This is a genomic window from Pseudoclavibacter sp. RFBI5, assembly GCF_002931395.1.
Classification (GTDB): Bacteria; Actinomycetota; Actinomycetes; order Actinomycetales; family Microbacteriaceae; genus Pseudoclavibacter.
On the sequence record NZ_PSYA01000010.1, the window covers coordinates 623,079 to 679,978 of the forward strand.

The following is a 56,900-nucleotide window of genomic DNA, read 5'->3' on the forward strand; positions in this document are numbered from 1 at the left end:
GTCCCGGGCCTTTCGGCGCGGCCAGGGCCTAACCACGAGGACTCAGCGTGAAATGCTCGAGAATACGGTCGGCCGCCTCATGGACGTTGGCAATCCCATCTTGCTCGGAGAATCCAAGCGGGATGAGATTCGCGAGCAGCTCCCGATCTTCCGCCCCAGTCGCCTCTCGCCCCTCGGGAGCACCAGGCGTCCGGGCATACCGCGCGACTTTCGAAGTCCCCAGCATCCGGTTCAGCGGGCCGCAGGGCCTGAGATAGTCGTTCGCTTCTTCGTCGACCTCGCTGAGGCCGATCAGCGCTCCGAAGTCGACTCGCTTGAGCTCGTTGTCGCGCTCGAAGGCGTCAGCGGTTCGCTTCTGTTCGTCGGTGACAGAAAGGAGCGCGTGCATCCGCGCCCGCTCCATCTGGTGCGGGGCTCGTGCTCGCGCGATCTCCACATGGCTCTCGACCCTGTCTTGGGCGAGCGTGCTGAGCCGGATCGCTTCGGCGTGATGGTCGATGGGCTCTGGCATAATCCCCTCCGGGATCGGTGGCGGTGGTGGTGTCGGTCAGCTATGCGGGTGTGCGTCAGCCCTTCGGGATTTCCCGCGGATCGACGCTTCGGAAGATTGCGTCTCCGCCAAGGTACAGCGGAGCTCCTTCTCGAGCGGTCTTCTTTGTGAACTGCTCGTCCTCGAAGTCCTGGTTGATGAGCCGCCGTCGTGCTGTCGAACGTTCCACTCCACCTCGCCCGGCTGCGCCTCGACGAGGTGCGCTGCTGATGCATCGGCTCGGGCGGCGATGATGCCCTTGGTCAGCAGGTCTCGCACAGGCGTAGCGACCGAGAACGATCGGGTTGCTGCCGCGATGCTCTGTCGTTGTCGCAACGCAGGAGTGCGTCGCGAGCTCCTCTGGGGTCTCCTGGCTAGGTACGCTGGTGATGGGTTCGGGCATGGTCGCCTCCGGAGTCGGGGTGGTGCTGCACCTCAGCTTTGGGGGCAACGGGACCGACACCGGCGGGCAGTCGGCGTATCGCGGCGAAGCGTGCCCTCCGGTCAGCCGTCGTCCCCGCGAATGGATCCGTCGAGCAAGTCCCGCGCCCACTCTCGGACCTCTCGCTCCCGCCGGTCACGCTCGGTACGCCGGGCGTCTCCGAAACGCTGGGCGATGAGGTCGATCCCGGCCCGCAGCACATCGACCGGTTGGCCTTCGAACGCGAAGAGCTGGTCGCGGCACTCAGGGGTCAGGTCCCGCCAGACGAGGTAGGTCTCGTCCCGCGGAAGATCGATCCCGTCCAGTTTCGGCGCCGGGAGCGTGAAGTGCTCGCCCGCGAACGTGAACGCTACCGCGGCTCCAGCGCCGATCCCGGTGACAAATCCGAGCACGCGGGCGGCTGCGCTGATCGGGTGCCCCCAGAGCCCTTCTGCGATGAAAGCGAACACGTCGGCGACGATGAAGGCACCGGCGAGGAGGCAGGCAAGACCGACAAAGACTCCCAGCCAATAGCGGCGGCGTCTGATCGGGCGAACTCTCGCGAGTTCTACGGTGAGCTTGGCGAGCGCACTGCCGCGCACAACGACAACGGAGTCGTCGGTGACCCGTTCGGGCTCGCCGCGACCAACCCCCGCTTGTCGTTCGGTGCGGATGCGGATGGCGGTGTCGGAGGCGTTGACGTCGTAGCGGTGGCGTCCGACAAACTCGGTGCGCGTTGGGGTGTGGTTCGGCATTGGTGGACTCCCGGTCGTGGGTCGTGGGTCAATACACCTATGCGGGGCCCGCACGCGAAACCGCCCGACTGGTCCAGTGATCCTGGAAGCCGGGCGGGCGGTCTCGGTGGCGGTGGTCAGGCGGCGAGCTTGGCCTTTTCCTCCTCGGTGACGCGCTTGAGCTCGATCGGGTTGTTGCCCGTCCAGAGGGCGCCGGTGGCGTGGTCGATGACGATGGGTGCTTGCAGGTGGCCGAGCGACTTGAAGTGCTCGCGCTCGTCGTCGGTGAGCATGCGGTACTCGAACGGGACGACGCCGTCGTTCTCGAGCTTGCGCTTAGTAGCGGTGCACTGGACGCACGATGCGGTCGCGAGCACGGTCAGGCGCGGCGCGGACGCTGGGTCGAGCCCAGCGTCTGCGGGCACGTAGTCGGAGACGGACTGGACCTGCAGGTCGCGCTCGAGCACGACAGGCGTGTACGCGCTGAGGTCTGCGGTTGCGGTTCCGGGGACGGTGATCATGGTCACGGGGTGGCCTTTCGGTGGCGGTAGGGGGTTGTTGAGATGTGGGGCGCGGCATCGGCAGTCGTCGAGGGGCCGTGGGTGATCTATGCGCCGTGGCCGCTCGGATGTGGATCCGCGTGCTCGCACTGTGTGCGGCGCTCGCTCGCGGGCACGCCTCAGTCGAAGTCGAGGAGGTGCAAGCCCGAGGTCTCCGGCGGCGGTGGCTTCCGGGTGCCGCTGACGCGTGCGACTCCGGGGGCGCGAACCGGGTTCGGCTGTCGCCGGCTGCCGGCAGAGGTCTCAATAGCGATGAAGAGGACGACCACGAGCGCGGCGACTGCGGCGACGATGAGGGCGGCCGTAACGAGCGCCATCACCTCCGACATCATGTTGGAGCTCCGACGATCGGCAGTTCCCGCTCGGGCGTGGGGTAGTGCACGTCGATGAGGCGAGGGGTGCCGTCCGCGTCGAAGCGCAGCTCCACGCCCCGCGTGTCCAACCCTTTGCCGTCGCCGCGTTCGGACGGAATCCACGCGGTCGCGCGCCAGATGAGCCGCTCGTGCTTGGCCTTGCGGAGCCGACGGTGACTGCGGAGGGTCCCGAGCCCGCCGATGTCGCCGTAGGGCACGGTCGCCCAGTCGGTGACTCTGAACGTGGTGCGCTGGCGTATGGGCGCTTCTATCCAGTAGTCGTCTCCGGGCTCGGCAGGGAGCAGCATCAGCCATAGGTGCAGCGAAACCACGAACAGGGCTCCCCCGACGATCCCGCCGAGAAGCTGCACGCTCGATGCGCCGAAGGGCTTCAGCAAGGGGGCGAGCGCACGCGTGTCCTCCCCCGAGTGGAGGCGAGAACTAGCAACGCCGAGACCGCGACATAGACCAGCGCCACCCCTGCGACCGCCCATGGGAGGAGCTCGGTCATGGGTCACCCCACCGCCTTCCGATCTGGCGGTCGGCTGTGTGCCGTTCGCTCGCCCATCTATGCGGGCAGCAGCGTGCTACGGCTTCGGCGTGCCGAGGTAGGCGGGCTCACCCGGGGTGACGCCGAAGAACAGCGGGTCGCTCGGCGCTTCCTCCCGCGGGAAATAGCCGTTCGCGAGGGTCACACCCCCGAACATGTCCTTGCTGAGCGCGCTCCGGTCGCGGGCCCAGCACTTCGTGTCCGCGGTGACGAGCACGGACACGTTGGCGATGAAAGTGACCACGAGTAGCGAGAAGTCGCCCTGCTAGCGCACGATCACGTCCGTCGACCGCGCAACGACCGGGCCGAGCTCTTGACCTTCCACGCTGTATCCGGTCTCGGATAGGTGTGTTGCGACAACTGCACTCAGCGCAGGCTGAGCCGCGGGGTCGACGGAGGTCGTGCGGGTGAGGGCGAACTTGTACCCCTTGTCGCCGCAGCCGGCGCCAGAAAGCTGCATGCCGTAGGAGGACGGCCCTGCGTGCTAGGGCCCGTCGAAAATGAGCGCCTGAACCTCATTCGTCACGGCGCGGTAGTCGAAGTAGGGGTGCTTCGCCTCGGCGACCAGCGCAGCCCCGGTCGGCGCAGGCTCGGAGCATCCGGAGCGAGAGCAACGCGAGGGCGGCGATCGCAGCTGAGCCCCATACGCGTCTCATCGCTGAGTCCGATCAGCTCCGGCGAAGAGCGACCGCACGCGCACCCAGAGCGGGTCCAGTTCGGAGACGCCCGACACGAGCCGGGCCACCCCGCCCACCTGACCGAGCCCGGACAGTCCGCTGATGACCGCAACCATCGCCGTCGCCGCGGTGAACGAGGTCAGCCCGGCACCTAGGTCACGCACCACGAGCGCGACCCCTGCGACGCTGAACAGCAGCGCGAGCGTCGCGGTGGCGAGCCGAGCGAAGATACGCGGCTCGAAGTTGATCGTCCGCGCCTGCACCCAGCCGCCGGGGCGCCGCTGCCGGCCGGCCCGCAGATACGGCAGCCGCAACCACCAGGCCGCGGCGACGACCAGTCGCCGCCCGGTCCACCACAGCCGCAGCAGCAGGACGATCCCGGCAACCCCGACGAGTGCCGCGACGACGGTCGCGATGAGGTCGACACCGGCCACTGCTCCGCCGAGCATCGCCACAGTGCCGACCAGCCCGACGGCAACGAACGATCCCACCGAGGCGAGGACGAAGGCGAGGACTCCGAGGCCCCATCTGGACCAGCGTTCGAAGTCACGTCTCAGCTCCGCGGCGGCACGGTCGGCATCGGCGGGCGAACCCTCATCGGACTCGGCGGCCGTGACAAGAGGCGCGGAGGTAGATCGGATCACCACGGCATCACGTCCTCACGTCATTGATCAGCTCTTCACCAGCTATGCGGGATCAGCGTCATCGCTCAATCGCGCGCGCTGTGCGTCTCTGCGGCGACGCAGGACCGCGGCCACCGCGAGCAGCGTCCACGCGACGGCGAGCACAGCCCACGCGATCCCGAACAGCACGGAGTCGCTCGCGAACGAGACCGCGCTCAGCACCGCCCAACCAACGGCGATGGTCGCGCTCACCCACGGGTTGATGGACGAGTCCCACCACGCGCGACGCACGCTATTTGACCGTCTTGAACTGGATGAGCTCCCACCCGTCCGGGACCTGCGCCTCGAGCTCAGCGCGGACATCCTCGTACTCGGGTGCTTCCGCCTCGAGCGTGCGTCGTTCGGCGGAGCGGATGATGCCAACGAGTTTCGTCATGACGCGGATCGTATGCGGGCGGAGAAAGACAGGAGCGGAGGCGTGCCGGGCAGCCCGAGGGACGGGGCCGACCAGCCCCGTCGCTCACGATGAACTCCTGAGTCGCCTCCCCGAGGTCCTGCGGGTCAGCAAGACGGGCAAGTCGACCTCTGAGATAGACACAGACGGCGATCGCTTGGTGGGCAAGACGCCGATCGAGCCGGCTATGACGGCGACAGCAAGCCCGGTGCCGAGCCAACCAACATTCCCGAGGGCGCCTGTACGTAGCGGGACCCCGGCCCGACTATGCGCCGCCGCCCACATCCGCCATGATCAGGGCATGACCACGCAGACGACGAAGCTCCGGCACCATCTCCGGAACGCACTCGCCACCCCCTTCGATGCGGACGCCAGCCAGCAAACGCGGACGACATTCGCACTCCTTATCCTGACCGGCGGCCTTATTTCGATCGCCGCGATCGTGGGTCTCTTCTCGTGGCTGTTCGTGGGGCTACCGCAGACAATCGTCACCGGCAGTTTTGGGCAGGTGTGCGTCACCGGAATCGGCCTCGACTGCGCGCGAGCTATCGCCGACGCACGACAGGCCGTTCTGCTGGTCCTGGGTGGATTCCTCGGTATCATCGGCATCGTTTTTTCCTACCTCCGCTGGCGTGCCGAGCGCGACAACACCGACGAGGCAATTGCGGAAGGCACGCGGGCGAAGGACCGACACGTGCGCGAGGGCGAGCAGCTCGAGATCACCCGAATCACCGACGCCCTGAGTTTGCTCGAAAGCGGCGACCGCACGAAGAAGGTGGCGGCAATCAGCCTGCTCACTGACTACGCCATCCACGCGAAAGAAGAACGGAACGCCAAGCTCATCATCAACGTCCTCGAGGACTACGTTCGAAGCAATACTCCCGGCGTCATCGAGTACGGCAACCGCACTCCGCCTGACTCGCCGCCTGTGATCGAGGACTTGCCCGCACTCGCATTGAAGTCGCTGCTTCGAGCCTCATCAGCTCGTGCTGTTCGGGTTGATCTTTCGGAACGAACGCTCATTGGACTGCACGCGCCTGACAGTGTCTGGACGTATGCCAACCTGACTCAGACCCAGTTCATCGACTGCCAACTCTCCCGAGCGCACTTCGGAGGTGAAGAAGCTCGGTACTTCGGATTGGTCTTCGATGACTGCAGGATGTCGCAGGTCAAGTTTTCGGACTGCACCCTCGAGTTTGTTCGCTTCAGGGCCAGCAACGAGAAGGAGGGCGGCCACACCATGCAGATCGACGACGCTCGGTTCGTGAACGCACACTGTCTTGCAGTTGCATTCGACGGCATCAGTGCCGCCGGTGCATCCTTCTCGGGCGGAACGATGCACAATGTCAGCTTCACCCGATCGCGCATCGAGGGCGTCAGTTTCGACCGGTGCAAGCTCGTCAATCTTTCTCTGGCCGAAGCAAAATTCTCACGCGGATCCGTCAACATCACCAACTCGGAGACCATCGTGCTCAAGCTCGGCGACCATCAGCAGGATGTGCAGATCGACGGAGGCCCTGCGCCCCTGATCGGTGAGCACCCGGCTCGTGCCCGCGATAGCGGCAAGTCCCCCGGGCGATAGCCTCACTCCGGCACCGAGCCCACCGAACGAGCCTGCTACTTAAGATCCCTCGGTCGCTGGCGCTCCCTCGGGGCGTTCTGCATCGTCCAGTTGCGTCTTGTTGCTGTTCGCTGTCCGGGCTTCGCCCGTCCCGTCATGTTGCTTCCCGCATCGCCCTCTGTTGCTGCCGCGCGTGGCGCGGCCACCGTCTCTCCGTGGCCCGTCTCTGCACCGTCACCCGTCTGCTCTCCTGCCACCTGCGCTCCCTGTCCGCGTGTACATTCCTGCATTCCTACAAGCCTGCATCCCTACATGCCTGCATTCCTCCATCCGCCGACACCCTGCAGAGTGTTGCGCCATGCATCCCGTCTCGTTGGCTGCGCCGCTCGTTCCTCGCGTCGCGGTCCTGTGGTTGCGCCGTTCTCACCAGTCACCTTCTCGGGTCCCCCAGCGGCGTGACCTGCGGTCCCGCGCTTCGCCGTTTCCGTCGCCCATCCCGAACATCTCTCTGCTCTCCCCCGCCTGCAGTTTCACCCCCTCTGCCGCTGCGTCCTGGATCGTCTCGTCGCGGCTCGTTGCTGGATGCTTCGCGCTGCGTTGCAGCGGGCTCGTTCCTCGCCCGCGGTCCTGTGGCTGGGTTGTGCGAGGAGGTGTCGTTGTTGAGGGTCCCGGGTGTCCACTTCGTGGCCACGCTTCGCCGCATGGGTTAGTGGTCTGAGAGATGTCGTTGTCGAGGTGCTTGGCCTGGGTCCCGCGGGGTGAAATCTGCGACGGAGGTGCCGGTTGTTCCCATCCCCGGCGTGCACCCGCACTGCCCGTCTGATTCGTCGCACTTTCGGTCCGATGCGTGACGTTTCGGGGTGCATGTCCGGATTGAGTCAGCGCCTGCGGCGCGATCCTGTGGCGGCGTCCCAGAAGCAGGCGAAAGAAGCGCGGACGGTGAAACCCCAAACCGACACCGGAATGGCACCGATGAGGGTGGTTGCTACACACGCAGCATGCCGCACACAGTGCACGCAGGACGCCACAGATCGAAGCAGCGGCGGAGAGATGTGCGGGTGGATGGAGCGTGCGAGGTGGATGGTGGAGCGAGCGAGACCAAACACAGCCTCGCGCAGGGCCGAGGAACGAGGGCCAGACCCGAGACACGGCAGCGCAGCAACGTGACGACAGGGACGCCCGAGGAACGAGGGCCAGCCCCGCGGCGACTGAGCGGACGAGGCACCGCCTCGGAAAGCCACGTGGCACCTGAACGCCCGAACGCCGCACTCGAAGACGCGCCAGCGGCTAAGACTGCAAGGCACCCGGGAAGACGCCCCAGCGGCTTACCGGCGCGAGAATCAGAACCCGAAAACTTGCAGGGTTGAGGAGACGAGCGGGGGCTAGGGGCGGATTTCGGGGTTTTTACCGGGGATTATCGGGCATCTTTTGAAGTGCTGATTTTTGAGCTCCGCTTCCGATGTTCTCCGGGCTTTTGAAGCGGACACGCGTTCGTCGGGGGTTCGCGCATAGGACGCACTATGAGTGTGATTTCTGAGGTGTCCACGTACGAGTTGTTCAAGGCCGGCCCGCTGGAGCTGAACGCGCCGACGCTGTTGCAGAAGGCGAAGGCGTTCCAGACACAGGCGCCGGACGGGACGACGCTGATTCTGCTGCGCGATGAGGCCGGCGGCGCGCACTCGTACGTGTCGTTCCCGGCCTCCAAACACGCGTCCGCGTCGATGGCGTTCAAACTCGGGGACGCGGTCGCGGCGAAGGCGGTGTACGTCGAGGAGGGGCTGTCGCTGGCGGACGTGGAGCAGGTGTCGCAGCTGTCCGTGCAGAAGCTCCCGGACGTCGGCCAGTCGACGCAGGCGGGCGCGGAGTTCGGGACCGTCGTGCAGTCCATGGTCGGGTTCCTCGCGGCCGGCGAGTGGGTCGCGATTTCGCTGCGCGCGCCGACGAAATCCGAGCGCAAGAGCAACAAACTGTGGCTCGCACACCGTGGCGTCGCCACGCATCACTCGTTCGAGACGGGAGCGGTCATCGCGTCCATCTACGCGGGCTCGTCAGATGCGATGCGAGCGGGTGATCTGGTGCGCCACCTCACGTCCACGCTGCCCGGCTTCGACGTGATCGCGGACGCACGGCGAGCATCGAAGTTCGACGGATCGCTGCCGTTCGTGGTGGCCGCGCCCGTGGGTGCTGCGACGGCGGTCGGGATGCCGATGCTGCTGAGTAAAGTGCCGACGCTCGGAGCGGAAGTTCCGCAGCTGCTGGACGTCCCGTGGACGGTGCTCGGCGTGGGTGTCGCGGTGGCCGCGATCGCGGTGTTGATCGGTCGTCTCGTCGGCCGGTTGCCGTCGTCGTGGCGGACGCTGCAGCGCCTCCTCGGGCAGGGCTTGGCGCCTGAATCCCCAACGCTCACGGGGACACCGAAACGGCCCGCGAAAGAGACGCGGACACTGACGAGAGACAACGACGGCAATCCCATCGAGAAGATCCGTCCGGAGTTCGCGGGCGAGTATCCCGTGCATCCGCACGCGGCGTTCCTTGGCCCGCATCTGCCGCTCGCGCTCGTCGCCCCGCATGCAGGTTCCGCGTTCTCCGGAGGCGCCACCGGCGACCGCATCGCGCCGGTGGAACTGCGACGCAACATCGGCCCCGTGATCGGCTCCGATCGCGACGGCGCAGTGCATCTGAGCTCGGAGGATGCGTGGGCGGGGATGTTCGTCACCGGGCTCGCCGGATCGGGCAAATCGCGACTCCTCGAAGCGCAATGGGGGTGGTTCCTCTCGAACCGTCTGCAGTCGAAAGTCCGACGAGCGATGATCGCGTTCGACACGAAGGGCGACGGCGTCTCTGCGGCCGCGTATGCACGCTGGGCGGCGAAGTTCAACGCGCCCGTTGAGGCCGTCAACATCGCTGACCGGAACGCGCTCGAGGGCATCGCGTTCTTCCCTGAACCGGGCGGCTTCGTCACCGCGCACGACTACGCCCGCGACATCGTCGACACCCTCAAAGCCGTCTACGGTGTCGACTCCATCGGACCCCGCTCCTCGCCGTCTCTCATCGCCGTGTTCGAAGCCGGCTCGCTGCTGTCGAGGTCGGGCACCGGGACGGTCCCGGAGGTGTTCACGGAGGCCCTCTCTCGCTACCGCGGACGCACTCCGTTCTGGTACGCGAACCTCCTCATCGGCAACGGCGACGACCAGGAAGCGAAAGAGATCGCCGGTCTCATCCAGGACGCAGCTCAACGGCATCCGGAGCACGCGGAACTCGTGTCCGCCGCCGACCATCTCGGGCCGACCTACGGCGGTGGTGTGACCCCGTCGCAGCGCAAGAATCTGTTCGACGCGCCCCGCTCCAAGGTGGAGCCGCTGATGACGCTCGAGCACTGGTGGGCGCGCCCGAACCAGCGCACCTGGGACGAACTGCTCGAGGCCGACGCGAACGTCATCATCGACTTCGGCCCGTCCGCGTCCGGGCACGCGCTCGACGACCGCGCACGCGAGCAGATGGCGGCTCTCGCGATGCACACGATGTGGAAGGCGATCCGCCGCACGTGCATCGGCTGGGGCCTCGAAGACCGCCGCGTCGCCGTGTTCGAAGGCGAAGTCAAACACCTCGCCGCGCACTCCGGAGATGTCCTCTCCTGGTTCCGCAACGACGGCCGCTCCTTCGGCGTTGAACCGTTCTTCGCAACCCAGTTCCCGGAGCAGCTCGAAGACACCGTGCGCAAGACGATGCTCGGCTACGGCACCCGCATCGTGCTCCGCCAGGAAGACGCCAGCGTAATCCGCGACCTCGTCGCATCTCTCGTCATCGACGGATCCTCGTGGGAGCCGGAAGACGTCGCCAACCTGCCGAAGTACACCGCCATCGTAAAGACCACCCTCGACAAGGAAGCCATGCGCGCGTTCACCCTCAAGATCCCCGACTTCGAAGCCATGAGCGTCGCCGAGTTCCGGAGCCTCCACCAGTCCGACATGGGGCTCGCTGCATGAGCGCCATCCCCATCGCCCACATCCCGTCCCGAACGCCCTCGTCGAAGGCGCGAGCCGTCACGCGAACGGACCCGTTCCACGACGGGCTCTGGCAGGTCGGCGCGATCGCCGCGTGGATGTCCGTCGACCAAGCCAAGCGCGCAGAAGCCGCAGGTCTCGGTCGCATCCCGAAGTGGGTGCTCGGCGACTCAGACGAGGCCCTCGGGCGGCTCGAGAAGCGCGGTCAGATGTGGCAGGCGGCGCTCCGGTTGCTCGCGAACGTCAACGCCTATCGGACCCTCACCGTCGAGCAGCTCGCGTTCATCTCCGGCGACAACCGAGCCATGTCGCCGCAGGCGAACCTCGTGCGCGACATGTTCACGCTCGGGCTCGTCGACATCGGCACCTACCAGCGCCCCATGGGAGCCCCGCCCCACGCACACCGAACGAAGCTGATCCGCCCATCCCGGTCGGCGGCGTTCCACGACCTGATCCTGCCGAATATGACGTACCCGGAGTGGGCGACCACCACCGGTGCACACCCCTGGTCAGCATCGTCGAGGTACGACCGGCACAACGTGCTCGTCGCCGAGATCATCGCCCGCGCAGCCGAGTTCCTCCCCATCGGCGCGGTCGTCGGCGAGCGGTTCGCGGACGTCGCCAACCTCGCCTACACGAGCATCGGAGACGAGCCGCCGCGAGGCCTGCAGCGTGCGGCGGATGCGGTCCTCCTCCGCGAGGATGGCGCTCGCATCGCGATTGAGCTCACTGCATCCACGGGAGCGAACTTCACCGACAAGGTCGCGAAGTGGGTGCAGCTGTTCGGAAACCGCAGATGGGACGACACCGGACTGCACGTCGTGTTCGTCGTCGCGAGCAATGTCGGCTCCCCCGAATCGCACCTCACACCAGCGACCGACCTCAGTCGTGTCCGACGCAACATCAGTCGCGCGCTTCGGGACTGGCGAGCACCTGCGCACGATCCGGCGAAGTTCCGAATCTCGGTGGTGCAGTGGCAGGACTGGTTCCCAGGCCCCGGCCTCATCGACTCGTCGTTCCTGACCCTGCGGGTCCAGCGCCCGACTGGGCAGAACGCGGACGACCCGTGGGAGAGCGTCGACCTGCTCGACCCGCGCCAGGTGCCGACGCCCGCGAACGAGGACCTCCCGCGGAGTCTCGACATGCTCGCAGTCCAGCGCTTCCAGCCTTCGTGGCTGGCCGAGGGACGCACACCTCCCAACATCCATGAGATTCGGAAGGCGACGAGTCCGTTCCGGCGCCTGACCGTGAATCAGACGGTCACGAAGACGGGACTGCCGGTCAAGCCGCGCTTCTACCCAGAAGGGATGGGCCCGCCGCAATTGCCGATGCGGCTGCGCACGAAGCTGTCCGGGCACTGATCGCGCATAGGAGGCCACCACGTCCCCACCGATTGGAGCTCGAGCATGGCTGACCAGGATCGACAGCAAGAGACGGAAGAGCAGCTCGGCACCATTCGCGACTTCTTCGCGTCCCCGCCCGGCTGGATCTTCGCGGGAGCTGTCGCGACCGCGGTGTTCATCGGCATCGTCCTAGCTGGCTTCCCGGGCGTGCTCGGCGTCGCGCTTGCCATCGGGATCGGCGTCACCGCGCTCGCTCTCGCGGTGACGATCACGGTCCTCATCTGGCGACGGCGAGGCTGAGCCCGCACTGGCCCCGGCGCCACGAACGACGAAGCCCGCCACCGGTGAGATGCGAATGGCGGGCTTCGTCGTTCAGGGAGGCGGACTACTGATCCGCGGGCTTGCGACGCAGCAGAAGCATCGCGGCGCCAGCAAGCAGTACGAGCGATCCGATGCCGAGCGTCAGCGCACCGCTCCCGTTCACGCCGGCCGTCGCGAGACCACCGGAAGGCGCTGGCGCGTTCGAGGCTGAGGGAACGATCGGAGCAGCGGATGCACTTGAGGCTGGAAGGGCGGTCGCGGCTGGTTCCGAAGAAGTCGTCGTCGGCTCGACGGTGGGCTCAGTCGTCGGCTCGACGGTCGGCTCAGTCGTCGGCTCGACGGTGGGCTCAGTGGTCGGCTCAGTCGTGGGCTCGACGGTGGGCTCAGTCGTCGGCTCGACGGTGGGCTCAGTCGTCGGCTCGACTGTGGGCTCAGTGGTCGGCTCAGTCGTGGGTTCGACGGTGGGCTCAGTCGTCGGCTCGACGGTGGGCTCAGTCGTCGGCTCGACGGTGGGCTCAGTCGTCGGCTCGACGGTGGGCTCAGTCGTCGGCTCGACTGTGGGCTCAGTGGTCGGCTCAGTCGTGGGTTCCAAGGTCGGCTCAACTGTTGGCTGAGTCGTGGGCTCCTCATTTGGAACGCCGACAATCTCTGCTGTTTGACCGGGCGAGGGGTCCTCATCGACATCGAAATCAATAATCGCTTCGTCCCCGAGCGTTCCGACGACGCGAACACTGACAACTCGGTAGTTCCCGGAACCTATGAGGACTGCTTCAACAGCCATTTCTGCCGTCCCAGACTGCAAGTCGTCTTGGATCTGCAATGGTCCTGCGTCGTTCCACGAAACCTCGACGTATCGGTTGTACTCGTCTCTGAGGGTGAACACCACAGCCAAAAGCTCGTTTGGGGAGCGAATCGTCCAGTCGATCTCGAGCACATCTCCGTCTCGGTGTGGTCCTCCTTCCACAGCGTAAGATTCGAGCGTCGCATCTATTGAGGACCCTGGGGCTGTAGTTGGAGTTGAAGGCTCTGTCCCCTTTACGTTGAACGTCTTAATCCCCGCCAGAACACTGCTGTCCTCGACCCCGACAGACCCGTCATTGCTGGCCGTGTCATAGATGCTCACGTGGACCACGCGGTACTTCCCACCCGGCCAAGTTGCACTACTGACCTCCGCCGTCGCCGTTCCACGCTGCAGATCACCATCCCGATCGTTCGAACCTCCATCCGAGCGGACCTGGAACCAACGCCCGGTCGGCCCTTCGACGTAGAAGATCACCGACGAGATCGTTCGCGCCTCCCTGACCTCCCAATCGATCGAGACCGTAGAACCAGCCCCCAGCACAGATCCAGACGACAGAGAAGCCGACACCAGAACCGGAGCCGTCACATCCGCCTCTGTCCCCTTTACATTGAACGTCTTAATCCCCGCCAGAACACTGCTGTCCTCGACCCCGACAGACCCGTCATTGCTGGCCGTGTCATAGATGCTCACGTGGACCACGCGGTACTTCCCACCCGGCCAAGTTGCACTACTGACCTCCGCCGTCGCCGTTCCACGCTGCAGATCACCATCCCGATCGTTCGAACCTCCATCCGAGCGGACCTGGAACCAACGCCCGGTCGGCCCTTCGACGTAGAAGATCACCGACGAGATCGTTCGCGCCTCCCTGACCTCCCAATCGATCGAGACCGTAGAACCAGCCCCCAGCACAGATCCAGACGACAGAGAAGCCGACACCAGAACCGGAGCCGTCACATCCGCATCCGTGGCTGGCGGGGCTGCATACGCACTGGTGGCCACCACCCCTCCGAAGAGGAGCGCGACGAGAAGCGCGCTGATGAGCGCGTAGAGCTTTTTCACTTGTTCTCCGGCGGTGGAGTGGACTGGGGATCTCTCCACGTTATCGGCTGACGTCCAGGTTGACGAGGGTTTGCGGTCGCGTCGAATCCCCGGGTGAGACCCGGAAGAGCATTGCTTCGCTCGTCTCCGCATAGGGAGGCCAGCGGGTACTCTGCCCGACTGGATCGGAGTGAGCCATGGGCAGCGTCTACGGCACGGCCGGCGGCAGCCTCGAGCAAGCCTCGACGGCGTCGTGGGCCGCGAACGAGCGGGTCGCGCAGATCGGAGCCGCCGGTGAGCGCTCCCTCGCTCGCGTCTTGGAGGCGTGGGCGGTCCGCCCGGACGGGCCGGATGTGTTCCACGACGTGACGGTCCCGAACGGGCACGGCGCGAACATCGATCATGTCGTCGTCGGCTCGTCCGAGGTGCTGCTGATCGACGCGAAGGCGTGGCGGCCGGCGTTCTACTGGACGTACGGCGGGGTCACTCGTCGCGGGTTCGAGGCGTTCCCGTTCGGCGATAAGCGCACCCTCCCGAACGCTCTCGCGGCGTACTCGAAGCTCCTGGAGCGGCGCGGCGCGCCAATGCCGTTCTCGGTCCCGCTGGTGGTGACGGTGCCGTCGAACACGCATCCGAAGTCGGCCCCGGTGTTCGCGTACCGGCCGATCGACGCTCGCGCTCGAACGCTCGAGTCGCTTGCTCGATTCCCGCAGCTGGTGCTCCCGAACGGGCAGGCGCCGCATCCGACGGCCGCGGTGTTCGCGACCCTCACCCGCTGAACCCACCCCAGCCCAGCTTCCCTCTTCCTCGTCGTCCGCGAAAGGACACCACCGCCTCATGCCTCCAGCCGCCAAGCGACCGCAGCAGTCGCCGCTCGCTGTCCCCATCGCCGTCGCCGCCGCCCCCGTCGGGATCGGCCTGTCGTGGTTCGAGTACCCGGGCTTCTTCGCCGCGTGGATCGTCGTGCTCGTCGCGACGTTCAACGCCGTCTCGCCGATGTTCACCGGTCCCAAGAAGAACGGGGTCGAGACGCCGGCGAGCGAGTACGAGAAACAGCTCTCCCGGCGATTCCGGGCCTGGCAGTCGCTGCGCGGGCACCTGTTCCTCTCCCCCGCGTTGTGGCCGGGCAAGCGCGTCGCGCTCCTGCCGATCGCAGCTCTCGCCCTGGCGGTCGCTGTCTGGTTCTTGCCGGTGCTCGGGTCCGGGCATGCGTTCGATCTTGGCGCCGGCGGCGACCCCCTCGTGGTCCCCGTCATCCCCGAATCGTGGGAGCCGGGCCTTCGCGCGGTGAACGCGTACGCGGCGATGGCACTGGTCGTGGCGGGACTGGACACGCTGAATCGCGCCGCGGCGGAACGCGAGCCTCGCCCGTACGCTGGCGTGCTCGACCTCATCGCCCGGGTGAAGACCTCCATCCCCTCGCGGGTGGGCCTCATCGCGTGCGTCATCGTCCCCGCGTCGCTCGTGACCGTCGGCGTCCTCCAGATCGCCAAGACGCCGGAGCTCGCACCGTGGCTGCCAGCGCCGACGATCCAGGCCGTCGCGCTCGGGATCGCCGCGAGCATCGGCGTCGTCATCGGGGTCTTCTCGAAGCCGCTCATCGAGACGTGGCGGGAGCGGTGCGAGGCGGCCGAGCGGTGGGCGCAGGTGTGGCCGGAGCTGAAAGAGTTCAAGCAGGCCGAGCCCCGCCTCGTCGATCACGCGGCCTACCCGGACATCGACCTGCAGGTGGACACGTTTGACGCGCCCTCCGCGTATGGCACCGCGGGCATGTTCAAGCTGGGAGACGCCATCGGCCTGCAGCTCGCCGGCCAAGGCCACTCGCGCGACCTCGCAATCCTCTCCACCCCGGAACTCGACCAACAGGGACAGCCGAAGCCCGGCACCCGTCACCCGCTGCGGTTCCGTGTCGCGTCATGGCCGAGAGACGCCAAGCCAGACCTCGCCCGTCCCGACACGTCTGCGGAGATCGCGGAGCTCGCCGTCGATTCGGTCCTCTACTGGGCCGCATCCGCGAACAAAGCGATGCCGGACTCATGGCCGCTCCTGTCCGGGTTCGAGGCCATCTCGACCGCCCCCGAAGGCGCCGAGCCCGTCGACGCCGACGCGAAGCCGGACCTGCTCATGGAGACCCCGGAAGCTGAGGAAGCGCCGGAGTACACCGTCGCGTACGCGTGCACGATCGCTGACGGATCCGGGCTCGGGCACGCAGGCGCTGCGGCGAACCACGTCTACAGCTCCGGGTTCGGCGAGCTCGTCGAGGCCCGCGCGGTCCCTGACCCGTATGGCGCGACGACGCTCTACGTCGGCGCGCTCACCGCGGGCTCGACGACGCTGCAGAACCCGGGCCTGCTCGACGACTTCGCGCGCATCGACGAGGAAGACCTGTGGGGCCGCCGCTGGAGCGACACGGTCCTCAGCGCCGGCATCGTCGGCGGGCAGAAGCCGCACACGGCCCTGGTCAAGCACAAGAAGGTCCACGAGTTCGTCAACCACAACCCGCACACCGGCTCCATGCGCCCGCCAAGGCCCATGTCCATCGAGGTCATGCCGTTCCAAGTGCTCCAGGGCGTCGACGTCGGCACGTTCCTGCGCACCAAGGTCGAGACGACGCTGACGACCGCGCTCGACTCGGCCCCGTTCCTGTACCTGATGGCATGGAAGGCCGCAGGCTCCTCCCGGCAGGGTGAGCGCAACTCCGGGGCGTTCGCGGTCGCCTGGTCGAAAGACCCGATCGAGATGAACCCCGCTCGCCTCTACGCCAACCTCTCGGCCAGCAAGAAGACGGCGACCGCGAAAGCGGAAACCAACCAGGTCGCGACGATCGTGCTCGGCGCCGGCCTCGCGAAGGCGTTCGAGGCGTCCAAGCTCGCCCGTCCCGAAGTCATCCAGGTGGAGAACCTCACCGGCCCCGACACCGACTCGAGCATCTGGAGGGTGCAGCTGCGCCTCTACGGCGGCGTGACCACCGACCAGGTGCGGAAGAACCTCGGCAGCATGAAGAGCCTCATCGGTTGCGACTGGATGCAGGTCACCGGCGCGCAGGACGGCTGCACGATCGTGTACGGCGCGCGCCCGAACTCCCCGACCGTGCAGTTCTCCGGCCCCCGCTCTCGAGCGAACGAGGACTACTGCACGTCCATCGAGTGGGAGGCGGCGTTCGAGGCGACCGGCCTCATCGGCACCGACGGGCTCGCCCCGAAACTCAAGTCGCTGGAGCCATTACCCGGCAACGCGAAAGTGCAGCAGGCGACGTTCCAGGTGCCCCTCGGCCGGTCCATCGACGATTTCAAGGAGCCCAAGCGCAAGGGCACGCTGCGCTCGACCACCAACAACAAGTTCATCGACGTCCAGCCAGGGCAGACACCGAGCGAGGTGCTGCTGCTCATCAGCCCGGAAGACCCGGTGCCGTTCCCCGCTCCCATCGACTGGGACGCGATGCACGACGGCGGTCTCTCTGTCCCGGTCGCTTCGGGCGTCGACGGGTCGCCGGTCCGGTTCGACCTGGACCTGGATCCGCACCTGCTGGTACTCGGCGGCACCGGTACCGGCAAGTCGATCACCATTGGCGTGCTCCTGGCCGGGTTCCTGCTGCGCGGGTTCGATTGCTACCTCGCCGACCCGGTGAAGTTCGGCGCGGACTTCCAGTTCGCGAAGCCGTGGATGAAGGCCGTCACCGGAGAGGTGCTCGAGACAAGCCGGATGCTGGACGAGCTCTACGCGGAGGTGCAGCGCCGAAAGCGGTTCAACGCCTCCCGCGGGGTCGGCTCCATCGCGGACCTGCCAGCGGCGGAGCGTCCGAAGCGCATCGTGATCTTCATCGATGAGTTCACGTCCCTCATGATGGCTGACCGCGTCCCGAAGGCGACGGATGGGATGACGCCGGAGACGTTACAGGAGATCGCGGAGCAGCAGGCGATCGCGAACGCGAAGACGAACATCGGCGCGAAAGTCGGCCGCATCGCCCGCGAGGCTCGCAGTGCCGGCGTGCACCTGGTCCTCGCGACGCAGGAGCTCAAGAAGGACACCATGGACCAGATCCCGGGCGGCCGCGACCTCAAGGGGAACCTCGCCCGGTTCGTGCTCGGCAAGCTCTCCTTCGGCAGCCTCATGTCCGCCCTCAAAGACGCAACCGCCGCCCCCGACCTCGGCGAAGCCGCCGGTATGAAAGGCCGCGGCATGCTCGAGTCGAACCAGCCCGGCCCGACGAAGATCCTGCAGTCCTGGTACGGCACCGAGGGGTCCCACCTCTCCCACAACGCCGCGATGGTCGAGCAGCTGCAGGCGAAGCTCGAGCCGGTCACGGACCCGATGGACCTCGCCGCGATGCTCGCCGCCGACGCCGCCACCAGCACCACCGCTGGCGTCTTCGGCCAGGTCATCGACGCACCAGCCGCCCCAGTCGTCGAGGTGCTCGCACCCGTCCAAGAGGTCGCGTTCGCCGGTCCCGCGATGGACTTCGGGTTCGACGACGACGACGACGACGACGAGACCGACACGGGTGGCGCTGGGGTGCAGCTCGCCCCGTCGATGATCGCGCCAGTGGGCTACGACCCGTTCGCGGCCGCCGAGGAACCCGACGATGACACCGAGCCCGCCGAGGCAGAACCGGCGGTGACCGAGAACCCATTCGCTGACCGGGAGCCGACCGAGGCCGCCGCGGACCCGTTCGCGGTGTTCGCCGGCGCCATCGACGCGATCGACGATGAAGACGAGGATGATGGCCTCATGGCTACCCCCTCGCGGTTTGTCGTGGACGCGCCGACGTTGTTCCTTGACGTCGACAACACCATCTCCCCGACGTCCATCCCTATCGGCGTCTGGGACGACGCGGAGATCCTCCCGGAGACCCCGTTCGGGGCCGCGTGGATCTCCCGCACCATGCTCGCCAGGCTCGGGCAGCTGCGGTGCGAGATCGTGTGGCTCACCGACTGGGAGGACCACGCGTCGGCCACGTTCGGTGCGCTCCTCGGTCGGGAGTCCCGTCACCTGGCCCAGGACTCGTCTGCGCGCGGCTGGAGGAAGGCGGCAGCACTTCTGAATGTCGAAGTCACTCGCAGCGTCCCGCTCGCCTGGGCCGACGACCACCAGAGCGACCACCCGGACGAAGTAGCGGACGTGCGCGCCCGGTTCCCAGACCTGCACCTCGTGGCGCCGGCGACGTGCCTGACGCCGACGGACTTGGACGGGCTCGAGGCGCTGTTCGGCACCGATCGCGTCGTTGAGCCGGCTCCCGCACCGGTTGGTGACCTGTTCGCGCCGCCGGTGTACTCGAACGCCCCGGCGCCCGTGCAGGGCGGCGGGGGCCTGTTCGACTGAACCCGTCGGCGTCTCCGCGCCCTCGGGCGGCTCGATCCTTCGTTTTTCTGGCGCCCTGGTTCGGATTCGCGGGTGTTGCGAGGAAACCCGACGCGGTAGCTCCGTTCATGCGGTGCACTGGTTCTCGGCAGGCAAGGGAGCTCGAGCGCAACCTAGCGCGACGTCCGACTTCGGGCGTTGTGCACCGCGCGACAGAGGCAAGTACGAGGATTCCTCCCGCGCCGGTGAACCCGAGATGCCACCAACCGATACACACCGACAGAGACGAGCACAACCCATGACCGATCAGAACCCCACCCCGCCCGGCAACGGCCCCCTCTCCCGGCGCGCGGTCGTCACCGCCACCGCGTGGTCCGTCCCCGTCATCGCGTTCGGGGTCGCTGCCCCAGCGGCATCCGCATCCTGCGGCTCCCCGGACTCGCGCACCTACGGCCCAGGCACCTACGACCTGGTCCTGCCGACGTGCGTGTCTCAGGTGCAGTTCGAGGTCATCGGCGGCGGTGCACTCAGCGCGCAGGGAGGCGCGACAACCACCGGTTCGCGGATCGTCGGCACGCTCGCGCTTCCGAGCCGCGGAGTCACGTTGCGTCTCGTCGTTGGCGCCGCGGGAACGCGCGTGAACTCGGCGACGCAAGGCGGCGTCGGAGGCGCCGGGTACGGCAACGGCGGCTCTGCACCCGCAGACAGCCGCGGCAGTATCGCCGGTGGTGGCGGCACCGCCATCCTCATCGGCACCACGCCCTACGTCGTCGCCGGAGGGTCTGGCGGCGGACACGTGTACAACGCCGAGTCCGGCGCGAACGGCTGGATGAACACCGCGGTCCTCACCACCACCACGAACGGCGTTCCGTTCAGCACCGGCAACGCTGGGCCGACGCCGCAGAACGGCAACGGACGAGCGTTCGACTACGTCCTCAACGGGACCACGCAGGTTCGTCCCGGATACGGAGCTCCGGGACGCGCAGCGTCGGGTGCCACGGGCGGCGCCGGTGGGAACGGGCAGGCGTACAACGCCAACCGACCAAACGTGACGTTCTCAGGGGCGGTCTCGGGTGGCAACGGCGGCAACCACGGCACGGGCAACGCGGGCGGCGGCAATGGCGGCGCAGGCAGCAGAACCGTCGTCGGCACCATCTCCGGCGTCTCGGGCGGCGGCGGCGGCGGGTACGCCGGTGGTGGCGGCGGTGGCGGTGTGAGTGCCACCGGCACCGGCGGCGAGCGAGCGAACATGATCACCGGTGGTGGCGCTGGCTCCTCGTACACCGGCGGCGCGGGCGTCAGCGTGACCTCGACGACGTCGCCCACCGCTGGAGGCAACCAGGGGTTCATCCGCATCTCCTGGACCTAGGAAGCACCTTCGATCCTTCGCAACGCCCCTCCGGGACGCCAGCAGCGCATGGCTGGTGTCCCGGAGGGGCGTTGCGTGTGCGGGATCAGACGCCCTCGAACGCGAACGCGAGCAGGTGTGCGCGCTGGAAGAGGCGGGTGATGCGCGGCGCGACCTCGTCGGGGAGGTGCCCGTCGTGCAGGTCGATCGTGACGAGCTCGGGGCGCAGCAGTTCGGGGAGGTCGGCGATGCTGGCGACGCCGTGGGCTGCGATGAGGACTTCGCGGGCGGTGGCCATGTCGAGGATCGCGGCGAGCACGTCCGTGGCCGTCTGCTCGGTCCAGGGGTGCGTCTCCGCGTGGCCGTCGGTCGCGACGGTGAGACGGTCGCCGGGGATGACGGTGATGCGGTTCAGCGAGGCGCGGGTGGTGGTCGGTGTCGAGGTCATTCAGTGGGTCCGGTCGTGATCGCATGGGGAAGCCCCGCCCGGCGATATTGCAGCTTGCGGAGGCCGTGCCGGGCGGGGCGGATTGGGTGAGTTAGGGGTTACGCGGGCTGAGCCTGCTGCACCATGTGGGCGGGGATGCCGTTGTTGGGGAGGTTCGCGAGCTGCGCCGCGTCGATGTCCGGCACGGAGCCGTGCGGGTTGTGCAGGGGCGTGTTTCGCAGCTGCGCCCAGTTGCGGAGATCGAGCTGCTGACCCTTGTGCTCGGTCTTCACCTGGTACTCGGGGTTGCCGGCGTTGTACGCCGGGTCGATGCCGCGGTCTTCGAGACCGGCGAGGACACGGTACTTCGTGTCCCCTTCCTTGCCGGCGACCATGTTGACGGTAACGGCGACCTTGTGACCGACGAGCCCCAACGTCTGCTTCATGAGCTCACTCACGGCTTCGCTCTTGGGCCCGTCGAGGCGGTCGCTGCGCACGAGGTCCTGGCCGAGCTTGTTGTACTTCGCGACCGCAGTCTTGAGGATAACGATGCCGCGCTGCGACTTGAGGTCGCGGTCGACGTGGATGACGGTGCCCACGAACGTCTTCGTCTCGGAGACCTTCGCGGCCTCGAAATCGAGGGCGCGGACGATGCGGTCGATGTTCGAGCCGGGCATGGTCGATTCGAGGATGCGCTTGATGGCGTCTCCCACGTGCTGGTCGGTGTACTCGGCGCCGTGGCCCATTGCGGCGATGAGGTGGGCGGTGGGGAGCACGTCCATCTTGGTGCGCTCGGACAGTTCGATGATGGGTCCGGATTCGGACATGGCTGGCCTCCAAGGCTCAAGGGGTGTGGATCGGTGTTGGGTGACTATGCGGGCGTCGATGCCCGCGGCTCACAGCTCGGGCGTGCTCACGCGAACGGGCCACCCTTCTGCGCGGTTGCGGCGGTGCCGAGGGATTCCATGAGCAGCTCGACGCTGATTGCGTTGTCGTCCCAGACGGTCATCGCGGACTGCGCAAGGACCATCAGGTACGGGCCGTTGGTCTGGTACCAGACGTTCCACGCCTCGGGGCCGGCGCCGACGGGCAAGGGGCGCTGTTCGAGGACGCTGCGCAGCAGGCCGCGGATGCGCGTGTTCGCGCCAGAGGACCAGCTCGTGGCGCTGGTGATGCCGGCCTCGGCCCGCTGGACCATGCGCGCGAACACGCGAGCCAGGGCGAGGATCTGCTCCTGCGTCGGGGCGGCCACGCCGGCCTTGGTGAGCGACTCACCGGCAAGGCCCACGAGACCGAACACTCCGGTCGCGGCATACGAGTTGAGGTTGAGCAGAGGCACGCCCCCGGGGCCGTTCACGATCTCGTCGAAAGGGCGACCTTCGGGTCGAGGCGTCATCTGCTGCTGAGGTGCCTGTGCCGGCATCTGCTGGGCGGCCTGCTGTGGGGCTGCTGTCATGGTCATGGCGTGGATCTCCTGGATCAGCGGTGCTGGTGGTGGTGAGGTCTCTATGCGGGCACGCTCCGCGGGTGCCGTCGCAGCCGCTTCTTCCGCTTCGTGGCGCTCCAGCGCGGCGAGCACCAGCGGCGGGACGACCGGGGCCGGCTTGAACTCCCGGGAGCCTGCGATGCCGAGCTGGTCGGGACTGAACTGCCCGCTAGCTGCAGCCACTGCCTTGCGCAGTGAGACCGCGTCTTTGAGCATCCAGGCACGGCGTTTCTCCGTCAGCGCGACCCCGTTGCTGAGCTCGAGGGCGAACTTGTCGGCGTTCGTCCACTTCTTCGGCGACCCGATCTGCCCGACAGGGCAGGCGTTCACCAGTGGGCACCACGCGCACAGCGGGCCCGGGTTCGTCGTGAACTCGCGAGCCTCGACCGCGCGCTGCTGCGCTTGGTACTGATCGGTGAGCCACTGCACGGAGTCGTCAGTGGCTTCCACGCTCATGTCGACCTCGGTGCGCGCCCGAGCGCCCGTGTAGAGCAGCTGCCCACGTGTGGGGCGGATGCCGGTCTGCTTCTCGTAGCCGCGGCCGTAGATGCGGATCTGGTCGGCCTTCTCGTCGCGGTTCCCGAAGGCGGGGTTGAACTTCTCGTACTTGCCGGTCTTGTAGTCAGTGATCTCCACCTCTTCGCTCTCGCCAGTGAAGAGCCGCTCGACGCGGTCGATGAAGCCGTTCAGGTTCAGGAACGTATTCAGCGGGACCGCTTTGAACCGCCGTTCGACCTCGATGACGTTGACCTGGGTCGGGTCTTCGAGCTCGAGCACGCCGAGGGCGAAGTCCATGACTTTCAGCTCCTGCGTGATGCGCCCGTCCGGGTCGAGCTTCTCCTGGTCCGCTCGGAACTCGGGACTGAGGAACACCTGACGCACGTGCGCTTCGAGCGCCTCCCGGGTGCGCTCGGCGGCGGGCACGTCCCGGTAGAAGGACTCGAGTGCCGCGTGCGCGTGGACGCCCAGCGGGGCGGCCTGGAGGGGGTCGTCCTCGCGGGGTACGACTTGGGAGGCGAGCCATTTCGCCTGGCACTGCGCGATCGCCTGACCTGCGGACACGGAGAACGCTCGACGGTTCAAGGACGCGGCAGTCTCATCGGAGGTGACGAGGAGACGCCCGTCAGTGCTCCACCGCAGCCCCGTCAGCGGGAGGGTCTTCTCCCGGTACGAGGAGGGGGCTGGCGGGGGCGTCTGGGCGAGTATTTGGGTGGTCACCCCAGCTCTATGCGGGTGCCTCTGTCAGGGCGTCGACGGGCGCCACGGCGGGGCCGTTTCGAGACCAGATTCGGGCTCGCGCGGGTACCTCAACTGGGAGTGCGACACGCCCGGGGAGGTTCTCCTGCAGGGGTTCGTTGGCGTGTCGGCTGCTGTGATTTGCCTGTGAATCCACTCTTCGGCGCGAAACCCCAAAAACGACGAAACATAGTTGGAACTACATCCCCATCCCGCGGCCTAGTACGCGGATTTCACCTGTGACCTGGGTTTTCTCGGTCAACACTTGCTCAGCCAGACCAACTAGCGATCCCCGAAATATGTATATAGAGAGATCAATAAAAGAAAAGAGAAAAAGAGGTAATTACCTTTTATATATATATATATACTTTTCTTTAGCTAGTAGTAGTAGTAGTAAGGGGTTTCCCCTACTGCCGACTGGGAACTCGACCTAGGTGAGGTTCTAGGAGCGCCTAGGAATCCGGCCTCTCAACTATGTATCGCCCAAAATCGAGCCTCGAAACCGGAATTTCGACGCCCGCAGCAGACCCCGCCAACCCGGCCCAGCAACCACCCAAAATCGCCTCCGACGCCCGGAACGGCGCGGATCGGCAGAAAAATCACGACCGACCGCCGAGTTGCGCCGCCGGCCGGCCCGGGGTAACTTTTCGACAGCTGGGACCAGCCCACCGGTCTGTTGAGTCAGAGCCACGCCTCCGCCCGAACTCCGTCCGCGAGTCCCCGGGCCCGCACGCACCACCCACGCCCGCCGCGAGACCCCCCTCGCCGCGGGCGTTTGTCGTTTCCGGCGACTCTGCGCATAGGCAGACCATGAGCTCCAGCCCCGCACCCTCCGCCCTCTCCTTGGCCTGCCGTGCCGTCTCCCGTTCGGGAGGTGATGCCCGATGACCGACAACACCTCGTTCGGCTACAGCCCCGACGTCGCTTTCGGTGCTCCAGCTCCTGCCCCGGTTCAGCCACTCTCGCCCCGCGAGCCGGACGCCACTGCCGAGCCTGCGCCCCTGCCCGCTACCCTGCCGACGCCTGAGGCCGGCGGTGACGCACCTACTCGTCGGTCACGTCGTTCGTCCGCGCCTGCCGCGAGGGCTGCTCGCCCGGCGCCTGCGAAGGTCACGCGCGCGCTCGTCGGAAAAATCCTCAGTATCCACGCGCAGGTGTCCACGCTCGACGAGGGCGACCGGGAGCTGCTGGCGGGCCTGCTTGGCGGCACACGCACCATCTCGAACGACGTCGCATCGCTGACCACGCAGCTGGCGGTGGAAGGCGGTGGGTCGAAGTCGACCGCGAAGATCGTCGAGACGCTCCAGCAGCTGCGCGGCATCGACAGCGAGCTCGACCGGATCGAGCGACTGTTCGGCCTCGACGATGCCCACCGGCGACTGCTCTGGCGTGTGCTCGCCTCCCTCGGCCGCCTCGACGGCTCCCCCGCCGCCGGCGACGCGTTCGGGACGGCGCGCAAGATCGCGACCGCCGTTGCCGAGCTGTCCGACTGGGACCTCGAGCGCATCGAGCGGCTCCGTCAGGCGACGAACGCGAAGTAGCCACCGCCATGCCCACCTGCACCCTCTGGCGATACCTGCCCGGGAAACCGGGAGCGTCGACCCTACCCGGGAAGAGCGCCGAGTCGTGGCGCCCGTGCCGGGAGCCGGTATCCGCGGGCATCACCGCGTGCGCGGATTGCTTCGAGGCGCTCATCCAGCACCCGGACCCACAGGTGCGCATCGCCGCCTCCGCCCATCCCGACGTTCCCGCCGATGTGCTCGACGTCCTCGCGCTCGATGGGGACCAGCGCGTCGCGATCGCCGCGGACGACGCACTCCACCGGCGCACCACCACGGCCGCCACTCTCACCGCTGACCGCACCTCCGCACCACTAGGAGCACCCCGCCCATGAGCCCGAAGCCGAAGCCCAAGCCCACCGCCGCCCCGCTGCCGTTCGAGGACGACGACTTCCCGATGGCCACGAACCGACAGGCCCCGGCAGCGAAGAAGCGTGAGATGAGCCGGAGAGCTGCACGCCGCTGGCTCATCGCGATCGGCGTCGGCGTCGTCGGAATCGCGGTCGTCGCCGGCGGTTCGCTGCTGCTCCAGCGCGCCGACCCTCCCGCACCGGTCACCTCCACCGACCTTGTCGACTCCGACGGCAAAGCCCTCGCAATGGCGAGCATCACCACCTGGCTCGGCCAGGACCCCGCTCCCGTGCCCGGTGGCGTGCTGCTGTCGTGGGACGGCGTCGACACCACGCCGGCGCCGACGGCGACTCCGGGCATGAGCGACCGCGAAGTGTCGGCGCTGCCCGGATACGCGGTCGAGCTCCACCACTTCACGATCCGCGACGGGCAGGGCTACCTGTACGAGGCAAGCGTGCAGGTGGAATCCAACGAGCTGCTCGGCTCCCGCTTCGCCGGCCACCCGAGCCTGCTTCGTATCGCCCCCGACGCTCCCACCGGGGAGGCGTGGGGCCAGCACGTCGTCTGGCCCGGCTGGGAGACAGCCTCCGCTCCCGCGCCCGTCGAAGAGGCGGTGCAGGCGTGGGCGGCCGCGTTCACCTCCGGCGACCCGAAGGCGCTGCGCCTCGTCGTCGGCGATCCCGACACCACCCACTCGTACATGCCCGTCGGCATCGCCCTCGGCGCGAGCGTCGAAATCGCCGAGTCCGCGCTCCCCATCCCGGCCGACGGCGAGGACGCACCGACTGACACGATGCTCGTCCGCGTCAACCTCAACGCCCTCCTCGGCGCGCAGGCCACCCCCGCACCTGGAGAGTCGAAGAAGTCGTCACTCATGACCTACGACCTGCTGGTCGCGGGCGCGGACACCGGCAGCCCCCGCGTCGTGTCCTGGGGCGGCGCGGGCACCGGCACCTCCCTCGAGCCGTACTCGGTCGCCGTGACCGGCCGCGATGTCGGACCCGCGCAGGACGCCACGATCAGCGGCGAGACGCCCGCCCCGACGGCCGCTCCCGAAGCGACGACAGCGCCGGCCCCGACTCCCACGCCGTAGCCCGCACCGACGCCGCCGCACCCCGCGCACTCTCGACAGACAGGACCCGACCGTGGCCTCCACCATCACCGGCAAAGACCCCCGCGACACCCCGACCGCGCCCCCGCTCAGCACTCGCCACGGCAAACCCCTCCCGGACGGGCGCGTACCGGGGGTGGACGGGTCGGTGTGGCTGTGGCGGAAGGTGCCGCTCGGCGCGATGCGGGATGTGCGCACCGAGGAGGAGAAGGCGCGCCTCGGCGGCCGCGTCGACGCCGCCCTCCACGGCCTCGCCGGCATTGCCCGGCAGCGCGGCGTGAACCGGCAGATGGTGAAGTCCAGCTACCGCCGGTTCAAGCTCCTCAGCCTGAACGTGCCCGCCTGGTTCGAGGCCCCCACAGGCTTGTCGACGAAAGCGCAGCTCGACGAGCAGTTCGAGAACGAACTCGTCCCCCAGCGCCTGGTCATGTTCGGCGTGAAGCTCCTCGCCGATTCCGGCTTCCACGGCATCGGGTCCATCGTCGAAGACGTCACCACGTTCTTCACCACCATGGACGGGGCGCCGATGGCGGACTTCGAACGGGACGCGAAGCGCGTCGCGCGGGAGCTCGCCCGCGCCGAGCTCGCTATCCCGGACGCGGACGACTTCCTGTTCGCCGGCAACTGGTGGAACCACTCCATGGACCGCGCATCCGCACGCGCTGTGCCCACGCTCGCGCACGTCGACCACCAGCATTTCCTGCGTTCCCCGTCGCTGCGCCGAGCCGTTGACCGGCGCCTCGCGGAGACCGAGGAGCGCGACTGCGACCAGTGGCCGCCGGAGCTCGTCAACCACCCCGACATGGCCACCATCACCTTCGGTGCCGTCGAAGGGTACGACTACGACTTCGAAGACACGAGCTCCCCGTCCGCCGCGTGGGCGGTCGACCTGCTCGACGCCGGAACCCGCGCCATCACGGTAGAAGGGCTGGTGGAGCCCGCGAAGATCACGAAGCAGGAGATCCGCCGCCAGCGCCGACAGATGTCCGGCGACCGGAAAGAGTTCGCGCACGCCGGCAAGGAAACCGGCGTCGAGATGCAGGACAAGGAAGACCTCACCGACGACCTCTACAAGCACTACAGCCGCGCCGGCGCCCCACCCACCCTCGTCGACACGAGCGTCCTCGTCGCCCTCGACGGACGAGTCGACGACATCGACCTGCTCGCACCTCCATCGCTGCGCATCGACCCGATGACGAACCTGCAGGGCGCCGCCTGGCAGGAAATGATGATCTGCTCCTCCGTCCACGCCAACCCGCACCTGCTCGACCTGCCGTCCTGGACGGTCTCCTACGCTGGCACCTCCTCCATCCAGGCCGTCAGCGACTCGCCCCTCACCGCCGACGGGCGCAGCGTCGGCGCGCTCGCTGGGTTCACCGAAGGCGACAACCAGCCCGCGTACCTCTCCAGCGACCCGCAGACCTCCGGCGACAATCTCCCCATCCGCCTCGTCGCCGCCTCCCCCGGCTCCGGGAAGCTCCTCACCCTCGACACGCTCCTGCCCACCCCCGACGGCGGACGCATCGCGCTGCGAGATGTGCGCGTCGGCACCCGCCTCGTCGGCCGCGACAGCAACCCCTGCACCGTCACCGCCCTCTCCGAGATCGAACGCGAGCCAGAGCTGTTCCGCGTCACCCTCGGAGACGGCCAGCACTTCGACGCGTGCGCCGACCACCAGTGGATCGTGACCGCCCCGACCGAGGTCCTCCCCCGCTTCGCCGACCTCGAGTACGCCGTCGAGACGATCCGCAGCCTCTACGACTCGATCCCGGCGACGTCCCCGATGACCCCGGAGGTGACGTTCTCGCTCTTTCAGCGCGTGTTCGGCGAACGCTGCCCGTGGCCGACGCTCCAAATGATGCAACGCAGCGCGGCCCTCCTGAACCGTGACCTGGACCTGCTGCACGACCGCGCGATCCTCGCCGTCCTCGCGACCCGCCTCCAGCACCTCCAGGACGCCATGGCGACCATCGAGCCGCGCGAGCTCGTGCTCACCACCGGCGAGATGCTCGAACTCGCACCGGCCGCCGACTGGCGCATCCGCGCATCTGCTGCAACCCCCGACGCAATCGCCCGCCTGAACGCGCTCACCGGCCTCCACGTGAGCGCGCTCGGCTCCGACAATGAAGCCAGCATCACCGTTCCGTCCGGAGCCGCTCCTGCACTCCTCGAGGCTGCACGTCGGGCCGGACTCATCGCTGAGCTCGCATCCTCCGCGATGACCTCGACAGTGTCCTGGACCGCCCGCGCCACGCACCACAGCGTCGTCTCCATCGCCCCGATCGAGTCGCGCCCGGGCCGGTGCATCACCGTCGACTCCCCCGACTCGAGCTACCTCATCGGCGACTACGTGGCCACCCACAACACGATGCTGCTGCTGTGGCTCGCGCAGCAGTGGCACCGCCAGGGATCCCCGCAGCTGATCCTCGACCCGAAGCCAGAGAGCGACCACTCGGCGTTCATCCGCCGCGAGGGCGGCCGCAGCATCTCGTTCTCCGACCTGGAAGGCGCGGACGGGATCCTGGACCCGCTGCGGTTCTCAGCGAACCTCGGCTCTGGCGTCACCCTCGCCGCCGACATGATCACCCGAATGGCCCCGTGGGGTGTCGGACGCGGCGAGGAGTTCCAGACGGACGTGCTCGACGCGATCCGTCACGGCGTCGCCCAGGGCGCCCGCGCGACCGGTCAGGCGCTCCGCGTAGCCGAGCGCGACGGCATCATCGACCTCTCGATCACCGCTCCCATCCACAAGCTCGCCGCGTCCTCCCCGATGTTCCGAACCACCTTCGGGTACGGCAGCACCGAAGAGACGATCGACTTCGGCGCCGGGATGACGTACTTCTACGTCGGCAACGGCGCGTTCGAGCTGCCCGCGATGGCCGACACCGAACCCGCCGAACGCCATGCCTCCCAATCGGTGCGCGCGTCCGCGAACGCCATCCGCATGCTCTCCCGCGCCGGCACCGTCGGACTCGCCCGCCGAGGCGCTGTGCTCCACTTCGACGAGGGCTGGGTGCTCGACAAGCTCGCCCCCGGAGAGCTGGAAGCCCAGGGCCGCCTCGCGCGCGAGCTCGGCGTGCTCATCCAGGTCTACACGCAGACCCCGTCAGGGCCGGTCGAGAACAAGACCGCGAAATACGTCGGCTCGGGCGCGATGGGCTACGTCGAAGACCCAGACGAGGCGATCGCCGCCATGAAGATGATGAAGTTCCGCGAGCCGCTGGATCAGCGCGTCCTGGACCGACTCGTCGCACCCCGCAACGACGCCGGCCAGTCCGACGGCATCAACCGGCAGTCGCTGCAGACGCTGTTCAAGAAGGATTCCCGCGAGGTCGTCCGCGGCAGCGTCTTCTACATCTCCGACGCGACCAGGCGCCTCGCCCCGGTCGAGGTGAAGCTCCCCGCCGCATTCCTCAAGCAGGTCTCCACCAACGCCAACGACCGTCGAGCCCGGGACGCCGCGGAAGCTGCGAGCAGCCCCTCCCCCGTGCCCGCATAGCGGTTGCGCCTCACCGAATGGTGTGCGCTAATTAGGTGCGGGCAAGGCAATCCCTGCCCGCACCACCGCCACCCTCGAAGGACGTCATGACTGTCACCGCCACCACATCACCCTTGTCCGCACCTGAGAGCCCCACTCGGGATGCGCACATCACTGCCTTGCCCGCACCTGAGAGTGCCACCCGACTCACAACCGTCGAGTCCTTGCCCGCACCTGTGCCAGTACCCACGATCGTGCACGCCTCCCCCGAAGTGCAGGAGTTCGCTGGTGAGCGCCTTGCCGACTTCCATGCCAACCCGGCCACCTTCGGTCGGATCGCGGCGTCTTGCTGCCCGGAAGCGGCTGCGTTCGCTCGTGCAGACCTCCTCGCCTCCGGCATTCCTCCGCTCGCGGATGCGGTGCTGCGCTCGACGTTCCAGCGGAAGTTTCCGGTGACGTGCGCGCGCATCCTCGCCGACCCGCAGGCGTTCACCGCAGGCCATCTCGTCGCCGCACTCCTGGACACCTGGCACGAAGTCGCCGTCGAGATGCTGCTGCGCTACGTGGTTCAAGAGGGCGTGGAGACGCGCCACATCGACGCGGTCTGCCGAAACCTCGCGACCCACGCCCTCGACGCCTCCGGCGGTGTCGGGAGCGGCTACGTCCCCGGGGAGCGCGAGACCGGCGACCTCGAAGCAGTCGACCTGCCCTCGCACCCGGCGAGGTTCCACCCGACACTGCGCGTACGCCGCTACCTGGCGGAGATCCTCGCGAACCCTGTGCTCGGCATCCCGCACCGCATGACCGAGCTGGGCTTCCGGGACTACGCGGTCGCGTATCCCTCCATTGAGCATCTGTCGCACGACGAGGTGTTCCAGGAGACGAGCGTGGACCTGCGCCGCAAGGTGTTCTCCGACGCCATCGACAACGCCGAGCAGCTGAGCTCCTACCTGCAGCTGCCGAAGATCGCGGCCGGCGCCAGCGCCGTCGGCTGGTTCAGGCAGACCGGCCGGGCCGTGGGGAAGTCGAAGACTCGAGACGCGATCAACCGACACGCGAAGCTCGTGTCCGCTGACTTCGCCCGCGACCTCGCAGCCAGCGAGGAGCGCATAGGCGGCGTCTCCCGCGAGATCCTGCAGGACGAGTTCCTGCGCGAGCAGGCGATCGCGGACCGGGACAGCCTCGACACCGACTTCGAGCTCGACAGCCGGAACCCCGTCGGCGCACTCGTCGACGCGCTCGAATCCGCACGTGAGCTCGCCGGCGGCAACCGCCTGCGCAACAGCGCCATGCTCGTCCTCGCAGGTGCGAGCGTCTTCCGGAACACGTTCGCCCTCCCTGAGCTGACGCTTCCCGCCGACCAGGACGAGCTCGAGCGCGTCCGCGTGGCGATCGAGAGCACCCCTGGCGAGGTGCACCGCTCCCTCAAGGCCTGGCACGACGCCCTCAAGGGTGCGAGCACTCGAGACCAGCGCGACATCGACCCGGCACTGGTGGAGCTGTGGCAGCACTACTCCGCGCTCGAGGCGGACGCGCTCCTGGGCCGCGGCCCGCAGGTCGCGCTCATCCTCGCGCGCGCTGCCGTCGCCGTCCTCCCAACCCCGAAGACGGACTCCCGCCTCGCATTCATCGCCAGCATCACCGCAGCCTCCACCGACCCAGCCTGGGCGAAAGTGGCCCCACGCATCGCGTCCGGGTTCACCGCTCGGTTCTGCAAGCGAACACCAGACGAGGAGTCCCAGGCCTGGCCCACTGCGCTGCGGCTTGCGCTCGACGCCGAAGACGCGCCCCTTGGCATCACCAGCACGGATGTCGAGCGCAACCTGCGCGAACTCCACCTCCTCAGCCACCTGTCCACCCAAGAAGCCACGCAGCCGCTTCACGAGCTGCTTGCCCGCACCTAAGACAAGTACTCACCCCTCTCGAGAGCAGCCACCGCCACCTATGACTATGCAGCGCATGCCGATGACCGTCGGCCAGAAGTTCGACCCCACCAACCCGAAGCACGTCGACAAGGTCCTCTCCGCCATCGACCCCGCTCAGTACGGCACCGGATGGAAGATCGAGCACTACGACCAGGCCGCAGGCAAGCTCTACGTCACCCGCCAGGACGCCGTCACCTCGGTCGAGGCCGGCACCCGCAAGGACGAGAAGGTCGCGCGCCTCGGCCCGGAGTACGGACCTGGAGACGGGGAGAAGGCCGCGAAGCGGTTCGAGTCGATTCCCGACTTCGCCGGCTACGTGATGACGCACTACGACTCGTATCGCGCCATCGCGCACCTCACGAAGCTCTCCCCGGACGAGATCCGTTGCCGCGACGCGATCGCGATCGTCGTCGGCGCGAAGCCGTGGGAGGTGCAGGTCTCGAAGCGCCGAGGCGGCGGCTTCCATGTCCGACTCCCGAAGACGTACACCCCGTCGAAGCACGACGCGAAGTTGAACGAAGTCGTGACCACCGCGGTCGGCCTCCCCGGCTGGTACTCGAAGATCGACGTGCCGAACTTGTCGATGGAGATCATCCCGTCGAAGCCGCCGACCTTCCCCGGGATGGTGCCTTACCCGCTCGATCGAGTGCGGGAGCTCAACACCCAGGACCGGCTCCTCTACGGGTGGTCGCTCCCGGAGAACGGCGACGACCCAGGCGAGTACCTCTGGTTCGACTGGGGGGACGGCCCGCACGGTTTACTTCAGGGCACCACAAGCTCTGGGAAAACGGTGTCCATCAACGGCATCCTCACCGGCGCCCTCGCAGCAGGCATGGAGCTCGCGATCCTGGACACTCCAGCCAAGTCCGTGGACTTCATGTGGTGCCGAAAGTTCGTGCGACCCGGAGGCTGGGGATGCGAGTCCTCGGGCCACGCGCTCGCCGTCCTCGACGGCATCTACCGGGAAGGCAACCGCCGAGCCGCGATCATCAAGGCCCACGGGGTGCAGAACATCACCCAGCTCCCGCCAGATGTTCGCCAGGGCATGCCCCGCATCCTCACGCTCGCCGACGAGGTCGCAGCCCTCATCCGCCCAGCCGAGGTCATCAAGGGCCTCGACAAGGAAGACCCGCGCTACCTCAAGCAGCAGGAAGAGGGCATGATCCGTGGTCTCACCAAGCTCCTGTTCCTCAAGCTCACCGCAGAGATGCGCTTCACCGGGCTCCACGTGCTTCTCAGCTCGCAGGTCATGTCGCAGAACACGGGCTTTCCGACCGAGCTGCGCGACAACTCCTCGAACCGGTGGCTCATGGGCCCAGGCGCCAACGATCGTCAGCGCAACATGGCGTTCAACAACCCGGACTCCGCCCCGAAGTTCTCCGACCACCCAACGCTCCTGCAGGACAAGAACGCCGTCCGCGGCACCGGCGTCGCGGAACTCCCCGGCCAGCCGACCCGCATCTTCAAAGGCCTCTACGCGTCCACCGACGACCTGTCCCGGCGACTCGTCCAGCTCGGTGTTCCGACCTACCCGGATGAGTTCTCCTCGCCGAGCTACCTCGAAGTGCAGCGAGCGATCCACGGAGACGACGTCGAGGTCAAGCGGGACTTGTCTGGGCCACCGCTCGCCAACGACCCCGACGCGGGCGCCACGGACCAGAACGGGAACCGCCTCACGGGCGCTGCCGCCGCTGCAGCTGCGTCGAAACGGCACGCGGGCGTCTGAGCTCGCGTGGATCGATGCGTTCCCCGCATAGGTCTCTAGACTGAGGGGTGCGCCCCGACTTCATCCACTCCTCGAGAGGTTCCTTCCCCCCATGACGACCCTGATTGTCGCGGCCAGCGCTACCCGCACCGAGTCTCCACGCAACGCCGATGGAGCTCTGTTCCGCTACGCGTACATCACCGAGCGGGAGACGGTGTATGCCGACACCGTGACCGAGCTGTGCAGCTACCTCATCCCCACCTACGACCAGCTCGTGGAAGCCGGGGATGACACGAGCATGCTCGAAGCGCGCGTGGAGAACCTCGCCCACCGCATCGGCATCGCGCAGGCCATGAGCCTCGAGCAGGTGCTCCTGCAGCGCGAGGAAGCACTCCCCGACGAGGTGATGACGGCGGTGCTGGAACCGAAGGATCGCACGCCCATCCACGTCGACGAGTGGCCGCTCACTGACCTGCCGCTGCTGCTGCTCACTACCCAGTACGCGCCGTTCACAGCAGTCCCCCGCCCCCGCGGCGCTGCCGTCCACTTCTACGACCCCCGCACAGAACGGACGTTCGTGCACGACACCGCGAAGATCGCGGGCTGCCAGTTCCTGGTCCTCGACCGGGCCTAGCAACGCTCTTCCCGAACGCACCTCGCAGATCGTCTGCGGGGTGCGTTCGTCGTCTCCGCCAACTTCCGCCCCGCCAGCCGCATCCGCAGCACCCATCCGAGAGCCGACCATGCCTTCCCCGCCGTTCCACCTCCTCGAGCGCCGATCCGACGCGCTCGCTCGCTTCCGCGCGCGCCTGACCGTCAACGTCTGGGACGCCGCGAGTCTCGAGGGGAGCCCACTCTCACTCGCCGAGGTCGAGTCGATCCTTTCCAGCGAACCCGTCACCGGCGCGGACGAGTTCGACGTCGACCAGGTGCGCGCACTCCGAGACGGGTTCGCGGTGGTCGCTGACCTCGTCAGTGCAGGCGCCTTCCGGCTCGACAAATGGACCTCCGACGCCGTGCACCGCACGGTCGCGCGCTTCGAGGCGATCGAGTCCGGCCACTTCCGAGGCGAAGGGCGCGTCGACGGCGGCGGGGCGGTCTCACTCGGCCAGGGTGCCACCTTCCAGGCGTCAGCGCCGGGCCCCGGTGGTGCCACCCTCCCGCGCGAGCATGAGGCGCTCCTGGCCAGCCTGGCGGGTCTCGACCCGCGCGAGCAGGCGTTGCGGTACTCGGCGGCCGCGACCCGAGCACAGTTCTACTTCGACGGCAACAAGCGCACGTCCCGGCTGATGATGGCCGGCCATCTCCTCGCCCACGGGTTCGACGCGATCGCGGTGTCGGCATCCGCGCATGATGCGTACGACGCAGCTCTGCGGGTCCTTTTCGTCGAGGATCGGGACGACGCGCTCGTGGCCCTGCTCATCGACTGCCGGCGCAGGGATTGAGTGCCGCGCTCCCGCTTGTCGCTGCCGTCCAGTGCTCGAGCGCCCGCATAGCTTGGCCGTAGCACTGCACCACCACCACCACCGCTGCCGCTTCACGCGGCCGACCCCTTGGGAGCACCGCCATGGTCCAGAAGGCAATCACCAGCATCGTCGATGACCTCGACGGCACCGAACTCACTGAGGACGCCGCTGAGACGGTCTCGTTCGCCCTCGACGGGAAGGCGTACGAGATCGACCTGTCGCTCGCGAACGCGCGGGCCCTGCGCGGGGCGCTCATGCCGTACACCGACGCCGGCCGCAAGCTCGGACGCGCACCAGTCTCGAAGACCAACGCCGCTGGACGCCGCACGGATCTCACCCAGATTCGGGCGTGGGCTCGCGAGAACGGACATCAGGTCGCCGAGCGGGGCCGCATCCACTACGACGTCGTGACCGCCTACGACACCGCTCACGCCAGCTAGCGTCCCGCCGCAGGCAGGTCCCCGCATAGAGAGGGCATGCCAGCTTCACTCCTTGCGAGCACCGCCTCGACCGCCACGCTCGCCCCCTCCACCGAGGCCGAGCGCCCGCCCCTCACCGAGCTCGAGTTCCTTGACACCTGCGTCGCAGAGGCGGTCGGCCCTGGTGCGACGGCTCGTCCCGGTCAGGCGCAGCTCGCCGCCGCGATCGCCGCAGCCCTCGCCGGCCGCACCCACACGATCGGGAAGGCGCCGACCGGTGTCGGTAAGTCGATGCCGGGTCTCGGCATTCCCGCGTACCGGGCGGCGCTGTTCGGGGAGCGTTCGGTCGTTTCCACACAGTCGCTGACGCTCCAGGACCAGTACCTGAACAAGGACTGGCCTGCGATCCAGCGGGCAGCGTCCAAGCACCTCGGGGCGGAGCTGAAAGCGGCGTCGCTCAAGGGTGCGAACAACTACATCGATCCGCGCCGCATGGCGCACACGGCCGCCGTCATCCTCGATGACCCGGGTGTCTCGTTCCAGATGCTCAGCGCCCTCGCCGACACGCTCCCGCGCCTCAAGAAAGCGAAAGCCGACGACTACCGAGTGCGCCTCCAGAAGGCGTTCGGCCCGCACATCGACGCGGTTGCCGTGAAGAAACTCCTTATCTGGGCGATCGACCGGCAGCTGAACTTCGATGCTCCGGGCGACCGGCAGTCGTGCGACATCGTCCACTCCGACCGGGAGTGGTTCGCCGTCGCCGCTATGAGCGCGGAAGCGGTCGCGGACTCCGACAAGTGGGGGTTCGAGACGAAGGCGCAGGAAGCGAAGATCCGAGCGTCCGAGGCGGACATCGTGATCGTCCACCACGTGCTCCTCGCGATTCAGGCGGCGAAGGGGCTGAACATCGTCATCGGGAACGCGACGATCGGCCGTATCGACCACCTCATCATCGACGAAGCCCACACGCTCCCCTCTGCCGTCCGCGACCAGGGCGCGTCGACGTTCTCTGGCGCCAGCTTCCGCCGCGTCGAGAACGCCATCGCCGGCGTCATTGACCGCACCGACAGATCGTTCCGCGCGTGGGCGAACGACGGCGAAGACCTCGCCCAGGCCACCGAGCAGGCGCTTGGCCGCTTCACCGGCAAGCGCCTCACCGACCTCGACCACCCGCTCGGCGTGCTCGAGGAGTCCATCGAAGGGTGGATCGAGCAGGGCAAGAGCTTCCTCCCGTCCGGTCGTGGCGCGAAGAACCCGGCGACGATGATCGCGCAGGGCCGCGCTGATGCCGCGATCGCCGCCGTCCTCGACGCGCTCGCCAGCACGGGTGAGCACCGTATCGGGCAGGCCCGTTGGGTCGAGTCGCCCGCGGCTGCCGAGGGTGAACGGAAGTCGTGGACGAGCATCGCTGCGTCTCCTGTCTACGTCGGCGGGATGCTGCGCCGGCAGCTGTGGTTGCGCGAGCTGAACGAGATCGGCGACGAGTCGGTCAAGGAAGAGCACCTCGCCGAGCTCCCGCCACTGGATTCGGAACTCGACCCGGAACCGCGCATCTCGGTTCGCCTCGGCGTTGCCGCGATGTCGGCGACCATGAGCCCGCACTTCGGGTTCGAGGCGAAACTCGACTCCCCCGTCATCGCCTACGACTCGCCCTTCACGGATCAGTACGCCGCGTCCTGCCTGCACGTGCCCGCCGCTTCCACGCCAGAGCTGATGGCCGAGCTCACCGACGCCCCCTACGGCAAGCCTCGACTGTCGCTGCTCAAGCACGTCTCCTGGGCCCGCGCGCACGCCCTGCGCATGGCCCAAGCCAACGGCGGCCGCGCGCTCCTGCTCACCGCGAAGTCCAACGACGGGAAGGCGCTCGCCGAGTACCTCCGCGCGCGCCTGAACGTGGCCGTCTACTCGCAGTGGGACGGCGAGGCGGTCCCCGTCATCACCGCCAAGTGGAAGGCTGACGAGACGAGCGTGTTGGTCGGCACGAAGTCGCTCATGACCGGCGTCGACGCACCCGGTGAGACGTGCTCCCTCGTCTGGATCGACCGGCCCCCGCGCAAGCCAACGAACCCGGTGGACGATGCCCGCGTGGAGTCGCTGATCGAGCAGAACTTCTCCCGTTTCGACGCCATCCGCATGGTCTACGTCAGCGACGCAGCCCTCGAGTTGGAGCAGGCGGTTGGTCGGCTTATCCGCGGAATGCGCGACGGCGGCCTCGCAGTCATTTGCGACCCGCGCCTCGCCAAGGGAACACCCATCTCGTACTCGGAACTGGACCGGCAGACGTACATGAACCCGTTCGGGAAGTTCGGGGTCCGCTTCGCCGGGATCGACCGCGCGGAAGGCTATCTGCGCTACCGCCGCCAGCTCGTGCGAGCATCCGCATGATGGGCGCGAACCACGCGATCACAGGCGCAGCCGCCTGGGTCGCCGTGACCAGCACCGCCACTGGAGCGCTTGGCCTCGTGCCGATGGAGCCCGGGGAGATGCTCGTCGGCATGCTCGTCGCGGCCGGCGCCGCGCTCCTGCCGGACGCTGACCACCCGAACGCGACGATCGCCTATTCGGTGCCCCTCATCGGGTCCGCCGGTGCCAGCGCCGTCAGCGGCATGGTCGGAGGCCACCGACACGGCACCCACTCGCTCCTGTCCATCCCTGTCATCGCCCTCATCGCGTGGGTCTTGCAGTTCGGTATCGCCGACGTCACCTGGTGGGAGCGGCCGATCGCGTGGGTGCCCGCCCTTGCCGTGGTCGCGCTCGTCTGCTTCGCCGCGAAAGCGATGAAACTCGTCGTCTCCTGGCCGAAAGCGTGGGTGGCCGGCGCGACGGTCGGCGCGCTCGTGCTGCTCTTCGCCCCCGAAGACCCGTTCTGGTTGCAACTCGCGATCGTCCTCGGCTTCGTCATCCACCTCGCCGGTGACATGCTCACCGTCGGCGGACTCCCGCTCCTGTGGCCGTGGAACCCGAAGCCGCCGAAAGCGTGGCGGAAGACGCCCGTGCGCTACTTCTGGATGCCCAACGGTTACTTCGCCCTCCCCGTCCTCGGCAAGACCGGGTCCATCCTCGAATGGCTCCTCGGCGCCGCCGTCACGGCTTATCTGGCTTGGGTACTGATCGGGTCGTTCGTCGAGTGACGCCGGTGTCAGCCATCTCCCAAGTCGTGGATGCGGTTGCGTTGACAGGTGGTGCGGCCAGACGCACGGTCGCGGCGTCGAAGTCCCGTAACGCGTCCCTCAGTCGACGCACAGTCCCGAACCCAGATTGCTCAGCAACAGCTTCGACGGAACGCTCGGGAGTGCGCGTCCAGATGCCGCGGGCGACAAGCACTCGGGCGCGCCGGATGGCGCGAACGATCGTGTCCCCGTTCGCTCGAAAGGCGAGCTGCAGCGTGCGTGCGGAGTTGCCACCGCTCAGCCGTACAACGTCGGCTGGTGACAGGTCCGGGTCGGTGGCGTGCAGGCTGATGTAGTGCAGCGCCGCCTCATAGGAGTCTCGATTCCCGGCAGGGATTGCTTTGCGCAGCAGCGTCCTGCCGATGCCTGCTGCCGCGGTGTACATGATGTCGGTGGCGCCCTCTGTCTCTGGCAGGGGTGCTCGTGCGAGGCCGTAGGCGGCCGCGTAGGTGACCGCGTTGAGTGCCGGATCCCGGAAGTACCGCATCTGCCCGTCCTCACAGTCTGCGGTGCCGCCATGCTCCGGCATCTCGACACTCAGCATCACAACCTCATTCTCGTCTGCGAGGAAGCGAAGATGCAGGACGAGGGTGTCCGGGGCTTTTGAGGCCGCCTGCCCGCGCTGGAGCACGTAGGACCGCGACCCTTCATTGGTCTCGACTTCGACCTCGACTTCTCCCTTGGCGATGAAGATAAAGAGGCGGCGCTGCGCGGCCACGTCCGCAGACCGCTCAAGCGTCATCCGACTCACCGGCCACGTCGCGTGGCAGGCGAACCAACGTGGAGCTGCCGTCGCAGCAACGGTCACCCGAGCGCCCTCTTCGAGCTCGGAGACCGTTACATGCTTATTGACGAGCATCGAAGAGAACTGCAGCGGCGTATCGACGCTGTCGACACGAATCATCGTGTGGTCGTGTGCGTGGTCAAAAGCGGTCATGCGATCGTGCGCTCGTCTTCCGAAGTCTGGGGGAATGGCTTAGGACACAAGTGATTCGACGCGATTTTGACGACGGATTGAACGAAATCCCATGTCTCTCCATCTTCACGGACCATTCGGCAGCCACCCGGAATGACGACTGAAATACGCAATCAGACGACGAGATACCGAAACCACGATCGCTGCGACCGCGCCGCACACAGTCTCTTCGACACCGAGGAGACACCGCTCATGAGCACATCTGCACCCGCCGCTGACGCCCGCCGCGAGTCCGCCCGAGGCCACGGCGCGAGGCCTGGCCAGTTCGGCTTCCAGGACCACTCCGCACCGGCCGCGTTCGACCCTGGCTCGGCCGCTGGCGACGAGCTCTCCCCGGTCGCCGCAGCACTGCTCGAGGAGCCTCGTCGGGAGCCACAGTTCAAGCTCCGCGGCTTCGTCGGCGAAGAGACTGTCCACGCGTTCGCGCGAGCTATCGGCGAGGGCGATTACCCCGCTGCCCGAGTCGCGGCTGCGCACATGAGCGACGAGGATCAGGCTCGCATGGCCGATGCGGTGCTGCCGTTCGTCGATGGCTCGTTCGCGAAGCCCGACCCGGCTGAGTGGGATGACTTCGAGCTGTCGTTCAAGGCTGCGTTCGTGAACGCGCAGGGTGGACGTCCCGACCTGGAGTACCTCGCGGATGCCGGTGAAGCCTCCAAGGGCTACATGGGCGGTTCTAAGTTCGAAGGCCACCTCGCCCGGGCGACGCACATGGAGTCGCGGACCCAGATCGCGAAGCGCATCCGCGGCGACATCACGGCTGCCCAGGACGCCGGCTATCTCCCCGCCGAGCTGAAAGTGTCGGTCCGGCAGAACACGGGCGCTGGCGTCTCCTCGTTCTCGGTCACCGGCACGAACGTCGACCAGGACTACCTCACCGAGCCGATCGACCCGGCCGATCCGGACTATGTCTACAGCGATCGTCGCGACACCGAGCACGGGCGAGAGCTCGCCCTCTGGCTCGAGGTCGCCACCAGCCGGTACACGTCCAAGAACACGAACTCGCAGGTCGACTTCTTCCAGAGCTACCACGACGTCTACGTGCGCTTCGACTGACCGGTCCCGGGCGCCGCCGCACACAGTGTGAGCGAACCGACCCGAGGAGCCTCACCATGACCATGTCCGCAGACGCGATCGCCCGCCGCGAGTCCAGCCGCGGCAACGGCACGACCGGTGGCGAGTTCGGCTACCAGCCTCACTCCCTCCCCGGCGAGATCGCCGTGCCGGGCGCCGACCGTGCGGAGATCGAAGCGCTCCTGGAACCCTCCCGGGGTAAGTATGACTTCGAGGACCGAGTCGAGGCGCTGACGCAGCTCCGCGACATCCTCGGCGACAGCTTCGGCTCCCGCGCGATCGACCGCATGAACGCTGCCGGATGGCGGCCCGACCTGGTCTACATCTCCTCCGACGACCAGCTGCGCCCCTCCCAGATGGACGAGTATCTCGCCGACAGCAGCGAGTTCGTGAACGGTGACGATGACATCTCGTGGCTCGGGGACAGCACGTACGACCGTGCGGAAGAGGTCGCGATGAACCTCGTCGGCGACGAGGACGAAGTTGATGAGTACGGCGATGAGACCGACAACGAGACGGCCTGGAACGAGATCTCCAGCTCCACACAGGACGACCTGCGCATGTGGGCGACTGATTGGGACGAATCTGACCCCGCAGCCGATCTGGTCCGAAACACGCACACGCAGCTCGTGCAGCTGCCGGTGTCAGGCGCCGAGGACGCACTTCACGATTCACCGGATCTGAACCACGCCGACCCTGAGGTCGCATTCAAGGCCCGCGAGCGGATGCTGCAGAAGCTCTTCATGGGAGCGGGCATCGCGATGACGGAGACGAACCAGCAGCGCATCCGCGAGCTCATCACCGAGGGCATGGGCGGCACGTCCGAACCGTTCAGCGAATACCAGATCAAGGTGCTCGCCTACACCGACCTCGGGTCCGCCACCCTCTCCGGCATCCGCACCGACCGCCCGAACAACGTGGACGTCGACCGCAGGGTCACCTCGACGAATCCGCGGGTGCTCGTCATCCAGCGCGGCTCCGGCTATGGCCACGACGTCCAGCTTGAAGGGCGGCTCACGAGCCACCTCACGCCGGACTCGCCCGCCGTCGTCGACGACAACCAGGGGTACTGGTCCTGGAACGAGGTCGCGGGCCTCTACGAGCCGGCATACGCGCCCGAGGCGCCGCTCGAGTCGGAGTGGATCGCGGCAGCGTAGTCGGGGCGGCCGCCGCTAGCGGCAGGTGGCTGCCGTGACGACGGGCAAGTTGATTCGGATATCGTCGTTGTCGCCAGTTGCGAGCGGGAGTGAGAAGACGAAGCGAATGGTCGCGGTTGTGCTGCTCGGCGCCGTCCATGTGAACGAGTAGGCCGCCTCGGCGCCCAGGATTCGGGTCGGACCGAAGTTCGCCTTGGTGGCAGCGTTCCACTGCTGGACGTTGTTGATCGTCACCGCCAGAGTCTGAACGGTACTCTGCACGTTGCTCGCGCGCGCCCGGAAGCTGAAGGTGTAGGCCGTTCCGGCGACCGGTGTGAATGGTGCCGAGATTGTGACGGTCGTGGTGCCAGCTCCACCGGTGACCCGGTCTTGCACCGAGAGGAACGATGTGGCGTTGTTGGCGACGGTCAGGTAGGTGCCGCCGTACTGATTGTTGAACTGTGCCTGCGAGCCCGCTCGAAGCGGGCCGGCAACGACGGGAGCCGACCACAGGGCGGCGTTATTGAGCTGTGGGCATGGCCGTGACGCGGCATGGGCTGGGGTTGCGATACCGAATGCGATGACGGGCACCGCCCACGCTCCGGTCTTCAAGACCCTGCGGCGGTCCGCGGAGACTTCGGCGTGGGTTTCGTTGCGTGCAGACATGGTTTCCTCTCCTCGCGGCTCAGCGAGCGCCGGGCCTCCAGCAGTCTGATTCCCGCGACAGAGACTGACGCCCCGGGGACCGAAAAACGAACAAGAACGCCGTTTCTACGAAGTCCGCTGGCTGAGCCTCTTCTGACCTAGACGTTGCTGACGCGCCACAACGGCGGGGCGTGCGAGCAAGGTAGCCCCGCCGAATCATGGGGGTGTTCCGGCGGGGCCATGGCTGTTGCAGTGTGGTGGCGAGCGTACGGCCAGGTCCCCCGACCTGCCGCTACGCTCGCCACCGGCCTGGTTCCCCAACCGGCGCTCTGCCGCAACACCGGAGAACCTACCGACCAAGTAGGTGCTTAGCGAATTTGTTCTGCGAGCCTGCGCTTTTCCGTCTCAACCGATCGGATTCTGGGAGGACGAGGGTTCAGAGAGGGCGAATCGGCCAGTCATTTGGGGTCGCAAAGTCCGGCTCGGTGCGGCGCTTAAACGCCTCCAGGCTCGTCATCTGCTCCCTGTACGCGGCTGCCTGCGGGTCCATCCGAGCGTCGCTGCTGAGCTCCTGAACCAGCTGCAGCAGCGCGAGCTGGCCGGTGGCCACGGCGTCCGCTCGTGCCGTGTGGGCGTCGTCGAGGTGGATGCCGTAGTGGCGGGTCACGGCCTCGAGGGTGCGTTTGCCGCGGCGGTACTTATCGAAGTGCTTGTCGATGACGAGCGGGTCGATAACGATCACGCCGGTCATGTTGAGGGTCAGTTTGCCGTGGCGCCGCAGTTCGCGGTCGAGGAGGGTGAAGTCGTAGGGCGCGTTGAACACCACCATGGGGATCCCTGCCGCAGCAGCGTCGGCGATGGAGGAAGCGAGGAGCACCGCCGCCTGCTCGGGGTCGATGCCAGACGCTGCGGCGTGCTCTGTAGTGATGCCGTGCACCTCGGTCGCCCGCGCGGGGATCTCGATGCCCGGGTTGACGAGGAGGTCCATGTCCCCGTCGACGGTCACGCCGCCCTTCCCATCGTCGACGACATCGCCGATGAAGGCGGTTACGATGCGGGCAGTCTCGACGTCGATACCAGTGGTCTCGAGGTCGAAGACGCGCACCCGCGTCAGCGGCTGAGTGGCGGTGGGAGTGGTGTCGGAAGTCATGTCAGTCCTATGCGGGCGAGGAACTCGGTCAGGAGGCCGCCGAGGGACACGGGGACGTCCTCGAGCATGCCGAAGGCCTCCGACGCTGCGGCAAACTCCACCGCGACGACGGCCACGGCAATCCAAATCAGCAGGCGGCAGATACGGGCGCGTTTCGCGCGCCGAGCGTCGCGAACCTCGCGGCTGCGGCGGTCCTCGGTGCCATTCAGGAGGGTCTCGACCTGCGCGTCCCACCAAGAGGGGAATGCGGCGGGGGGAGGTGCGGCGCGGGCATCCACCTCGGCACCGAGAGTGTCCGCGACGAGCTCCGTGGTCCCGTAGTTCCAGTCCTCTTCGGTCGAGACGATCGTCTCATTCGTCAGCGGGTCGACGCGGATCGCGGCGAACTGGAGCTGCGGCTGCGGTTCGGTGTCGGTGGTTGCGTCGGGAGCTTCCGGGGTGCTCTGGTTGTCGTTCATGCCTGCACCTCTGCGCCGAGGCGGGCGGTGAGGTTCGCGCGGATGTCGCCGAGCATGTCTTCGAGTTGCTCGTTCGGCATCGTCGCGAAGGCGGGGACCGGGGAGAGCTCTGACGACTTGGACTCGCGAAGCTCCAGCTCCTGGACGAGCTCGGCTTCGGTGCGCTCGAGTGTCTCGTTGTCCATCAGTGTGTGCGGGGTCGGTGCCATCATGGTGATCCTCCAAGGTGTCGGGCCCGCGAGTGTCGTGCGGGGCGTCTGCACACCTATGCGGGGCCTCCTCACGGCACCCCGGTGATCGCCTGCGCCATACTGGGAATGTCCTGGCGCCTACGACCAAGGGGAGAACCGATGACAACCCGTGGTGAGATCACGACCATGCTTTTGGCACTCGGCCAGCCCCTCTCGCATGAAAGCGCGCAGGCGGCACTCACGCTCGTCGGGGAGACCGTCGAGGACGCCTACAAGGAAGGCCGCGCCTCCTACCTGATGCTCTCCGCCTTCGACGACGGCACGGTTTTCAGTCTCAAGAACGGCAAGCTGGACAAGATCGTCATGCGCATCCAGGAAGAATCGCGCTACGGCACCTACCCCCGCCCTGCCTCGATTGTCGAGGGGATCGATGCGACGTCCGATCGGGCTGCGGTCGTCTCGGTTCTCGGCGAACCCGCGTCCAGCCGGCCCGATTGGGACATGTTCGGGTCGGGCAAGCGTCGTATCCACGTCCGGTATCGAGACGGGCTCGTGGCCCGCATCACCGCACTGGTCCCTTAAGATCCCGGGGCACATGTGCGCGGCGTGATTGCACCGTTCACAGCGATCCAGGTCGGGTGCGGCCCAGCGGTGTCGGCCCGGACTGCCGAGCAAGGTCTGGGGCCAGGTCCAGCTGGCTTAGCAATCGTGTAGTCCGCTGCACTCAGATAGGAATCTGGAACGAGCCCATCCGCCCCGCATAGTCCGGGCATGAACACACCCTGCAGCATCAGCAACTGCCCCCAGGATTTCGCGTGGCACTCCCTCGCCTTCCGTGAGTTCCAGGCGGAGCACGGGAAGCCTCCGGTTCAGCGCCGTGCCGCCGGTGTCGGCCCGCACGAGTTCCACATCGGCCAGTGGTGGCGAGGCGTCCTCGACCTCATCCGCACCAGCGACCCGGACTCGCTCTCCGATGAGTTGCTGACCTCCGTCGCGGACCTGGCAGCGCACAAACGACCGCCGAGGCGTGTCGCTCGCCGGCAGAAGATGTTCGCCAGCGACCTCGAGCGCGCGCAGTTCATCGTCGACTTCGCTAGCGAGTACGGGAAGCTCCCCCGCACTTTCGGCATCGAGCAGGACCCCGAGCGTCGTGCCGGGCAGACTCTCAACGTCCTCCGAGTTCGAGCCCGCGGCTCCAGCGTCAAGAAGCCCCGTCCCCTCGATGAGGAGGCGCTTGAGCTGTTCGCCGAGCACTTGCCGAGTGGCGCCGGCCCTGGCGACCGATCCCCGGCGTGACACCCGCGCGACCGTGCGGATACTCGTCGCGGCGTGAGAGCTCGTCAGCTCGGGCTTGGAGCCTGAACGTTCATCGGTGAGATTTCGACGTCGACGTTGCCGAAAATGAAGCCGTCAGGGCGAACGAGGCTGCCGTCGTAAAGGTCGATCGGAAAGGCGAGCATGGAGTAGATCGACGCTGCAGTCCAGACCACAACGACCGCAGCGAACAACAGGATCGACTTATTGAACTGACGCCGAGCATCTACGAGAACCGTTCCTCGCCGTGCGAGGGCAGTCAAGCTACTCACGAAACCGATCGCCAGGGCCAGATAGACGAACGCTCCCGGTTGCAGTGTCAGAGCGAGGCAGTTCGGGACTTGCTCGGTGATCTCCTGGTTTGCGTCGATGTACTCGCCGGCACCAGTGACACCTCCTGGGCAGTAGCTGCGCGATGCGTTGCTCGCGATGGTGTGGATCAGCGCCAACGCGAGCAACCAGAGCGTGTACCGGCGCACTTCAAGAAGCCACCCTTTTCCTATGGCGGTGTCCAGGGCGGCAGGAGCAACTAGGTCTGGATCCGGGTTCGCGGTCATCGTTGCCTCGCTTCGTTGTTCAGTGGTTGAGCGCGGGTACGTCATCACGCTCCCAACCGAGGCTGGACGCTCTCCGGGTGGCAAAAGGCTCGCGCCTGGTAGTGGCCTGCCGCGTAGCGCCGCACACAGTCCCGGTACGAGCACTCTGGAGGCCATCCGCATGTCCCACATCGCCTCGGGCGCTGCCGCCCGCCGAGAGCCTGGGAACGGCTACCTCCGCACCCCTCCCACGACCGAAGGACGATGACCCATGACGATCAGCAACGAAGCGGCCCAGCGCCGGGAAGCCTCTCGAAGCAACGGCACCACCGGAGGTCAGTTCGGACACCAGCAGCACACTGCTCCCGCCCCGGGACAGTTCGCCGCAGTCCCGACCGCATCCACGCGAGCCGCGGAGCACCGGTACGACGCGGCAGTGAATCAGCTCCGCGCGCTCGACAACATCGGCGAGATCGCGGATCCCGCGCGGAAGGCTGAGCTCACGCGCGAGGCGATTGCAGCGGCGGCCGCCGTGCACTACCCGACCGCGGACCGGGTCGCGCTCACCTACGACAACGACGGAGGCAGCTACTCCCAATTCGACCGGATCATGGACGCCAACGGTGACATCATCGCGCAAGGCCCCGAGTACGACATCGACGAGGACAGCATCGAGTTCAACGCCAAGGTCGCCGACGCCACCAGCTACCACGGCATCCCGCTCGAGGGCACCTACGACCTCACCTGGCTGCCGAACGAGTACGACGAACGGAAGACAATGCCGACGCGGGAGCAGGTCCACCGCTTCGCGGCGAACCGCGCTCGAGCTGCGCGAGTCCGGGAGGCCGAGGACGCTGAGACCCGGGCCATGGCAGGTCGGCTCGTGAAAGATGCCCTGCCGACGGCCGCTCGAATCCACTTCTACGAGGACGGGCTCATCCGTAGCGTCGAGGACTCCTCCGGCGCCGAGATCTGGGACGACGAGTCGGCCAAGCTGGAGGGCGACGTCGACCGACGGATGGTTGACGCCAACTCGCTCCTGCGGACGTTCGAGTCTGATGGCCGCGAGGAGGAACGGGAGCCGATGGCGCTCTAGGTTCACGTTCGCAAGACGCCCGCCACGGTCACCCGTGGCGGGCGTCTTGCTGTGCCCCACCAGCACCCCGAATCTGATTCCCGAAGGACCGCAAAGGACCGCTCGGAACCAGGCGACCCGTGCCGGTGAAATGCCGGTGGACCTATGCTGGAGACCATGAAACACCGTGAATATCCGCAAACACAGGATGGACCTCGAGCCCGCGTCTCCCCAGTAAATGACTGGCAACAGGACCGGTTGGTTGCGGACGTTCACGGTGAACTCAGTCCTTCACACGGAAGAGGTCGTGGGTTCGAGTCCCGCATCACCCACTAGGAAAAGCCCCGATCTGACGCCCTAACGTCAGATCGGGGCTTTTCTCTTGCTTGGGTAGTTGGCGCAGAGTTGGCGCTAACCTGTTTTGTGCTCAGCCCGCGAGCTCGTTCCGCACTCGGTCGGACGCGCTCTCGATGCGCTCGGAGAGTTCACTGTCGGGGGCCCGTGGCACACTCCCGCGCATGAACGAACTAGCCGTACAGGTCACCGCCAAGTCGCCCTCGAGTCGCTGGTGCTGCGGTGCGAGACGGCCCGGGAGCGGGTGGACTCGAAGTGGACGAAGCGCATCGTGTGTTGGCGCCCGGTGGTGACGAGGCCTGTCGATGGCATGTCGTGGCTCCTGTGGGGTGACTCTCCCCCGGTGCGGGACGTCGACGGCGACACGTACGAGCCGATCTTGTTCGAACCGCTCGAGGTGTTCGACGCGTGGCTCGAGATGCTGCAGTGGGTGACCGAGGGTGGCGTGCGCGCCGAGGTGCGCCAGGCGCTTGAGGTCGGGACGATGAGCGAGAAGGAGTGGGCGATATCTCACGGCAACGCGCAGATCCGCGGGACCGTCATCCTCGAGGGCGACGCCCTCGCCGCGCAGAGCCTCGCGTCTGAGCTCTCGGTCGCGCTGCTCTGCATGGATCAGCGGGCCAGGAAGAAGAAAGTGTGGTGAGTTCTGCATGACGTGGCTGTCTTCCCAGTCGCGTGGTCGCATCAGTAGTCTGGCTCCATCCCCCGGCTCTCTCATCGGAGACATATGAAGAAACTTCTGGCTTTCCTTTGCGCTTGCACCGCGGTGCTGCTCTTTGCGACAACTGCAGCCGCCGCCCCTGGAGTCTTGGCGAACGAGTACAACGAGTTTGACGTCGGGCCGGAACTCTTGAGCGCCGAGATCGTAACGCCGACGACAGTAAGGGGCGGTGACACCGTCCGCATCAACTGGAGTGTGCGCAGCACCCGTGACATCGCATACAGCGCAGTGGACCTCGCGAACGGCACGGTCTTCTCTCCGGAAACCAGGAAAATCCTCGGACACTACGACATGGAGATTACGGGGCGCGAAGGGGACATCGTTTTCGGCACCACGTCCTTTTCCCCCAACGGACCGGAGTGGGCGCCTGGTGAATGGCGCGTGCAAGGCCTGGGCTTCTTCGACGAGTTGGGCGTGCACGGGGGTGCGGACGAGGCATACAGCCCAGTTATCCAAGCTCTTCCGAAGCTCCAAATCGACGTGGGCACAGACGGCGACCAAGAAGCACCAGAGCTCATCGACCTGCAAGTGGACGCACCGGCAGAGGTACGTCAGAGCGACGTCATTTGGTTCAACTGGACGATGCGCGAGTCCAGCCGCGTCAAGTCTCTGCTGCTGACTATCACCGGCCCGGATGGCCGGTCGTACACGGCTGAGGGCTTCGACATGCTGACTGCGACCAGGGAAGGCGATCGTGTCTCGGGAGCACTGCACCTCACAGTGAACAACTTCACGTGGGCGCTCGGCGAGTATCGAGTTACCCAGCTCACCACATGGGACGAACACGAGAACCGACTCATCCAGGCCACGCCAGCTGACAACGCCGCACTGGCCTCCGCCGCGGCGTTCACGGTTGTCGATTCCGGAGGACCAGACGTCACGGCTCCAGAATTGCTCTCAGCAGGATTCGAGCAGTCCACGGTTCGCATGGGTGACGAACCGGATATCAACTGGACCATCCGGGATGAGAGCGACATGGACGATGTCAGGTTCTACCTCAAAAACTACCGGGGGACGATCTACACCATGCGTGGGGACGGTGGCGACCGCCTGGGCGAAGTTCTTACCGGCGCGTCCGGAGCATGGCTGACTGTCACCCCCTACGAAGAGGACATACCCAAGTGGGGAGGAGGTGTCTACGAAGTTGTGGGCGCCGAGCTCGTCGACGACTACGGCAATGTGACCACACTGACGTCCGATCATCCGATCATCTCAGGCCTGCCAGACATGACCGTCCTGCCCCGCGACGCCCCAATCCCGTCCCGAACGCCCTCCCCGACCATCACCGCCACCCCCTCGCCAACAGCAACCGAGACCCCGACAGCAAGCTCCACACCGACAGAGACACCAACGGGTGTTCCTTCGCCGACGACGCCGGACCCCACCGGTTCGGCCGCACCGTCCCCCACGGAGACCGCAGTCTCGACAGCGTCACCGACAGTCACCGACTCCCCCACGAGCACGATCACCGCATCACCGACTCCGATTGGGACGACAAGCGCACCGCTTCCCCCCATACCAGCCTCTTCGACCGCTACCGCTGAAAGCGACCCATCTGCACCTTCCATGTCAGCCGCATCAGCCCCCGCGGGACACCCCACCCCACCACACAGCGAACAACCTCACGCGCTTGCATCCACCGGGACAGACACGCTTGCCCCCCTGGGCCTCCTCACGAGCTCGCTGCTCGCCCTCGGTGTCACGCTTCTCCTCGCTCGAAAGCGCGCGGCCAAACCGTAGCGCCGGCCAAGCCAAAACTCAGCTCAACGACGAAACACGCCCCTCCCGCGCAGCGTCACTCTGGGTGTCCAGGGTCGCTACCGCGAGAGGGGCGGAGTCGTGCTCAGCGGGGTCAGGCGGCGTGCTTGCCGCCGACCTTCTGCAAGGCGGTGCTGGTGCCGGTCGGCTTCCAGATGCCGTAGTGCATCCCGACGGCGATGAGGAACGTCGGGAGCGCCAGCAGGAGGCCCGTGCCGATGTCGTATATACCCCCTGCCTGCCACGCGGAGATCGCCTCGGCGAGCAACGCCGTGAGGAGCGAGAGTCCGACCAGGAGCCACGCCTTCGTGCTTGACGAGGTGACTCGGGTCGTGACGAGGCCGACGAGCAGCGGCAGGACGACGGCGAGCACGAGCTGGCCGACGAGGATTGGGTCGAGCGTGAACGCGACCTGCGGCGCTCCGGCAGCTGCGGTGACCTCGGCGGCCTGCGCGAACGGTGCGAGCATCGCGGCGAGCACGAGGGTCGCGAAGATGAGCGCGAAGGCCAGGACGAAGCGGGCGGCGCGGGCGCGCGCGGTCAGCGACTCCCGGTCGGGGGTGCGGATGAGGGACATGTGGGTTACTCCTTCGAGAGCGGGCCCATATGCAGGGCCGAGGATGGGTAGGGCGGGATGGCTGATGCAGGCACGCCCGCGTCGATCGCGATGCGCCGCACCTCCGACGCGTGCTCTTGAGAGATGCGGCGGGCGGTGCGCTCCTGGTCGCGGGCATGCTCGACGCGGTCAAGAGCGGCCTCTGCGAGCGTGACCTTCGCTTCGGCGTCCTTGACCTGCTCGTGAGCTCGGTCGATCTCTCCCCGGAGAGCGGCGTCCTTGCCGGTGAAGCGCGCCCAGATGCGCTTCCCGAACGCGAGGCCCGTGGAGGATGCGAGGAACGCGAAGATGCCCGCGACGATTGCCTTGGTGAGTTCAGTGTCCACACGGCGCCTTCCGCCTGTGCCCGCGCGGGGCGTACGTGTGCTTGCGGATCGCGACCCAGCGGAACCAGTACGCAGACAGGGCAATGAAGATCACCGACAGCTGAGTCAGCCTGGACGCGCCGGGCGGTGCGGAGGCGTGGAGGCTGCCGACGACGAACGCGTACACGAAGAGCCCGCCGACCGCGGCGATGGAGAGCGCGATCTTCTCGAGCCACATGTGCGGCGTGAACATGGTGCCGAGCCCAATGAGCCCGCCGCCGATCATGCACGCCGCCCAGATCGTCGCGAGCGTCGACCCGATCGCCCCCTCGATAGTCGTCGGTGGGAAGGCGTACGTGACGACGCCCATGACGACCGTCGCCACGTACGCGAAGAGCACGGGCTGCCATGTCGCGTCCGGGTCGGTGAGCAGCTGCCAGACGCGGAGCACGTGGCGACGAGTCATCACGGTCAGCTCGCGATGCCGAGCTTCTTGGCGAGCGCCTGGATCTCCTTGCCGGTGGAGGAGTCATCCTTGGTACCCGCGTTCACGTTCGACCAGATGCCGTAGAACTCCGGGAAGGGCAGCACGACGACCGGCTTGCTGATCTTCTCGAGGCCCGCAATGGTGTACTTCGCGGTCGCGTGGGGCAGGTCGACGATCTTGCGCACGTAGGTGGGCGTGATGAGGGCGTGGCCGAAGTCGGCGACAAAGACGGGGTACATGGTCTCCTCCTGGAGGGGTTTGGGTGCTGCGGGTGTGGCGGTGGCGGGGTCGCCACCGGCCTGGTACTCGAGGGCCATCGCGACGAGCCGGTCGAGGTTGATGCCGCCCGGGCAGGCGGTCGAGTAGGAAGCGCCGTAGCGCGTGTAGAGCTCCCGGTGCCCGATGACGGTGTCGCGGTTGAGGGGGAAGCCGTACCGGGTGGAGCAGTCCGCGATGAGGCGGGCGAGCGACTGGCAGGAGGTTTCGGAGATGGGCCACCCGGACGCGTCGCCCGTCGCTGAGTTGCATGTCTCGACGGTGATCGCGCGGCCGTCCCATGCGGCGGACCCGGAGGTCCACGCTCGCTTCTCTTCGGGCACGACTCCGAGAATCTGCTCGTCCTTGATGACGTAATTCGAGGAGACCTGGCGGGAGCCGGTGCTCATCATGGAGAGCACGGCGGACAGCGACGCGGTCGCTGCGTGATGGACGATGAACCGATCGACGCGAGCCGATCGATTCGAGAATTGGCCACCGTTGCCGGACGTGCCGGTGGCAGTGTTGGAGAACGTCATGCAGTGCCTCCTGGGGCATGAGGGAGGCCCTGCGCGGTGCGCGCAGGGCCTCGGAGCTCGGGAACGGATGTGGCGAGACGATCAGGCCACGGGAGTGACCTGCTTCCAGACGCCGCCTGGGATAGCGACTAGCAGCATCGACTGGCCAGGTGTCAGCGATTTGCCTGTGTTGCCGATCAGAGCTCGCCGGGCAGCAGTTGATGTGTCGTGCGAGATCGACACGGTGTTCGAGGACCCGTAGTGGATGATCGCGAGCCGTTGCCCGTCGAACTGTGGAGCGGGAAGACCAGCCAGGGATCCGTTGCCGCCGCTTGGGTCGATGAGTGCTGTCAGGTCCGACTTCATGCTTCGACCCAGTGGAGCTAGAGCACCCGCAGACGCCATCGACGTAGTCCCCAACAGCACGCCAGCGGATGACCTCGAGTTCGCTTCTGACGACCAGTCGAGGTAGCTGTTCGATGTCGGTGCATTCGCAATGATGAGGTCGGGTGCCTGAGTCATTGACTGCTCGCGGACACGGACGAGGTCATTCCCGGCCGAGCTGATGTAGGCGGCGACACGGCTCGGAGTGGACGCGGGGTGCCGGTACTTGGCGGGCCCGGACTCGAACACAGAGAACCAAGTGGTGTTGAGCTCGATGACGCTGAGCGCCGCACCTGAGACGTTGAGGGAGAAGTCGTGCTCGATTGCGCCGTCGATGGAGATGCGGCTGTTTCGCATCGTCATCGAACACCCACCGCCGATCATGTCCGAGGCTGCCGAGAACCGGTAGTTCATGAGCCGGACCGAGGCATTTCTGAGAAGTAGTCCGCGTCGTCGCGTGTTCCGAGTCGTGAAACCATCGACCACAAACCATTTGTCCTGTCGTTGCTCCGCCAAGGGGTGCCCTGGAGGACGCAGCATGAACTCGAAGTCGGTCAGGCAGTTATCGCTCTCCCAGTTCATGATGGTCGAGTCGTACGTCTCACCGCCGACTGTCTGCTCGAACGCGCGGCCGCCGACGGTGCAGAACGAAGCGCGGGCATTGACAAGTCGCCCCATGCGTCCGCGTAGCTGGAACCCGAAATAGGAATCGCGCGCTGAGCAGCCGTGGAACTCAGCGCCGTAGGAAGCGTGGTGCGTGTCGAAGGGCGCGGCGCTGGAACCCTGGCCGGTGCTGTCGATGATCTTGGCAAACATCGTGGCACCGTAGGCGTGCGTGTTCACCGAGTTCGCCGCTATGGCTGACGTGTCGTCGGTGTAGAGATGCCGGAGGTTCCGGCCGTGCGCATTGAGGATGCGGGTGTAGGCGGACGCCTTGTCAACGATGCCGTAGGAGAAGTTGCTGTCCCCCGGGTTGTCGATGCCGTAGTCGATGTTCACGTTCTCGAACGTAGACCGGTAGCAACCCTCGTTTGTAATCATGGCGCTGGGCGCCGCCCGCACGTTGAGCCCGTCAAGCCTCGCGTTCACGAGGTTGCGCAAGATGACCGAGTTACGAGGTGATTTGCTCGACATGATCGCTTCGGAGAACGTCAGCTTGCCGCACTTCATGGAGATCTCGATTGACTCGTCGAGCTTGCAGAGGCGCACGTTGTCCGTGAACGAATCGATGAGGGTGCCGATGACGCGGATGCTCGAACCAGAAACGCTGTGGAACACGAGGAACTCGCCGACACGGGCTTGGTTCGTGCCAGGAGCTGGACCAGGTTCTGAGCCTGGGATCACGTTGTTCGCGATGACCTTGATGACGTCACCGCGCTGCCATTCTGCAGCGATGCTCACGTCGGCCACTTCGAATGCTGTGCCCGGGACGACGAGATCGTTTTCCATCGTGAGGTTTACGACGGTGTGGGAGATCACCGCGTGCTGCTCCGGAGTTTTCGCGACGAAGGTGAAGGGCGCCTGAGTGGAGTCGGAGATGATCTCAGCACCCGACCAGTCAAAGGACAAGCTCGTGAGCGAGTCGTCGGGTGCGCGGTTCATGATCGAAGCTGTACCCCCGATGTAGTACTTCCCTCCGGGAAGATGAAGGGTAGAGCCCTTCGGGGTGTCACGAATCGCCTGCTGAAGCGCAGCGCGACTGTCGCCAACGCCAGTCGGGTCGAGGCCGGGGTAACGAGCAGTCGTCGCCCAAACGTCAGAGACGTAATCTTCAACGCTGCCGCTTGCCGCGACGCTGCTCGATTCCGGAGGCGTGGACTGGATTTTCGAGCTTTCAGCCTGTGCTTCTGGGGTTGTTGTGTTCTCGGTCATGATGGGCCTTTCCTAGTGGACTGTTCGCATCCGAGGGGCGTGTGACTCTCGTGAAGTTCGTACTTATGTACGAGAAAAGACTCGCGCTGGCCACCGACATTGGTGACTTCAGGCCCCTCGGTTCGCGCTCGTCCCAGGCGTGTCACGGCGTGTCGAACATGGATAACTGACAGGGGGGCAGGCGCTGCCAAGGTCGGGGTCCGCGATTCAGTCCCGGGGCATGTGGAAGGCCCCGCACGGTAAGTGCAGGGCCGAGGGTGTGAGGTGGGGCTAGGGCAGGTCGACGGGGTCTCCGCCGCCGTCGAGGAACGTCTGCTTGAGCGCAGCGATCTGCGCGGGGATCGCGGCGAGGTTCGCGCGCCGCTCCTGCTCCGTTTGAACGGCCACGCGAGCCGCTTCGAGCTCTTCGTCCGTGAGGTTCGTGTAGTCCATGGGCTTCCTCAGGTCGGCCCGATCGCACCAGGGAGTGGCGCTGCCGGGTATGCGGATGGGCTGGCGGGGAAGTTCTTGAACTCGCGGAGGCGCGTGGTCGCGCTGACAGTGCGCAGCGTCCAGTACGAGCCGTACGCGTCAACTCGGATGCCCGCCCCTCCGGCGACCGCTCCCCCGGCTTGGGCGAAGATCATGCCGGGGTAGACGGACCCGATGCGGAACCCCTCGGGAATGTCGAAGCGGATTTCGACGGTGCCGGAGGCGATGCCTCCGAACACGAGGTCGTCCAAGCCGAAGCGCACGACGTCGTTGATGCGGCGGACCATCATGCGCCCCGAGGTGACGAATCCGGGGTTGGTGGCGAGGTGCGTGGCGAACGCGGTCGGCGTGATGATCCGCCACTCCGTGTCCGCGGACAGCACGCGCCATCCCGTATTGCCGGTGCCGGTGCGCTTAATCCACGAGGATGCGCCAGCGGTTGCGGCGGTGTCCGTGTACCGCTGACCGACCGTGCCGACGACGGCGCCCTCGGGTGAACCGGTTCCCGGCGCGAGGTCCAGGCCGCTGCCTGCGGGTGCACGGAATACACCGTCGCCGTGCAGGACCGTCGACGCAGAAGCGGTGCCCGTGCCGAGCTGTGCCGGCGTCGCGCGCCCGTCCATGTCCGAGAACGCATGCCGATGGGTGAGCGGAGCTCTGCCAGCGATCGCGGCTGCCTGGGCCACGCTGACGGGCTTCTGAGCATCTCTGGTGTTGTCGACGCTGCCGAAGCCCCACGAGAGTCGCGTTGAGGCCCACGAGCGACGCAGCGTCGCGCCTGTGCCCGACCGACGATGCGCCGACGTCGCCCGCGGTGAGTACGACGTCGCCAGTCTTGGTGTTCACGGACTTCACGGCGCCCCCACCGAATGGCTGCGTCATGCTCGCGGTGTACGCCGGCTGCGGCTGAACCTCGGCTTTGTACTCGGTCACGGGGTGCCTTCCTTCGTGACGTCGTCGCGGACGCGGAACGTGCCTTCGATCCAGGTCGTCGGCTCGACGTCGTCAGCTCGCGTCGCCTCGGCGTCGTACGAGCCGGTGACGCTCTCGGACGACCCGAGGAGCTCGCGAGTCTGCGCGCCCGTCAGGGTGATCTCGAGGACACCTTGGGCGAGCCGCTCAGTGCCGATCTGAGCGGCGATGACCTTCGTCCCGGCCTTCCACCAGCACCGCCAGCCAGTCTACTCCGAGAGGTCGACCGCGGCCCCCTCCACGGTGGTGACAGGGATGGTGATCGGGTCCACGCGGTCACCCGCGAGGAGCACGACCGTTTCGGATACGACAGCGCGAGCCATGAGGCCTCCGAATCAGGGTGCGCCCACCGGAGGGGGCGCGAAGGTCACGAGAGTTCTGCAAGCTGAGTAAGCCGGAAGCGTGAGGAGAAGGGCGGTTGGTGATCTTCGCGAACTTCCGGATGCGACGGTGGCCATATGCTTCGCTCGTGACCAAGCACGTGCCACCCACAGTCGTGAACCTCGGCAAGGCGTTCGCTGCCACGGTCGGATTCATCGGCAGCGTCTACGCGATCGTTGAAGGCTGGGGCACGGAAACGCTGAGCATCACCCTCGTCGTCTCGGGCGTGGTCGGCCTCATCATCACGTCGACCATCCTGGTGAAGCCCGCATGGCAGGCCTTCAAGAGGTACCGTTTCCGAT

At 66.9% G+C, this 56,900-nt stretch carries 54 protein-coding genes (1 of these 54 only partly in view); 28 read left to right on the plus strand and 26 right to left on the minus strand.

Features of this window, described 5'->3' with window-relative positions:
- Positions 1–28 precede the first annotated feature (28 nt).
- The 10 genes from C5E06_RS09860 to C5E06_RS19265 all read right to left on the minus strand — a co-directional run bounded on the left by C5E06_RS09860 (position 29) and on the right by C5E06_RS19265 (position 4,883).
- Complete coding sequence (locus C5E06_RS09860; protein ID WP_104306762.1) at positions 29–511, minus strand: hypothetical protein; 483 nt, start codon at positions 509–511, stop codon at positions 29–31.
- Positions 512–1,033: 522 nt separating this feature from the next.
- Positions 1,034–1,705 carry a hypothetical protein gene (locus tag C5E06_RS09865; RefSeq protein ID WP_104306763.1) on the minus strand — a complete coding sequence of 224 codons (672 nt, stop codon included), beginning with the start codon at positions 1,703–1,705 and terminating at the stop codon, positions 1,034–1,036.
- A 116-nt stretch (positions 1,706–1,821) separates the two neighbouring features.
- Positions 1,822–2,211 carry a hypothetical protein gene (locus C5E06_RS19495; RefSeq protein ID WP_219820198.1) on the minus strand — a complete coding sequence of 130 codons (390 nt, stop codon included), beginning with the start codon at positions 2,209–2,211 and terminating at the stop codon, positions 1,822–1,824.
- Positions 2,212–2,363: 152 nt separating this feature from the next.
- Positions 2,364–2,576: a hypothetical protein gene (locus C5E06_RS09875; protein ID WP_104306764.1), complete on the minus strand. Its 213-nt coding sequence runs from the start codon at positions 2,574–2,576 to the stop codon at positions 2,364–2,366.
- Positions 2,573–2,995 (minus strand): hypothetical protein, encoded by a 423-nt coding sequence (locus C5E06_RS09880; protein ID WP_104306765.1) that lies wholly within the window; start codon positions 2,993–2,995, stop codon positions 2,573–2,575. Before C5E06_RS09880 ends, C5E06_RS09875 begins: the two co-directional genes overlap by 4 nt.
- 189 nt (positions 2,996–3,184) lie before the next feature.
- Entirely contained in the window at positions 3,185–3,391 is a 207-nt protein-coding gene (locus C5E06_RS09885) for a hypothetical protein (protein ID WP_104306766.1), read from the minus strand.
- Between the two features lie 21 nt (positions 3,392–3,412).
- Positions 3,413–3,607: a hypothetical protein gene (locus tag C5E06_RS09890; RefSeq protein WP_104306767.1), complete on the minus strand. Its 195-nt coding sequence runs from the start codon at positions 3,605–3,607 to the stop codon at positions 3,413–3,415.
- 192 nt (positions 3,608–3,799) lie between these two features.
- Positions 3,800–4,471 (minus strand): hypothetical protein, encoded by a 672-nt coding sequence (locus tag C5E06_RS19260; protein ID WP_181062934.1) that lies wholly within the window; start codon positions 4,469–4,471, stop codon positions 3,800–3,802.
- A 39-nt stretch (positions 4,472–4,510) separates the two neighbouring features.
- On the minus strand, positions 4,511–4,738 hold the full coding sequence (locus C5E06_RS09900; protein ID WP_104306768.1) for a hypothetical protein: 228 nt from the start codon (positions 4,736–4,738) through the stop codon (positions 4,511–4,513).
- A gap of 1 nt (position 4,739) precedes the next feature.
- Complete coding sequence (locus C5E06_RS19265) at positions 4,740–4,883, minus strand: hypothetical protein (protein ID WP_181062936.1); 144 nt, start codon at positions 4,881–4,883, stop codon at positions 4,740–4,742.
- A 319-nt stretch (positions 4,884–5,202) separates the two neighbouring features.
- On the opposite strand from C5E06_RS19265, the gene C5E06_RS09905 reads away from it, so the two are divergent.
- The 8 genes from C5E06_RS09905 (at position 5,203) to C5E06_RS09940 (ending at position 20,637) form a co-directional block, all read left to right on the plus strand.
- Positions 5,203–6,483 (plus strand): pentapeptide repeat-containing protein, encoded by a 1,281-nt coding sequence (locus C5E06_RS09905; protein ID WP_181062937.1) that lies wholly within the window; start codon positions 5,203–5,205, stop codon positions 6,481–6,483.
- A 1,499-nt stretch (positions 6,484–7,982) separates the two neighbouring features.
- Positions 7,983–10,448 carry an ATP-binding protein gene (locus C5E06_RS09910; protein ID WP_146081354.1) on the plus strand — a complete coding sequence of 822 codons (2,466 nt, stop codon included), beginning with the start codon at positions 7,983–7,985 and terminating at the stop codon, positions 10,446–10,448.
- Positions 10,445–11,827, plus strand: coding sequence for a hypothetical protein (locus tag C5E06_RS09915; RefSeq protein WP_104306771.1), 1,383 nt, complete (start codon positions 10,445–10,447; stop codon positions 11,825–11,827). Before C5E06_RS09910 ends, C5E06_RS09915 begins: the two co-directional genes overlap by 4 nt.
- A gap of 45 nt (positions 11,828–11,872) precedes the next feature.
- Positions 11,873–12,109, plus strand: a complete 237-nt coding sequence (locus tag C5E06_RS09920; protein ID WP_104306772.1) for a hypothetical protein — start codon at positions 11,873–11,875, stop codon at positions 12,107–12,109.
- 152 nt (positions 12,110–12,261) lie between these two features.
- The gene (locus tag C5E06_RS19795) at positions 12,262–12,744 is read left to right on the plus strand and encodes a hypothetical protein (RefSeq protein WP_374953231.1); all 483 of its coding nucleotides are present in this window, start codon (positions 12,262–12,264) and stop codon (positions 12,742–12,744) included.
- Positions 12,745–14,167: 1,423 nt separating this feature from the next.
- Positions 14,168–14,749, plus strand: coding sequence for a nuclease-related domain-containing protein (locus C5E06_RS09930; protein ID WP_104306773.1), 582 nt, complete (start codon positions 14,168–14,170; stop codon positions 14,747–14,749).
- 58 nt (positions 14,750–14,807) lie between these two features.
- Complete coding sequence (locus C5E06_RS09935; protein ID WP_104306774.1) at positions 14,808–19,289, plus strand: FtsK/SpoIIIE domain-containing protein; 4,482 nt, start codon at positions 14,808–14,810, stop codon at positions 19,287–19,289.
- Between the two features lie 277 nt (positions 19,290–19,566).
- Positions 19,567–20,637 carry a hypothetical protein gene (locus tag C5E06_RS09940; RefSeq protein ID WP_104306775.1) on the plus strand — a complete coding sequence of 357 codons (1,071 nt, stop codon included), beginning with the start codon at positions 19,567–19,569 and terminating at the stop codon, positions 20,635–20,637.
- An 85-nt stretch (positions 20,638–20,722) separates the two neighbouring features.
- Here the strand turns inward: C5E06_RS09940 and C5E06_RS09945 are convergent, their stop codons facing one another.
- From C5E06_RS09945 to C5E06_RS09955, 3 genes are all read right to left on the minus strand, one after another.
- Positions 20,723–21,064 (minus strand): hypothetical protein, encoded by a 342-nt coding sequence (locus C5E06_RS09945; RefSeq protein WP_104306776.1) that lies wholly within the window; start codon positions 21,062–21,064, stop codon positions 20,723–20,725.
- A gap of 98 nt (positions 21,065–21,162) precedes the next feature.
- The gene (locus tag C5E06_RS09950; RefSeq protein WP_104306777.1) at positions 21,163–21,870 is read right to left on the minus strand and encodes a hypothetical protein; all 708 of its coding nucleotides are present in this window, start codon (positions 21,868–21,870) and stop codon (positions 21,163–21,165) included.
- Between the two features lie 86 nt (positions 21,871–21,956).
- Complete coding sequence (locus C5E06_RS09955) at positions 21,957–23,747, minus strand: PD-(D/E)XK nuclease family protein (protein ID WP_104306778.1); 1,791 nt, start codon at positions 23,745–23,747, stop codon at positions 21,957–21,959.
- 902 nt (positions 23,748–24,649) lie between these two features.
- Here C5E06_RS09955 and C5E06_RS18980 point away from each other — a divergent pair.
- The 11 genes from C5E06_RS18980 (at position 24,650) to C5E06_RS10010 (ending at position 38,910) form a co-directional block, all read left to right on the plus strand.
- Complete coding sequence (locus tag C5E06_RS18980; protein WP_146081355.1) at positions 24,650–25,306, plus strand: hypothetical protein; 657 nt, start codon at positions 24,650–24,652, stop codon at positions 25,304–25,306.
- A gap of 8 nt (positions 25,307–25,314) precedes the next feature.
- Complete coding sequence (locus C5E06_RS19500) at positions 25,315–25,659, plus strand: hypothetical protein (protein WP_146081356.1); 345 nt, start codon at positions 25,315–25,317, stop codon at positions 25,657–25,659.
- Positions 25,656–26,768: a hypothetical protein gene (locus C5E06_RS09970; RefSeq protein WP_104306781.1), complete on the plus strand. Its 1,113-nt coding sequence runs from the start codon at positions 25,656–25,658 to the stop codon at positions 26,766–26,768. Before C5E06_RS19500 ends, C5E06_RS09970 begins: the two co-directional genes overlap by 4 nt.
- 52 nt (positions 26,769–26,820) lie before the next feature.
- Positions 26,821–30,285 (plus strand): hypothetical protein, encoded by a 3,465-nt coding sequence (locus C5E06_RS09975; protein WP_146081357.1) that lies wholly within the window; start codon positions 26,821–26,823, stop codon positions 30,283–30,285.
- 215 nt (positions 30,286–30,500) lie between these two features.
- Positions 30,501–32,168, plus strand: a complete 1,668-nt coding sequence (locus C5E06_RS09980) for a hypothetical protein (RefSeq protein WP_104306783.1) — start codon at positions 30,501–30,503, stop codon at positions 32,166–32,168.
- Between the two features lie 40 nt (positions 32,169–32,208).
- On the plus strand, positions 32,209–33,915 hold the full coding sequence (locus C5E06_RS09985) for an FtsK/SpoIIIE domain-containing protein (protein WP_146081358.1): 1,707 nt from the start codon (positions 32,209–32,211) through the stop codon (positions 33,913–33,915).
- 91 nt (positions 33,916–34,006) lie between these two features.
- The gene (locus tag C5E06_RS09990; RefSeq protein ID WP_104306785.1) at positions 34,007–34,528 is read left to right on the plus strand and encodes a hypothetical protein; all 522 of its coding nucleotides are present in this window, start codon (positions 34,007–34,009) and stop codon (positions 34,526–34,528) included.
- A 109-nt stretch (positions 34,529–34,637) separates the two neighbouring features.
- The gene (locus tag C5E06_RS09995; protein WP_104306786.1) at positions 34,638–35,339 is read left to right on the plus strand and encodes a cell filamentation protein Fic; all 702 of its coding nucleotides are present in this window, start codon (positions 34,638–34,640) and stop codon (positions 35,337–35,339) included.
- A 122-nt stretch (positions 35,340–35,461) separates the two neighbouring features.
- A complete protein-coding gene (locus tag C5E06_RS10000) occupies positions 35,462–35,800 on the plus strand; it encodes an Lsr2 family protein (RefSeq protein ID WP_104306787.1) in 339 nt (112 codons plus the stop codon).
- A gap of 36 nt (positions 35,801–35,836) precedes the next feature.
- The gene (locus C5E06_RS10005) at positions 35,837–38,164 is read left to right on the plus strand and encodes an ATP-dependent DNA helicase (protein ID WP_104306788.1); all 2,328 of its coding nucleotides are present in this window, start codon (positions 35,837–35,839) and stop codon (positions 38,162–38,164) included.
- On the plus strand, positions 38,161–38,910 hold the full coding sequence (locus C5E06_RS10010; RefSeq protein WP_104306789.1) for a metal-dependent hydrolase: 750 nt from the start codon (positions 38,161–38,163) through the stop codon (positions 38,908–38,910). The genes C5E06_RS10005 and C5E06_RS10010 overlap by 4 nt, the downstream gene beginning before the upstream one ends.
- Here C5E06_RS10010 and C5E06_RS10015 read toward each other — a convergent pair.
- The gene (locus C5E06_RS10015; RefSeq protein WP_146081359.1) at positions 38,864–39,886 is read right to left on the minus strand and encodes an AraC family transcriptional regulator; all 1,023 of its coding nucleotides are present in this window, start codon (positions 39,884–39,886) and stop codon (positions 38,864–38,866) included. The two genes, C5E06_RS10010 and C5E06_RS10015, sit on opposite strands and share 47 nt — an antisense overlap.
- A gap of 231 nt (positions 39,887–40,117) precedes the next feature.
- On the opposite strand from C5E06_RS10015, the gene C5E06_RS10020 reads away from it, so the two are divergent.
- Positions 40,118–40,981: a hypothetical protein gene (locus C5E06_RS10020; RefSeq protein WP_104306791.1), complete on the plus strand. Its 864-nt coding sequence runs from the start codon at positions 40,118–40,120 to the stop codon at positions 40,979–40,981.
- 56 nt (positions 40,982–41,037) lie between these two features.
- The gene (locus tag C5E06_RS10025) at positions 41,038–42,156 is read left to right on the plus strand and encodes a hypothetical protein (protein WP_104306792.1); all 1,119 of its coding nucleotides are present in this window, start codon (positions 41,038–41,040) and stop codon (positions 42,154–42,156) included.
- Positions 42,157–42,171: 15 nt separating this feature from the next.
- Here C5E06_RS10025 and C5E06_RS10030 read toward each other — a convergent pair whose 3' ends face one another.
- The 4 genes from C5E06_RS10030 to C5E06_RS10045 all read right to left on the minus strand — a co-directional run bounded on the left by C5E06_RS10030 (position 42,172) and on the right by C5E06_RS10045 (position 44,600).
- Positions 42,172–42,801, minus strand: a complete 630-nt coding sequence (locus C5E06_RS10030; protein WP_104306793.1) for a hypothetical protein — start codon at positions 42,799–42,801, stop codon at positions 42,172–42,174.
- A gap of 415 nt (positions 42,802–43,216) precedes the next feature.
- Positions 43,217–43,930 carry an exonuclease domain-containing protein gene (locus C5E06_RS10035; protein WP_104306794.1) on the minus strand — a complete coding sequence of 238 codons (714 nt, stop codon included), beginning with the start codon at positions 43,928–43,930 and terminating at the stop codon, positions 43,217–43,219.
- Positions 43,927–44,388: a hypothetical protein gene (locus C5E06_RS10040; RefSeq protein ID WP_104306795.1), complete on the minus strand. Its 462-nt coding sequence runs from the start codon at positions 44,386–44,388 to the stop codon at positions 43,927–43,929. The genes C5E06_RS10035 and C5E06_RS10040 overlap by 4 nt, the downstream gene beginning before the upstream one ends.
- The gene (locus C5E06_RS10045) at positions 44,385–44,600 is read right to left on the minus strand and encodes a hypothetical protein (RefSeq protein ID WP_104306796.1); all 216 of its coding nucleotides are present in this window, start codon (positions 44,598–44,600) and stop codon (positions 44,385–44,387) included. The genes C5E06_RS10040 and C5E06_RS10045 overlap by 4 nt, the downstream gene beginning before the upstream one ends.
- 138 nt (positions 44,601–44,738) lie before the next feature.
- Between C5E06_RS10045 and C5E06_RS10050 the strand changes: the two genes are divergently transcribed.
- The gene (locus C5E06_RS10050) at positions 44,739–45,161 is read left to right on the plus strand and encodes a hypothetical protein (protein WP_104306797.1); all 423 of its coding nucleotides are present in this window, start codon (positions 44,739–44,741) and stop codon (positions 45,159–45,161) included.
- 189 nt (positions 45,162–45,350) lie between these two features.
- The gene (locus C5E06_RS10055; RefSeq protein ID WP_104306798.1) at positions 45,351–45,875 is read left to right on the plus strand and encodes a hypothetical protein; all 525 of its coding nucleotides are present in this window, start codon (positions 45,351–45,353) and stop codon (positions 45,873–45,875) included.
- A 44-nt stretch (positions 45,876–45,919) separates the two neighbouring features.
- Here C5E06_RS10055 and C5E06_RS10060 read toward each other — a convergent pair whose 3' ends face one another.
- Positions 45,920–46,450: a hypothetical protein gene (locus C5E06_RS10060; protein ID WP_146081360.1), complete on the minus strand. Its 531-nt coding sequence runs from the start codon at positions 46,448–46,450 to the stop codon at positions 45,920–45,922.
- A 250-nt stretch (positions 46,451–46,700) separates the two neighbouring features.
- Here C5E06_RS10060 and C5E06_RS10065 point away from each other — a divergent pair, with 250 nt between their 5' ends.
- From C5E06_RS10065 to C5E06_RS10075, 3 genes are all read left to right on the plus strand, one after another.
- The gene (locus C5E06_RS10065) at positions 46,701–47,525 is read left to right on the plus strand and encodes a hypothetical protein (protein ID WP_104306800.1); all 825 of its coding nucleotides are present in this window, start codon (positions 46,701–46,703) and stop codon (positions 47,523–47,525) included.
- A gap of 622 nt (positions 47,526–48,147) precedes the next feature.
- Positions 48,148–48,501, plus strand: coding sequence for a hypothetical protein (locus C5E06_RS10070; protein WP_146080529.1), 354 nt, complete (start codon positions 48,148–48,150; stop codon positions 48,499–48,501).
- 84 nt (positions 48,502–48,585) lie between these two features.
- Complete coding sequence (locus C5E06_RS10075) at positions 48,586–50,319, plus strand: hypothetical protein (RefSeq protein WP_104241308.1); 1,734 nt, start codon at positions 48,586–48,588, stop codon at positions 50,317–50,319.
- 112 nt (positions 50,320–50,431) lie between these two features.
- On the opposite strand, the gene C5E06_RS10080 is transcribed toward C5E06_RS10075, so the two are convergent.
- From C5E06_RS10080 to C5E06_RS10105, 7 genes are all read right to left on the minus strand, one after another.
- Positions 50,432–50,914 (minus strand): hypothetical protein, encoded by a 483-nt coding sequence (locus C5E06_RS10080; protein ID WP_258063124.1) that lies wholly within the window; start codon positions 50,912–50,914, stop codon positions 50,432–50,434.
- Positions 50,915–50,919: 5 nt separating this feature from the next.
- A complete protein-coding gene (locus C5E06_RS10085; protein ID WP_104306801.1) occupies positions 50,920–51,279 on the minus strand; it encodes a hypothetical protein in 360 nt (119 codons plus the stop codon).
- Positions 51,269–51,724: a hypothetical protein gene (locus C5E06_RS10090; RefSeq protein ID WP_146080528.1), complete on the minus strand. Its 456-nt coding sequence runs from the start codon at positions 51,722–51,724 to the stop codon at positions 51,269–51,271. Before C5E06_RS10090 ends, C5E06_RS10085 begins: the two co-directional genes overlap by 11 nt.
- A gap of 5 nt (positions 51,725–51,729) precedes the next feature.
- Positions 51,730–52,539 (minus strand): N-acetylmuramoyl-L-alanine amidase, encoded by an 810-nt coding sequence (locus tag C5E06_RS10095; RefSeq protein ID WP_104241311.1) that lies wholly within the window; start codon positions 52,537–52,539, stop codon positions 51,730–51,732.
- Between the two features lie 81 nt (positions 52,540–52,620).
- The gene (locus C5E06_RS10100; protein ID WP_146080527.1) at positions 52,621–54,774 is read right to left on the minus strand and encodes a hypothetical protein; all 2,154 of its coding nucleotides are present in this window, start codon (positions 54,772–54,774) and stop codon (positions 52,621–52,623) included.
- 270 nt (positions 54,775–55,044) lie between these two features.
- Positions 55,045–55,206, minus strand: coding sequence for a hypothetical protein (locus C5E06_RS19280; RefSeq protein WP_181057834.1), 162 nt, complete (start codon positions 55,204–55,206; stop codon positions 55,045–55,047).
- Between the two features lie 8 nt (positions 55,207–55,214).
- Positions 55,215–55,931 (minus strand): hypothetical protein, encoded by a 717-nt coding sequence (locus tag C5E06_RS10105; protein ID WP_104306802.1) that lies wholly within the window; start codon positions 55,929–55,931, stop codon positions 55,215–55,217.
- A gap of 286 nt (positions 55,932–56,217) precedes the next feature.
- Between C5E06_RS10105 and C5E06_RS19285 the strand changes: the two genes are divergently transcribed.
- Both C5E06_RS19285 and C5E06_RS10110 read left to right on the plus strand, forming a co-directional pair.
- Positions 56,218–56,379, plus strand: a complete 162-nt coding sequence (locus tag C5E06_RS19285; protein WP_181062939.1) for a hypothetical protein — start codon at positions 56,218–56,220, stop codon at positions 56,377–56,379.
- A 307-nt stretch (positions 56,380–56,686) separates the two neighbouring features.
- Positions 56,687–56,900 carry the 5' portion of a hypothetical protein gene (locus tag C5E06_RS10110; RefSeq protein ID WP_146081361.1) on the plus strand. The gene runs 383 nt beyond the window's last position, so 214 of the gene's 597 nt are visible here — the first part of the coding sequence; it begins with the start codon at positions 56,687–56,689; the stop codon falls past the right edge of the window.

Excerpts from the sequence above, each read along its gene's own strand:
- C5E06_RS09860 (WP_104306762.1), bottom strand. The coding sequence starts at position 511 with ATGCCAGAGCCCATCGACCATCACGCCGAAGCGATCCGGCTCAGCACG.
- C5E06_RS09865 (WP_104306763.1), bottom strand. The coding sequence starts at position 1,705 with ATGCCGAACCACACCCCAACGCGCACCGAGTTTGTCGGACGCCACCGC.
- C5E06_RS09875 (WP_104306764.1), bottom strand. The coding sequence starts at position 2,576 with ATGATGTCGGAGGTGATGGCGCTCGTTACGGCCGCCCTCATCGTCGCC.
- C5E06_RS09890 (WP_104306767.1), bottom strand. The coding sequence starts at position 3,607 with ATGCAGCTTTCTGGCGCCGGCTGCGGCGACAAGGGGTACAAGTTCGCC.
- C5E06_RS19265 (WP_181062936.1), bottom strand. The coding sequence starts at position 4,883 with ATGACGAAACTCGTTGGCATCATCCGCTCCGCCGAACGACGCACGCTC.
- C5E06_RS09905 (WP_181062937.1), top strand. The coding sequence starts at position 5,203 with ATGACCACGCAGACGACGAAGCTCCGGCACCATCTCCGGAACGCACTC.
- C5E06_RS09910 (WP_146081354.1), top strand. The coding sequence starts at position 7,983 with ATGAGTGTGATTTCTGAGGTGTCCACGTACGAGTTGTTCAAGGCCGGC.
- C5E06_RS09915 (WP_104306771.1), top strand. The coding sequence starts at position 10,445 with ATGAGCGCCATCCCCATCGCCCACATCCCGTCCCGAACGCCCTCGTCG.
- C5E06_RS09920 (WP_104306772.1), top strand. The coding sequence starts at position 11,873 with ATGGCTGACCAGGATCGACAGCAAGAGACGGAAGAGCAGCTCGGCACC.
- C5E06_RS19795 (WP_374953231.1), top strand. The coding sequence starts at position 12,262 with ATGCCGAGCGTCAGCGCACCGCTCCCGTTCACGCCGGCCGTCGCGAGA.
- C5E06_RS09930 (WP_104306773.1), top strand. The coding sequence starts at position 14,168 with ATGGGCAGCGTCTACGGCACGGCCGGCGGCAGCCTCGAGCAAGCCTCG.
- C5E06_RS09935 (WP_104306774.1), top strand. The coding sequence starts at position 14,808 with ATGCCTCCAGCCGCCAAGCGACCGCAGCAGTCGCCGCTCGCTGTCCCC.
- C5E06_RS09940 (WP_104306775.1), top strand. The coding sequence starts at position 19,567 with ATGACCGATCAGAACCCCACCCCGCCCGGCAACGGCCCCCTCTCCCGG.
- C5E06_RS09945 (WP_104306776.1), bottom strand. The coding sequence starts at position 21,064 with ATGACCTCGACACCGACCACCACCCGCGCCTCGCTGAACCGCATCACC.
- C5E06_RS09950 (WP_104306777.1), bottom strand. The coding sequence starts at position 21,870 with ATGTCCGAATCCGGACCCATCATCGAACTGTCCGAGCGCACCAAGATG.
- C5E06_RS18980 (WP_146081355.1), top strand. The coding sequence starts at position 24,650 with ATGACCGACAACACCTCGTTCGGCTACAGCCCCGACGTCGCTTTCGGT.
- C5E06_RS19500 (WP_146081356.1), top strand. The coding sequence starts at position 25,315 with ATGCCCACCTGCACCCTCTGGCGATACCTGCCCGGGAAACCGGGAGCG.
- C5E06_RS09970 (WP_104306781.1), top strand. The coding sequence starts at position 25,656 with ATGAGCCCGAAGCCGAAGCCCAAGCCCACCGCCGCCCCGCTGCCGTTC.
- C5E06_RS09985 (WP_146081358.1), top strand. The coding sequence starts at position 32,209 with ATGACTATGCAGCGCATGCCGATGACCGTCGGCCAGAAGTTCGACCCC.
- C5E06_RS09990 (WP_104306785.1), top strand. The coding sequence starts at position 34,007 with ATGACGACCCTGATTGTCGCGGCCAGCGCTACCCGCACCGAGTCTCCA.
- C5E06_RS09995 (WP_104306786.1), top strand. The coding sequence starts at position 34,638 with ATGCCTTCCCCGCCGTTCCACCTCCTCGAGCGCCGATCCGACGCGCTC.
- C5E06_RS10000 (WP_104306787.1), top strand. The coding sequence starts at position 35,462 with ATGGTCCAGAAGGCAATCACCAGCATCGTCGATGACCTCGACGGCACC.
- C5E06_RS10005 (WP_104306788.1), top strand. The coding sequence starts at position 35,837 with ATGCCAGCTTCACTCCTTGCGAGCACCGCCTCGACCGCCACGCTCGCC.
- C5E06_RS10010 (WP_104306789.1), top strand. The coding sequence starts at position 38,161 with ATGATGGGCGCGAACCACGCGATCACAGGCGCAGCCGCCTGGGTCGCC.
- C5E06_RS10015 (WP_146081359.1), bottom strand. The coding sequence starts at position 39,886 with ATGACCGCTTTTGACCACGCACACGACCACACGATGATTCGTGTCGAC.
- C5E06_RS10020 (WP_104306791.1), top strand. The coding sequence starts at position 40,118 with ATGAGCACATCTGCACCCGCCGCTGACGCCCGCCGCGAGTCCGCCCGA.
- C5E06_RS10025 (WP_104306792.1), top strand. The coding sequence starts at position 41,038 with ATGACCATGTCCGCAGACGCGATCGCCCGCCGCGAGTCCAGCCGCGGC.
- C5E06_RS10030 (WP_104306793.1), bottom strand. The coding sequence starts at position 42,801 with ATGTCTGCACGCAACGAAACCCACGCCGAAGTCTCCGCGGACCGCCGC.
- C5E06_RS10035 (WP_104306794.1), bottom strand. The coding sequence starts at position 43,930 with ATGACTTCCGACACCACTCCCACCGCCACTCAGCCGCTGACGCGGGTG.
- C5E06_RS10040 (WP_104306795.1), bottom strand. The coding sequence starts at position 44,388 with ATGAACGACAACCAGAGCACCCCGGAAGCTCCCGACGCAACCACCGAC.
- C5E06_RS10045 (WP_104306796.1), bottom strand. The coding sequence starts at position 44,600 with ATGATGGCACCGACCCCGCACACACTGATGGACAACGAGACACTCGAG.
- C5E06_RS10050 (WP_104306797.1), top strand. The coding sequence starts at position 44,739 with ATGACAACCCGTGGTGAGATCACGACCATGCTTTTGGCACTCGGCCAG.
- C5E06_RS10055 (WP_104306798.1), top strand. The coding sequence starts at position 45,351 with ATGAACACACCCTGCAGCATCAGCAACTGCCCCCAGGATTTCGCGTGG.
- C5E06_RS10060 (WP_146081360.1), bottom strand. The coding sequence starts at position 46,450 with ATGACCGCGAACCCGGATCCAGACCTAGTTGCTCCTGCCGCCCTGGAC.
- C5E06_RS10065 (WP_104306800.1), top strand. The coding sequence starts at position 46,701 with ATGACGATCAGCAACGAAGCGGCCCAGCGCCGGGAAGCCTCTCGAAGC.
- C5E06_RS10075 (WP_104241308.1), top strand. The coding sequence starts at position 48,586 with ATGAAGAAACTTCTGGCTTTCCTTTGCGCTTGCACCGCGGTGCTGCTC.
- C5E06_RS10080 (WP_258063124.1), bottom strand. The coding sequence starts at position 50,914 with ATGTCCCTCATCCGCACCCCCGACCGGGAGTCGCTGACCGCGCGCGCC.
- C5E06_RS10090 (WP_146080528.1), bottom strand. The coding sequence starts at position 51,724 with ATGACTCGTCGCCACGTGCTCCGCGTCTGGCAGCTGCTCACCGACCCG.
- C5E06_RS10095 (WP_104241311.1), bottom strand. The coding sequence starts at position 52,539 with ATGACGTTCTCCAACACTGCCACCGGCACGTCCGGCAACGGTGGCCAA.
- C5E06_RS10100 (WP_146080527.1), bottom strand. The coding sequence starts at position 54,774 with ATGACCGAGAACACAACAACCCCAGAAGCACAGGCTGAAAGCTCGAAA.
- C5E06_RS19280 (WP_181057834.1), bottom strand. The coding sequence starts at position 55,206 with ATGGACTACACGAACCTCACGGACGAAGAGCTCGAAGCGGCTCGCGTG.